Below are 57,671 nucleotides of genomic sequence, written 5' to 3'. Positions count from 1 at the left end.
TGATAATCTCTTTCCAAATATCCCTTTTTCATTTTATTAAAATACTTTTGTCCCTTGGATTTAATTTCTTCTAAATCCAGGTTAGGAATGACTCTATCCTTCATAACTACCCTGCCATTAATGATGGATAATTTCACATCTCTTCCTGACCCGCTAGCAATCATTGTACGAATCGGGTCATCTATCACTCCCATATGGAAGCCGTCCAAGTCTATTGCTATGATATCTGCCTTTGCGCCTGCTGTAAGTCTGCCAAGGTCTTCCCTTCCTAGAAAGTTGGCTCCACCAATTGTTGCAGCTCGAAATAAATCAGCATAGGATGAATCCTCTACTTCTTTTTCAATCAGCCTGGATAGCATACTGCCTGTTCGGATATTTTGAAACATATCTGGTGGAAAGGTGTCTGTACCCAGTGCTAAATTAATACCTGCCCTTTTGTATTTTGCAAATGATTCTAAAGCAGAGCTATGCCTTCCGATGATTAAAGGACAATGGATAACGGTTGTATTGGTTTCTGATAGCAGCGCTTTATCATCGCCCTCACCGGTTTGCGCTTCACTATAACCAGCAATAAAATGGGCGTGTGGAATTCCAGTTTTTGGTCCTAAAAAGCCTAGATCATACAAATAACGAATCGGTGTTACCCCATGTTTTTCTAAGATTGTGTGATATTCAAAGCTCCCCTGTGCTGCATGAAGTTTAATTGGAACATTTAACTTTTCACTATAATATTTAGTCAGTTTCAGGCTTTCTTCAGTTTGACTCTCAATTCGTTCAGGTGCCAACATTCCTTTAACCAAGCCATCATAGGCACCATCAAATTCTTCTATAAACTTTACAGCACGCTCTAGCCCTGCTCTCCCTGCATCTTCATCCCAATAAAGATTGATTGTTCCATCTGGCTCCACGACTCTAATTCCAAATTGATAACTTGGGCCTAAGTAAATCCTTAATCCTAATCCACCGGCATGATTGGCTGCTGCGGCTAATTCCTCATATGTCTCTGCCCATTTTTTATAAAAAACAGATGTAATCGGCATCGCAGTAGTCACACCATGAAGAATCAACTGAGAATAGGCATACAATGATTTAAATGCTTCTTCTTCCGCTGTCATAACTTCATGATGACCGTTTTCAACATAACTCTTTGACCAGAGCAGGTTTTTCTGTTTGTCGCTAGCTGCTTCTAAATGCAGGATATCATGATCAATATCACCTAGTGCATTTAAATCGATAAATCCTGGACTAATGACTGCGTTCCCAGCATCAATAACTTCATCCACTTTTCCAGTGTAATTTTTACCTACATATAAAATAGTATCATTTTTATATACAACCTCTGAATCCTCTAAAATTACATGATCATCCCCATCAAAACCAATCACATATTTTCCTTTAAGTTTTGTTATCATTTATTATTCTCCTTTCAATCTAGCAAAACTATAATCTTCTTCGTTATATCTCATTTCATCTACATAGCCTCGTGCATGCCCCCAAAAATACTTGGAGGGTTCCATATACTTCCTAAGGCCCGCCCGCTCGACAGTTGAATTGGCCTCTTCATTGGCCTCATACAACACTGTTTTTTCATCAGCGGTTTGAACTTTCCGACCTTCCATAATTACCTTACCATCGACAATCACATGGTCGACATCATTTGCAACTGCTTGATATACCAAGCGATGGACATGCATAAATTCTGGAGTTAAGTGGGGCTGATTAAGGTTCACGGTAATGACGTCGGCTTTTTTACCAATTTCAAGAGAACCAAGTTCGTCATCCCAGCCAATGCATCTCGCTGCATCAATTGTTACCATTTCTAATAGTTTTCCAGGAGGCAAATAAAATTCATCTCTAAGAGCAGATTGGTGAATAAACTGCGTTTTTCGCATCGCTTGAAACATATCAAAGCTTGTACATGGTGATGTACCATCGGTAGAGATAGCCACCGTTGCACCCAATTCAATTAACTCAGGTACCGGAGTTCTCGCACTAGCCTGGGTTATGCCTGGGGAGGCACTCACATTCGTACCTGTATCCGCTAAAATTCGTGCCTCATCGAATGAAATTCCACGGCAGTGCTGAAGGTGAACATCTGGTCCTAACAAGGCGTTTTTCCAATCCTTGACTGCCAGATGAATCATACCGCCAAAGGCATCAGAATGGATCCGTGTTTGATACTTTCTAGCAATCTCACGTATTCTCTTTGCTTGATATAGGTCATGCTCTGTTAACCCATAAAGCCTCCCTGGTGATGTTGGGCCTGATGGTTCGACTGAGGTAACGATGACAAAAGGGGTAATAAATGCACGTGTCCGGTCTTCATTCGCATGATTCAATGCTTCAATGACTGCTTCTGCACCTTGCAGCACTTCTTCGTACGTTACTTCTTTCGCAATCTGTTTACCATCCACCCAGCGGCTGAATAAGTGTGGCCATGGCGGATTACAAGGGCCTGTACAAACAACCTCTCTAATACCAACCTCTGCGTAGGCTCTTGCGTGATTGATCGCGAAGATCGGGTCATCAGACCGCGGCATCGACCCTAAAACAGATACACCTGTTGTTATCCCAGCTTTTAAACGCTCTAGTGCAGAGAGTTTCCCTTCGTAATACCAAAAATCATCGGTTACAAAATGTTTATACGTATTGGTCATAATTTGCATCCAAAAGTCATTATCGATGGCAATAGTCTTAAACATAGAGTGTCCGCCATGTCCGTGAACATCGATTAATCCAGGTAAAATACACTGATGACTGCAATCAATCACTTTTTTTGCCTCATATTTTAATGCTAGAATTTCTGTTAAGCCAATATCTAAAAGTCTGCCATCGTTAATAGCAACAGCACCATCTTCAAGAATTCGCCTGTTGGCATCCATTGTGATAACAGTACCGTGAATTAACAGCAAATCAATCATTTAATCTTCCTCCTTTTCTATCTATTCAGGTGTGTTTTACAATTTTGTTTATTAATTTAATTATAGGAAATGGTAAATGAAATTATTTTCGGAATTATTACTCTTTTTTAAGATTTTTCTACTTCTTTTCCACATCATATTTACTTAAAATATCCTTTTGTTTAAATTAAATGAAAGAACTGGATGGGAAACTTTACTGAGGGGCTGCATGAAAATGAATGTCTTATTACTTGATGATGAACCATTAGAGTTAGAACAACTAGAATACTTGCTGCTATCTGAATTTCCTTCATGGAAGTTTTTCAAGGCTTCAGATGCGAGTCAAGCACATTCAATTAATCTAAATCATGAAATTGATTTAGCATTTTTAGATATTAATCTTCCAGGAAAATCAGGCCTTGAATTTGGGGAAGAACTGCGGCAAAGGAATAAAGATGTGGAAATAATCATGGTTACTGCCTGCCAAGATTTCAGCTATGCTCAGCAATCAATTAGAATTGGGGTAGTTGACTACTTAACAAAGCCTGTTATCGAGAGGGAGTTATTAACAATTCTATCAAAGTATAAAGAAAATCCATTTTCTCAAAGTTATTCCAGCTTAATCCAATGCTCTCTGAAAGCCATTCACGAAAAGTTTGCTGAAAAAATCTCACTTTCAGATATCTCAAATGTGGTTCATGCTAACCCTACCTACCTAAGTCGAAAATTTCATGAAGAAGTAGGTGTTGCTTTTTCGGAGTATTTAATTCGATATCGTATCCACGAAGCGAAAAGGATTCTAATTGCTCACCCAAACTGGACTATATCTGATGTAGCAGAAAATACAGGATTTAGCAGTCAAAACTATTTTAGTACATTATTTCGGAAAATAGAGGGGATATCACCAACAGAATTTCGGGAGAAAGAAAAAAGGTAAATACAATAAGAACAAAGTCCGGCACTGTTTTACTATGTGCCGGACTTTGTTCTTATTATTAATTATTTCATACAAGGAGTTGTATTTATCTGTGTAACAATGTGAGTACCTTGTTTTTCATTAATCGCATCTTGTAAACTTTCTGGGTTTGTAATAACTACTTTCTTCCCACCATTTTCTAAGAAGCTTAGGCTAGCCTCAATTTTTGGCAGCATACTGCCTGGTGCAAAGTGGTTTTCAAGAACATATTGTTTTGTTTCTTTAACTGTAATTTTTTCTAGAGCCAATTGATTTGGTTTTCCAAAATTAATACATACTCTTGGAACACCAGTTGTAATAATTAAAGTCTCAGCATTGACTTGTTCCGCTAAAAGGCTGGTAGCAAAATCTTTATCAATTACCGCATCGACACCCAAATACTCATTCTCTCTTGTCTTTATAACCGGAATTCCTCCGCCGCCAGCCGCAATCACAACGTATCCAGCATCTACCAATGATTTGATGGCTTCCTTTTCAACAATATCAATTGGTTTTGGTGATGGAACCACTCTACGATATCCACGTCCGGAATCTTCCATAAAAATCCACTCAGGATGTTCCAATTTCATTTCTTCTGCTTGTTCTAAAGTAAAGAATGAACCAACCGGTTTTGTTGGATTTTCAAAATTCGGATCATTAATGTCAACTTCAACTTGGGTAATGATCGTTGCAACTTTCTTATTTATGCCTCTTTTAGTAAATTCGTTTGTTAACGCTTGTTGAATTTGGTATCCAATACCGCCTTGTGTATCTGCCACACAATTGACGAGCGGGACATCCGGCATACCTGCCATTTCATTGGCAATTTCAGACCTTCTAAGCCCAAAACCAACCTGTGGACCATTTCCATGTGTCACAACTACATTGTAACCTTCTTGAACCATATCTGCGATATTCACGGCAGTTTCTTGAACAGCTTCATATTGATCTTGAACGGAATCGCGGCCGTTGTCTCGAACTAGAGAGTTTCCACCAATAGCAACAATAACTAGTTTACTCATCTGTTTACCTCCTGTGATTCTAGTTGTTTTTTTAATAATTCTAAGGATTGGTTCTTGTGCAATTGGTATAATGGATTAGTTGGATCGTTTGCAATTGCATTTTCAATTGCCTCAATCGCGGCTTCATGCTTGCCAAGTGATCTTAAACTGTTTGCCTTGTGGAAAGAAAAATCATATCTGTTTGGCTGAAGTGCTAAAAGCTTATCCATTTCGACTACAGCTTCCTCATGTCGGCCTAGTTCTCTTAGATAATTTGATTTATGGTAACGGTAAAAAGTTTCATTAGGATCTAATTCGCATGCTTTGTCATATTCAGCAAGTGCTTCATCTGGTTTTTTCATTAACCTTAAACAATTAGCAGTATAAAAATATAAATCAAGTTCATTAGGATTTAGCACTAACGCTTTTTTATATGCTTCGAGTGCTTCATCATACCGTTTAAGTTCTTGGAAAGAATAGCCTTTGTAGAAATAATAATCTAAATTATTTGAATCTGTTTCGATAGCTTGATTCATTAATGAAATTACTTCTTCATACTTATCATCTAAGTAGAATGCTTTTGCTCGATTTATATAATCATTCTGTTCAACATACTCATTCGTAAGAATCTTTACTACATTTTGATGCTTTAATTCTTTGGCATGCTGAAGTGATGATTTCCCATCCCTATCTGGCAAATTTACATCTGCATCGGCTTTGACTAGTAATTCAATGATCAATGAGTATAAGCGGCCGCCATTACCCAAAATGACTGACTCTAATAGAGCTGACCAGCCTAAATTGTTGGCATGATTGACTGGGATACCAGCTTCCAAGCATCTTTGTACAGTTTTTAGATAGCCTTTTTCACTGGAAGGTAATAATGCAGTGCCGCCAAATCGGTTTACACTATTTAAATCTGCACCATATTTTAGCATTGTGCTTAAAATTTCATGAAAACCATTTGCACCAGAACAAATAAACGGTGTTAATTGTGTAATATCTCTTGTATTTACATCACTGCCAGCTTCTAATAGTAATTTAACGACTGAAAGTTGATTTTTCTGTGTAGCAGCCATCAAAGCTGTTCGGCCTTCTTCGTCCTTAAAAGACACGTCAGCCCCGTTTTCTAATAATTGCTTTACAGCCTGTAGATCTCCACGTTCACTTGCAAGGATTAGCTCCATCATAAAATTCTCCCCTTTACCATTAATCTAGAATAAATTTCACCTTCGATAGCTATTCAATCCTCTATCGAAGGTGAATTTTAACGTTCTAATTATGCAATTTTTTCTTCTGTTTCAGGTTTCGGCTGTGCTTTACTACGATCCATCACAAATTTTATAACAAATATAGCTGCCATCATTAGATAGCCAAAGAAAAATTCTACAGAAGCACCTTTAGCAAATGCGACTGTTGGAGAGTGGATAAATCCAACGATGGATAGTACGGCAGCTATTGCTGCTGCGGCAGCACCACGTAACGGTTTATCGTTGATAGCAAAAATCGCGATACATCCCCATAACAGACTGGCAATCGGTGCACCATTTCCTAAATGAGACAATCCTTCATAATAAACCCCTTTACTAGCAAGCTTATCAAGCCCCACGGTTCCCGCAGCAGTTCCAGCGGCACCAAGTACATTATTAGCAAGTGTTAGAGCCCAGTTTGCAATCCATGGGAATAATGCAATAAAGATAACTGGAACTTCAATTTTCGGCGTTTCACGAACAACTTGGTTGGCCGTTACAACTCCAATATAAACTAGGATAGGAGCGATGGCATAAATCGGAATGATCGCTAGCAAAAATGCTCCAATACCAAATAGTGAAAGAATTAACATTGATAAACCGGTTGCTACTGTATATCCAATACCAGCGCCCATTGATTTCCATCCTGGGTGTCCTACATATACTGTTACTGGATATGGATTTCCAAATGTTGCACCAAGCATAGAAGCAAGTCCATTCGTTAACATAACTTGTCTTGTTTGATAATCATCCCCTGCAGTAGAGGCACTTTCAATATTCTCCAAGTCAAACACATAGTTAGAAAGACCTAGTGGTATAGCTGATGCCAAATACGGAAGGGCATGTGGCAACCCCTGCATAAAACCATCAATATTTAATGTAGGAGGATTGAATCCAAACGATGATAAAGATTGTGAAATTGCACCAGGCTCCATCACACCTAAAGCCCAGGCAATCCCTGTACCAACAGCTAGCAATAAAAACCCTGTTGGAATTTTTGCAAAGACCGGTGATTTACCAAACCAGTTAATGAAAATAATGATTAACACAGCGAAAGCAATCATCGGTGCTTCAAATGCTTGTAACATTGGATTCATGGCTAATAACAATAGTCCAAGACCAGCTAAACAAGATAATAATACTGTTCTAGGAATAATTTTTCTTATCGTATCGCCCAATAATGATCCGACTACTAGAATCATTGCTTCAACGAAACACCATACTAGTGCAATCCCAATGGCAAACTCATAATCTTTTGTTTGGGTATAGACTGGCAATATGACTAAAAAAGTTACAGTGAAAATAGAAGGAGCACTTGGTCCTGAAGGCAATGCTGTTACATCAGACCTGCCCGTTTTTTTAGCTAGACGATATGCAAAAATGCCATACGCACAACTTGCGATAAATATACCCATCCCAAAAGCTGGGGCAATTTTCCCATAAACGACTGATGATGGAATACCTACAACAAAAATTAATAATGACATCATTGTAAGAAGATTGGTTAAGTTATTGGCGAGTAGACCGAAGTATGCAGCCAAGTCCCCTTTTTTCCAAAATTTAATTGTTTGATCCATTACGGTTCACCTCTAAATATGAATTAGTTTGTTGGATAGGAAGAAAATATTGTTAGTTAACATTATTGAATACACCTCTGCTTAAGTTGCCTCCTTTTCACAGCAAAAACTCCTTCTTATCTCAATTAAAATTTTATAAAGCTGGAAGAGAAATAATAATAATGGTTAACCGGTTACATCTAAAATTTTATACGGAAACCCTTTTTTGGTCATTGTCTACCTAAACCAAAAAGGGAGGTATTCATTTAGGCAAGTTATACAATAAACTTTGTACAAAATATGTCCTATACATATGATTAGAAAAACCTGAAAACAGTGGGATTATTTGTTATTTTGCACAATCCTTTTAATTGCATTATTTGACTATTTTTTTTAGTATTAACTGAAACTATACTTAGACAGGACGTGTTAATAAAAATGAAGAAAACGGTAATTTATAAAGAGGATATAAATTTCTCAATTAAGGCCGATTTTTATGGGACTTACCAAGAAAATGCCCCTGTTGTCATCTATATACATGGCGGAGGGTTAATTTGGGGAACAAGAGAAGAAATTAGTGAAGAAATGATCAAACTATACACCGACAATGGATTCTCATTATTTTCAATCGACTATAGGCTGGCTCCTAGGACAGAACTGCCTGAAATTCTTAAGGATATCGAAGATGCAATCCGATGGATTCAATTAGAAGGACCAAAACAATTTTCAATAGATCCAAAGAAAATTGCAGTTGTAGGAAGTTCCGCCGGTGGTTTTTTAGCTCTCTCTACTGGAACATTTACTCATAAGCCACGTGCAATTGTTTCGTTTTACGGATACGGGGATCTTGTTGGAAGCTGGGCTGCTAGTCCAAGTAAATTTTATTGTCAAAAGGACACTGTTTCTAAGGAACTTGCTTACAAATTGATCACAGATCGTATCGTAACCGAGGCATCCGTAGAAGAACGTTTTTTATTTTATGTTTATGCGAGACAGAATGGAGTGTGGATTGAGGAAATTACAGGGGTAAATCCTTTAAACAATAAAGAAGCTCTCTATCCATTCTGCCCGAATCGAAATGTTACAAAGGAATTTCCACCAACTTTATTATTACACGGAACAAAGGATACGGATGTACCATACGAACAATCAGTATTTATGAGAGCTGCCCTTATTAAACAATCGGTTGATGCAAGACTTATTACGATTCCAAATGGTGAGCATGTATTTGATAAAGACTTCCAAGACCCGATAGTTCAACATGCACTTAATCAAGTCATTGATTTTTTAAAAACCCGCCTGAGTTAAAAAAAGCCCAGCAGATTATTAATCTAAGCTGGGCTTTTTGTTATTTAATAGATTTATGGAAAAACTCAAACAAATCATCACAATCTTTTCTTTGCTCTACTTTAACCATTTTGAGAACACTTTTATCTTCACCTGTTAAATACTTACGTAAATGCATATCTGAGAAGCCAAATTTATCAGCATCTTCGCTCGTGTTACAGTAATAAACTTCTTTAATTCCCGTCCAAATAATGGCGGACACACACATTGGACAAGGTTCACAAGTTGCATAGATCACACAATCAGATAAATCCATTGTTTCTAACTTTTTACAAGCCTCACGAATGGCAACCATTTCAGCATGAGCAGATGGGTCAATATCTCTCATCATTGTATTGCTTACTACAGCGATAATTTCATCACCGCGTACGATTGTTGCACCGAATGGCCCGCCAACTTTGTTTGCCATACCAACAAATGTTGCATCTGCAGCTAATTTCATATAATCCATATCCAAATTCCTCCTATTTTTACTCTGTAACAGGACCAATATTATCTTTCTTATTTACATAGAGTTTATACGCTAAGAACGCAGCAATTAGCAAATATCCCCAAACGAAAGGCATAGCAGTTGCTTGTGCAAGTCCGATAGTGCTTGTATGAATGGCACCAATAAAAGTTAAAGCGGATGCTAGTACTGCAGCAATAATGCCTCCAATAGGAGTATTGCGGATCGTAAATACAGCTATACAACCCCAAAGAACACTTGAAATAGGAGCACCATTACCTAGAGCAACCAAGCCATCGTAGAAAAGTCCAGCATTATGCAGAGCTAGTGAAGATACTTGATCGGCAGCATCCCCCACAGACTTACCAGCAGCTGAAAGTGCATTATTAACAGCAACAAGTGCCCAGTTCGCAACCCATGGGAAGAAACATATAAAGATTGCTGGAGCTTCAAATTTCGGACTTTCTTTCACAACTTGATGCCCTGTTACAATCGCAATAAACACAAGCATCGGAACGATAGCAGCAATTGGGACAACAGCTAGCAACAGTCCCATAAGACTGAAAACCGATAATAAGAATATGGCAACAGAGCTGGCAATTGAATAGCCTAAACCTGCTCCAACTTCTTTCCAGCCAGCATGTCCTACATATACGGTTACTGGGAATGGGTTACCACAAAGGCCGCCTATTAGAGTAGAAAAACCGTTTGCAAGCATAACATCACGAGTTTTGTATTCATCTCCACTGACAGCAGCAGCTTCTACGTTTTCCAAGTTAAAAATGTAGTTTGCTAACCCTAAAGGTACAGCCGTTAATAAATATGGCAAAGCAGCGTTTAAACTGTCGGCAAACCCATTTAAATGCAGCATTGGAGGATTAAAGCCGAATGATTTTAGTGCTTCAGTAACATCTGCAGGATTTTGATATCCAGCTATCCAAGCAATTGCAGTTCCTACTACGATCAATAATAAACCTGTAGGTATTTTCTTTAATATTGGATGTTTACTTAACCAGTTCATGAAAATGATGATTAAGGCAACAAAGGCAACTATAGGCATTTCAAAGGATTGCAGCATTGGGTTCATACCCAAGAATACAAATGCCAAACCTGCCAAGGCCGCAAGCAATACCGTTCTTGGGACAATCTTTCTAATCGTTTCACCCAGGAATGCTCCTAAAAATAATATGGCAGCCTCAATAAACCCCCAAATTACAGCAACTGTGGTTGTGAAAGCAGCGTCCTGTGTTTGTTGATAGAGAGGAAGCATAATCACAAATACGATAAGAAATATACCAGGAGAACTAGAACCTGATGGTAGTGCGGTAACATCTGTCCTACCTGTTTTCTTAGCCAATTTATAAGCAAAATAAGCAAATATAATGCCAGATAGCAATACAGCAAATCCAAAGCCTGGAACTATTTGTCTATAAACAAACTCTTTTGGCATACCAACTACACCAATTAATAATGAAATCATAACCAAAAAGTCTGTCAAAACATTAACGAATAAACCAAAGGAAGCAGCAAAGTCACCTTTTTTCCAAAATTTAATTGTTTGAGCCATTACATTTCACCTCTTAATATGAATAGTTTGCAAGATAAAATAATATTATTGTTAGCAATTTTTTAACTTTTGCTTATATTTCCTCCTTTTACGGCAAAAACTCTTCCTTTTCGAAGCTTAAAGAAATCGATTACATTTTAAATTCTATACGGATATACGTTATTGGTCATTGGTCACCTAAACCAAAAAGTAAAGTATTTATCTAGGCAGTTCATACGATAAATTTTGTACAAAATATGTCCTAATTGATTTGTTGCAGTAGTAGACACTGCTCTTAAACAAAGCCCAGCAGATTAAAAATCTAAGCTGGGCTTTTAATTTAAGTTTGAATATTATTGAATGTTTTCACCTAGAGCCAGCATTGCTTTTTCAAAGGCTTCCACTGGAGGATAGGTAATTCCTGCACCTATCATTCCGATACCTGCATCTTTATGAGCAATCGCCGTATTAATAACAGGCATAATACCTGTTTGGATAACCTTACGAACATCAATTCCTGTCGGAAGTCCCATGAAATCAAGTACTGGAATTGTTACGTTAGGATTTTCAGTTGTTGTGATTTCCTTCATTCTAGTTGTAAAACCAATCGCTTCATCTGGTGTTCCACCAACTAATGCAACAATTGCTGGAGCTGTTGCCATCGCAAATCCGCCGAAACCATATGTTTCAGTAATGGCGCTATCCCCGATATCAAGACCAGAATCTTCTGGCTTGTAACCTGCAAACATTGGACCAATTACTTTTTGTGCAGGGCCAGTAAACCAAGTGTTTCCAGGCATTCCGCTCACACGGATACCGAATTCAACTCCATTCCGGGCCATGGTTGTAACGACTGTACTGTTTTCAATGCCATGAGCAGCATCAAGGGCACATTTCGCCATTGCCATCCAAGTAGGACCGGAGAAGTAATCGCTGCTCGCAACGAAATCAAATACTTCTTTCTTCTGTTCGATTGTGTAATCAGTTTGTAAAATATACGTAGTTAAAGCCTGAATTAATAATGTTGTACCCGCAACATTTCGGTTATGACACTCGTCTCCCATATGAAGTGCTTGTGCAAGCATTAAGCGTAAGTCAATTCCATTAGGATTTAGTTTCATCGCATCACGTAAAATTGGACCGAAAACATCGCGCATCCAATTTAAACGATCAATAACGCTTTGATCATTAGCTCCCATTCGAAGGATTTTTGCTAATTGTTCACTTAAGTTTGTATAAGCAATATTGCCATATGTTTTATTTTCAACAATGTGCATGAACATTGACGCAGAAGTAACACCTGCCATTGATCCTACACAGTTGTGTTCGTGACATGGTGAAAAAGTGATTTCGCCAGATGCGGCTAGTTTAGCCGCTTCTTCAACATCCTTAGCTAAACCTTCAAATACGATTGCGCCTGTAACAGCACCTTTCATAGGACCATTCATTTTATCCCAAGTAATTGGAGGTCCTGCATGAAGGATCGTTGTTTTGGTCATACCAGGTACGCAATTAATGGCTTGATCATATCCAATTAACACTGGGTGAGAATTAATAATTCTTTCGACTGCTATTTTGTTAGCTTCTTCAATTTTTTCTAAGATTGCAGGATTTTCAAACTTGTCAAGTGCAGCAATTAATGCTGGGTTTCCTCTGCCAGGCGGTGTCCATTCTAAATGAATGACTTCAGAGCCTTGTTGTAATAAATCATCTTTAAAGGACTCAATTCCTACGTTAATGACATGTGGTCTACTTTTAAATAAATCGCTAATTCTACTCATGCCTATTCTCCCTTCACAACAAATTCTCTAGCTAATAAGCCAGCATTCTGCATGCTGCTCGCATGTGTTACATCTGCAGCCAATAATTTATTAATTTGCTCTTCATAATTTTGTGGATCTAATTCTGTTCCAAGAACATATCCAATGATCTCTAAATGTCTTCCTTCTTGTTCCGCTTGTTGTTTTGCTTCTATGATTGCTGGAAGGAAAGCTCCAACTGGATCTTCATGTGCTCCATAACCTATAACAAAGTCCATTACGATAGCACCAACAGACGGATCTTTTGCCTCCTGAATAAATCTTTCAAGACGTGTAGATGGATCAATCATTGGGTGTGGCTTTCCTTGTGTGTATTCATCATCACCAAAGTCGATGAATGTATGTTCTTGGCTTGTATAACGGTCTTTTAGTCTATACTCTGGATTTCTTTGAATATTGCTGTAGACATTATCGAATTTCTCCATCGCTGCATGCATCGCTTCATCTGCCAGCGTTCCACCGCTGAAAAGTCCACGAATATATTTCTGTTCAGGAGTTAACTTCGTCCGAACTTCTTCAATAAGCGGGATATTTAATGTACGTTTATTTAACTTGCTTTCGTCTGCCCCAGCCAATAGGACTGCTTTAAGTGCAGCTTCTTTAGACATTTTCGCAAAATGGGCACCAGCAGCAGTAATTTTTTCTTCATTCCCGCCAACAAACCAAACGACAACTGGTTTTGTACAGTTTTTAATTTTCGCTAATACTTTTTCTTCTACACTAGGTGCAGGTGGTTTGGAAATAACGACAATGACTTTTGTCTCCTCATCGTCTTCAAGTGCCTGAATACCATCAAGCATCATGATTCCGCCAACTTCTTCTTTTAAATCTCTACCGCCTGTTCCAATTAATTGTGAGATACCGAAGCCAAATTCGTGAATGCGGACGCTTACTTCTTGGCTGCCCGTTCCTGATGCCCCAACAATACCGATATTCCCTTTTCTTACCGCATTCGCGAAGCAAAGGGCTGTATTTCCGATAATCGCTGTTCCACAGTCTGGACCCATCATAAATAAGCCTTTTTCATGAGCTAATTTCTTTAATTCAATTTCATCCTCAATGCTCACATTGTCGCTAAACATCATGACATGTAAATCATTTTCAAGAGCCTTTTTCGCTTCTCTAGCTGCATATGCACCATTTACAGCAATAATAGCTAAATTAGCTTCTGGATTACTCCCTGCAGCAGCAGAAATAGTAGAAAACTTAATGTCACTTTTCCCTTTTTTACCAGAATTCTTTTTTGTAAATATATCATTTATTTTTTCGAAAGCGATTTCGCATAATTCGTCAGTTGCTGCTTTTACAACAATAACTAAATCACTTGCCCCCGCTGTCTCTACTTCAGGTGTCAGTAAACCGACATTTTTCATTACCTCTTTATTCATTTCTGTAGCCATTGCAATAATGGCCTGTTCCACTTCTTCAATTTGATTTGCTTTAGTGGAAAGCGACATTAAAGATACTGAATCGACATATGTGTTTGGCTTAATCAAAGCTTGTACTAACATACTTTACCTCCTGCTCTAATAGTGGCCTCCATTCCGAAAACAATGCCATAAGCTATATCTGTCCCGGATGAAGAACCTATGTTTAATAATTTATTTAAAGAGAGAATTAAGTCTTCATCATCCTCAACTAATAAAGAGTTAAGTAATGAAATAATAGACTCTCTCACTTTACCAAATGCTGCTTTTTTCAAAGTCATGTAACTAATGTCATTCGTTAAGGTTTTTGCTTTCTTTAAAACTTCTTCACAAAATAATCGGTAAGGATTAAAAGGGCTGTTTTTCATATTAAAAATAGTAAATAACCCAGTTAAAAAATCATCACCAGAGGGAGTTAACCCGGGTCCAAGTCCAACAATTGAAACTGCATGCGGCAAGGCAGATGAGATTCGATCATTTAATAATTCGTTTAATAGTAAAAGAGTTCTTTTCTCAAGCATATTCGAGACTTCTGCTTCAAAAGGATTTTGGGGTATGGCATTTTTTTTTATTCCTCCGCCTACACCGTGAATGTTAATATATTCCTTCATTTTTATTAAATTTTGTTTCACGATTTCCACTTTACATGGGTATGCTGGTAAAACACTTTCCCATTTTTTTATTTTATCAATAGAAATAATGAGCTTATCCCCAATATACAAGAGATTTTGTTCAACACGTACCCGATCACTTACTCCAATTTCCAGCGGCTTCATATTGTCAACATCAATAATTAACGTGTTAGGTCCGTTATCAAGTTTGCTGCATGCAATGGTATATAAATCGCCATTTTCGAAAGATTTAATATTAAATGTTCGATTAAATGTACTATGCACATAACCAGTGAAAAGTGAATTATTAATTTCCTTTATAAAATCAGCATCACCTGAGATTGTATTTATCAAGAATGACACCCCATAGTTCTAAAATTATGAAGTCGAATAAACTTTTGAGCAGATCGAACCTCCTCTAAGAAAGAAAAATAGTTTGTAAGAATTAACATGAATTTGTACGTAAATTAGTGTGCTCTCCCCTTCGATTACAATACAAGGCAATGGGTATGACTGAATGAAAAAAATTAAGGGTTTTGAATTCAGCAAACTCATCTTAGTCTCAGGAAGCATTGTACAATTTTCAATTAAATATAATGCTTACATGATTATTCTAGTTATTTTGCATAACACCGTCATCGTGTAACAAATCCAAAAAGCCATGCATTCAATTGTGCAAATCGTACAATGGATTGTGATTAAATTATGTCAATGAAATGATAGCTTGTTGTCTTTATGCCAAATAAAAAGGAGATGTATGAATTATCTACATCTCCAATCTTTTATTTGGCTCTATCTTAAGTCTCTACTACTAAATTAATTAATTGACGGCCACAAGAGAGCCAGTTGCTAGAACGCCTTTATGCAGGACGGCTGCACGCTTAGGCAGTCGGGCAACCGTTTCAGCAGAACAACTTGCCTGAACCAGAACAGCATTTGCTGTATCTCCAACTTTCGGCCATATTTGTTTACCGGACTCATCTAATGGTGTAATACCTCCGGTAGCTAGGGAGAGGGCACGGGACAACGTGTATTCGTGTTTCCAGCCATAAAGCTGTGCAGCAAGATGCGCCTTCTGCAAGGTATCTCCTATTCCGAATGGATCCCATTGATCCGTGATACTATCATTACCCAGCAGGACTTTAACACCTTGCTGCTGGAGCAGCGGAATTGGCATAACCCCTTTTCCAATTGGAACAGATGACGCGATAGATATACCCTGAGAAGCTAAGAGGTTTGCCATTTCCTTATCCGCTCCAGCCGGTAACGACGCGAGCGAGAACGCATGGCTGATCGTCACTTTTCCCTGCAGACCAGCTTGTTCAGTTAAATTTGCCAGCAGTCTAATCGCATTTATTCCAGTTTCCCCACCTTCATGGAGGTGGATATCAATTCCTGCTTTATAATCGGCTGCAATTTGGACCATTGTATTCAATGATTTTTCCATATTCTCATCTACCAAGGTTGGATCTAGTCCGCCAACATGGGTAACTCCCAGTTGCATTGCCTCACGGATAAGACCTTCTACATTTGAACGGAGCAAACCATGTTGAGGGAATGCCACAATTTCATGTGATATTTTATCGGAGTAGTTCGCTAATGCCTTTTTCAGATTCTCAAGATTCTTTAACCCTACCACCTGATCGATATTACAATGGCTTCTTACATACGTTGAACCATAACTGAGGATCAGTTCAATTAATTTCTCTGCACGCTCCTGAGCAGTTGGCAGAAGCTCCAATAACAGTGTCTGTTCTAATTCAATCATATCGAAAATACCATTTTTTCTCAGATGGGCAGCTCTCCAAGGACCGCCATAATAGGTTTTATCCAAATGAATATGCATATCTCTAAAGGAGGGCAGTAATAGCAGCCCTTTGGCGTCATAACAATCCAAATTTTTATTATATGTTACATTAGTTTCTAATATTTTAGTAATTTTACCTTTAACAATTTGGAGATTTCGTATTACGCTTTCCGTTGCGGCGACTTGACCATTTTCATACTTATAACCGCTTTCTAAACGTACATTCAAAAGCATATAGCTGCTGTTCTTATCGGGCCTTTTGGTGTTTATGCCAGCCTCAGCATTTGCGATCACCTCTTCCGGTAAAAACAAATCCATCGTACCTGTAACGCCAAGAACGGCTGAGGCACCCCCAATTTTTCCAGCATTACAAAGAAACCTTCTTCGTGAAAATCCTTCATTACCCGTAATCATCTAATCTTCCTCCTTATGTACCAAAAATTTAAAAAGCTGGTTCCAATAACAATTGACAATCCTTACAAAAGTCATTCTAGGTATTTGTCCCAAAATTTACATGATGTTTTTGTCCCGAAAAAAATATTTTATCACCTGTATATTTTGGACTATAGTCTGTGAATGAATTGTGTCAATATAGTTTGAAATATCCAAAAAGTATTTTTCTTCATAATTTATTCACACTTCTTTGTGCGCAATGACTAAATGATTTGCGAGTTTTCTAGTTGAACTATCCAAAGACTTCTATAATTTTCCTTTCTAAAATAAACATATAGGATCCTATTGAAAGCGCTCAAAAAATAAAGAATAGGCTGGAGGGAAAATATGTCTACCAATAATGTGGATTCTAAATTATTAGATCCAGAATTTGAAACTACCCCTGTACCAAAAGAATACAGAAAGCCGCTGGCATCTGTAGCAGCTGTTTGGTTTGGTTTCCCAATGGTTTTGACAAGCGCTGTAATCGGTGGAGTAATCACTGCAATGCTTGGATTTAAAGTTGGGGTAACTGCAATACTAGCAGGAAACTTGCTGCTATGCCTTGTTGTGGGAGCATTAAGCTATTTGGCAGGAAAAACCGGAGAAAACTTTGCAATGACTGCTCAAAGGACTTTTGGACGATATGGATACATGGTCGTATCAGGATTACTTTCCACAGTCGTAGTAGGCTGGTTTGCTCTTATGGTAGGGCTTACCGGCGATACCATGGCTCGCTCATTTGGTGCCCCAATGCTATTAATGACTTTAATAGGAGGGGTTCTTTATGTTGCTGCAACTTTTATTGGAATAAAAGCATTAACAATTTTAGGATGGATCGCGGCACCTTTGTATCTCATTCTCGGTATTGTTTCAATTATTATCTCGTTTAAAACTGGAAATACAGATATTTTTAATTATGAACCAACAACTAGTGCAGGTCTTCTGTCCTTTGGGGCAGCAGTCACCATGGTATTTGCAACGTTTGCTGATTCTGGTACGATGACCGCCGACTTTACACGTTGGTCGAAAAATGGGCGTGAAGGATTGTTAGCTGCCATTACAGCCTTCCCATTTGGAAAGTTCATCGCCGAAGTAGTAGGTGCAATTATCGTAGCGACAGGTGTAATCCAAAGTCCTGCCACGAGTGGCGGCGACTTTATGCCAATTTTATCGGGACAAGGTCCTCTTCTTTCCTTCTTGGCTCTCATTTTTGTTTTTATTAATCTAGGTGTTGGATGTACCCACTGCTTGTATAATGGTGCGGTCGGTTTCTCACATATGACAGGAAAAAGCATGAGATTTTTAACAATCGTACTAGGGATTGTTGGAATCATCGCAGCAGTCTCAGGTATCTGGAACGCTTTCCAGAGCTGGCTGGAACTTCTCGGTTTAATTGTTCCGCCAATCGCTACAATCATTATTATAGATCAACTAATTCTAAGAAAAAATCAGTCTCTTGGTTCCGAGAGTTGGAAACCACTTCCATTTGTTACATGGGGTATGGCTGCTTTAGTAGCTTTATTGGTTAACTTCTTTGCACCTCAGCTTTCAGTGGTGGTATTTGGTATAGGTTCCTCAGCTGTCTTCTATTACGTTGGGTCCCTATTAATCAAACCTACCATCTCTCAAAGTGTTAATAAAGAAAGTAATGTAAAGTAAATACTTGCTAGAAAAGGAAAAAAGGTTATCGTTTAACCTTTTTTCCTTTTTTGATTGAGCTTTCATTCTTTTTATAATTAGCAAAATAAGGGAAGCTGAATAAAACGGATAAGAAGACGATGATTATTACCGCTATTCTTAAATTAAAAGAAAGATTAGCTAGACTGAAAATAAATAACAATACTGCTATCGTAAGTGAAAATAATAATTTGCTCTGTAGTGTAATTTGATGCATCGTTCCACATTTTCTACATACAAGTTGTTTATAATTCCAACGGATCGTCTTTTGTATTTCCTTCCATGTAAATTGACACTTACAAGTTTCACATTTTTGTATGCCTATTACAAACACCTCACTTTTAGAAAATCTTAGCATGAACACTACCATTATTCTCCAAGAAAAATATACCAATAGAAAATTATGAATCAACTCTTGAACTAAAAAGCAATACTATTTAGGATAGTTATTTCCATTAAAAGAGGTGTTCTTTTGAGATTTCTTGTAATAGGCGCAATTGTAATTGGTGCTGCTGTTTTTTCCTTATTACCAATTTTATCTGCCCATTTCTTTCAACCAACTTTAAAAGATAGCATCCGCTTTAATATATATTTTCTTCCTCTCTCTTTTTTGGGAAATATTGTACTAGCTTGGGGGTTCATTCAAGGGAATAAAATATTTGGAAATACCGTAATGCTTGGAGGTATTCAAACTGGAGTTAATGCAATTCTTATTACAATTTTATCTATAATAGTTTTACGACAGAACATTTCAGTATATTCCATTATCGGAATTTTCCTGATTGCTATTGGAGCTATCCTTTTAAATAAATAATAATAATAATAAACAAAAAAACACCATTGATTGGTGTTTTTTTGTTTACGATTTAAGACTTTATATACACAACTGTTTTTTACATATACTTTCGGTGAACACCTTTCCCGTCATAAGAAAATAACATTCTTCGATCTTCTATCATAGTTTCGATATGAACAGGTCTGCCCCATAGCTGCTGGATATATGGCAATACCTTTTCAAGGTATTTGACATCTAATTCCACATCCTCATACCAATGCTTTAAATAGAGTTCACCGTTCTTCAAATAGTCACCATCATTGACGGTAATGTACGGGAACCCTCCATTTACACGCATATTCACTAACTGGTCTCGAACATGCTCCCATTCCTTATCGACGATTTTATAGTCCCTTCCCTGCTTCTGGAAGAGATACATATCTTCCCTCATGACAAGGTCTTTGTTTAAATAATTCCGTAAAAAAGATATATCTGATTCCACTTCACGAACCTCAAACATCTTTTCCCGGCCAGATCCTGGTAAAACTCCTCTTCTAATCATGTCATCAGTGGGATTATTATAACGTTCTTCAATGTCCTCAAATATCTTAATTCCTAGGTAATAAGGATTTATACCGGTCTTTGACGGCTGTACCACCCCTGCGTTTAATTTTGCAAATTCAATTGCTTCTCCGCTAGTTAAATCCATCTCACGGATGATTCGCTGGTGCCAATAGGAAGCCCAGCCTTCATTCATGATTTTCGTTTCTAACTGCGGCCAGAAATAAAGCATTTCCTCCCGCATCATTGTTAGTATATCTCGCTGCCAATCCTTAAGCTCCCTGCTATAAGTTTCAATAAATAATAATAGGTCCTTTTCCGGCTTTGGTGGAAATAGCTTTTTTCTTGGCTGACTTGGCTGTTTATTAGCACTGTCATCTAACTTCCATAGATCATCGTAAGGAGTTGCTGAGATTTGCGGCGATTCTTCTTCCCCTTCATCCTCCAGTGACCATGCCAGTTTTGGTCTCATTAATGAAGGATCAATATGTTCATCAATGGCGAGTATGGCATCAAGGAAGGTCTCTACTTCCTTTTTCCCAAATTGTATTTCATAAGTTCTGATTCGTTCTGCCGTGGCGGCCATGCTTTCAACCATATCCCGTTTGGTATTTTGGAACCTGACATTATTCTTGAAGAAATCACAATGAGCCAGTACGTGGGCAACGATTAATTTATTCTGGATGAGTGAATTGGAATCTAGTAAGAAGGCATAACAAGGATTTGAATTAATAACAAGTTCGTAAATTTTACTTAATCCTAAATCATAATGAAGCTTCATTTTATGAAATTGCTTCCCAAAGCTCCAGTGTGAAAATCTGGTAGGCATTCCATAGGCACCAAACGTGTAAATGATTTCAGCTGGGCAAATTTCATATCGCATAGGATAAAAATCTAAGCCAAAGCCCCGAGCAATTTCAGTGATCTCACTAATCGCGTATTCAAGAGCTTTGCGATCGTCCCCATTCATCGCCATTCCCCCTTTTCCTCTTACCACAATGTATGAAGTAAATCTGGGAATGATGAAACAAGATGTAAAAAACAGCAAGTCTACTTGCTTATTTTCGCTTTTTTAAGCTTTTTGCTTCCTCTGCCAGGGTAAGTCCTACATATTTATTTCTTTCCCATTCTGTTTTAAAAAACGATAAAGGCGGGGAAGTTTCTCCAACAAGCGGACTAACCTCAATCGTCATCGCAGGGCGGTGGTAGTTAGTGATAAACCAATCCGTAAAACCGCCGCCCGTTGCGTGTTTAGGTGGTTTTGCCAGTGTATAACCGGTCAATGTTGAAATTTTTTTTGCGATTTGTTTGTCACGTTGAAGCTGCTTGCCATTTTTATAATTCCAAAAAATTTCTCTGCCAGCCGAATGGTAAGCCACAGCAATTTCAGGATGAATGTCGTGAATGAATTTAGTTAATGCCTTTACTTCACTTGCTGCCAACGGTCTCTTCCCCTTATAAAATTGGTAAAAGGGAAATGGCGGTCCATCGGTGAGTTCCTTCCACCCCGCAGGATATTGTCTATTTAAATCAATCCCGACTCCATTCGCTTTCCAGCGCTCAAAGTTCTCTAAATCATCATTCATGGATACCAGTTGTTTCTGGTGTTTTTCTGGGAACAGATTGAGTTTATTTTGTTGGATGGTCACACCGTCTGGATTCAGCATGGGAATAAACCAGATGGAAACATCATTTAAAATATCTGTTGAAATTGGCCCAAACTCTGTTTTCTTTTGATATAAATCAGCATACACTTCAAGTTTTTTCATTAAAAGCATACTTGTAATCCATTCTCGTCCATGATGGGCTCCAATTAACACGATATTCTTCTTTCCTTTTCCAAGCCTAATTGCATAAATGTCTCTTCCAAAATGAGTTTCCCCTATTTTTTTTACTTTTATCGCCCGATATTGACGATTGATTTTTTCAAGGTCATCTTTCATTTTCTCATATGTATAAGGACGATTTGTTTCAACAACTTTTGCCAGTGAGACATTTTCAATCTGGAGTGATAATACCAACAAAACACATAATAGCTTCTTCATACTGGCTCCTTTTTGTAACCATTGTCGCTGCATGTTATACAGGTAAAAGTTGAAAACAGCGTTAGAACGGATTGTCCAACATTTTCTGTGAAAGTTATCGCCGAAATATCATAAAATAACTTCAACTCCTAGTAAGGAGGAGACAAAACAAATGAATAAAATGGATTATGATCGAGCTTTGTATTATACACATCGCTCTGAATGGGATAATTTGCTGATACTCATGGTACGAACAAAAGATCAATTTTTATCAAAGAGGATAGAGCAATTCCTGCATGCTTATCACTTTGAACGTGACTACTCAGTAATTGAAAAGAGTTTATATTCTTTACTTCGTTATATCGACCATGCTAACGAAACCTTTGAACCTGATAATGAGTTACCGATGTATAGTCTTTCCTGAAAAAACAAGTGGATACAATTTTTGTTGAGAAAAATTTTAACAACCGGACCAAAGAATTCCACCAAAAACAAAAAAACGGCTTCCCTCAAGGAGGAGCCGTTTTCTTTTGTTATGCGATAGGATATTGTTGAACAAGCGGATGAAGAACAATTTCATCAATAAGCATGTACTTAGGAGCAGAAGCCATATACACTACTGCATTTGCTATATCTTCAACCTTTAGCCAATCCTGTTTCTCCGGTAAACCTTGTGTCGATTCAGCAAAATAGGTATCCACCATTCCTGGGTTAATGGTACCTACTCTAATACCATATTCACGTACTTCTTGTGCTACAGAACCAGAAAAGCCTTGTACAGCATATTTTGAAGCTGTGTATGCTGAACCGTTAGCTATCGTATATCTGGATACATCAGAAGCAATGGTAATAATCGTTCCTGATTTCCGTTCCTTCATATGTGGAAGGACAGCTTTCGTGGCCAGAAACACACCTTGGACATTTACTTCAAACACCTTTTTCCATTCTTCGAGTGTTACTTCCTCTGTTAATTTAAAGAATCCCACACCTGCATTATTAACCAACATATCTACATGTCCATATTCCTCAATGGTTTTCGAAACCACCTGCTGTAAGTCTTCTTCTTTCGAAACGTCGGCTTGAATCGGCAATACATGTGGAAAACCTTTTTTCTTCAGGTCATCAGCTGTTTCTGAAATTTGTGCTGAACTTCCGATTATTGCTAATTTCACTCCTTGTTCAGCAAGCTTAACAGCAATTTCCTTGCCAATTCCTCTGGAAGCTCCTGTAACAATGGAGATTTGATTTTTTAACATGGTTTTTGTTCCTTTCATGTTGAGGTACTTAGATGATTGATGAAAGTTATTTTCCTGTTACCATTTTGACTTTTTCATCCACGAGATTCATGAAATTCTTTTCAATCTCGAGTAATTTATTTCTGCTTTCTTCTAAACCGTTACTATTCACACCAAAATAGAATTTCACTTTTGGTTCTGTACCAGATGGTCTCAAGCAAACCCATGATCCATCTGTGAAGGTATATTTTAAAACATTGGATTTTGGTAAATCGATTTTCTCTTCACCATTGGAAGTTTGCTTAAGGCCAGTTAGGTAATCTTCTGACATTGAGATTGTTAAATCACCAAGCTGCGTTATTGGCTCAGAACGGAAAGAAGCTAAAATTTGCTGAATCTGTTCTGCACCTTCTTTTCCTTTTAACGTTAAGGACCTTAGACCTTCTTGATAGTAGCCATAATTTTCAAATACCTGCATTAAGCCTTCATAGAGCGACATGCCTTGTTTTTTATAGTAGGCACATACTTCTACTGCCAAAATAGCTGCTTGCACAGCATCCTTATCCCGAGCAAAATCTCCGATTAAATACCCATAGCTTTCTTCATAGCCAAATAAGAAGGTAAATTCTCCCGATTCCTCGTATTCATTTATTTTTTCAGCAATAAATTTAAAACCAGTTAGCACATCAAAGGTTGGTAATTGGTAACCTTGGGCGATTTTCCTGCCGATTTCTGAAGTCACAATTGTTTTTAACACCACTCCATTTGAAGGAAGGGTCCCTTTGCTTTGCTTTTGGGAGAGAATGTAATCTAATAATAGGGCGCCTGTTTGGTTCCCTGTTAAAACAACGTATTCTCCTTCTTCGTTACGTACAGCTATTCCTAAGCGATCTGCATCTGGATCGGTTGCAATTAATAGATCTGCACCTACTTTTTTACCATCCCTAATGGCTAGTTCAAATGCTGCATGTTCCTCAGGATTTGGACTTTTTACGGTCGAAAATTCAGGATCAGGCAGTTCCTGTTCCTTTACTACCGTTACATCTGTATAGCCCAATGCCGTCAGGGCTTGACGCACTGGTTTATTAGCCGTACCATGCAATGGTGTAAATACAATCTTTACTTCTGTTTCTTTCGAAATGGAAGGATTCTCAGAAATAGTTTTCAGCATTTCGATATAGGCTTGGTCAATCTCATCACCAATTGTGTTAATTAAACCAAGAGATCTTAGGTTCTCTTCCGTATCTACTTCAATCAACAATTCATTTTCAATTTCGTCAACCTTCGTGATTACCTCGTCAGCTGCTGCAGGCGGCAGCTGTCCGCCGTCAGAACCATATACTTTATATCCATTATATTCTGGCGGATTATGGCTTGCCGTAATGACAATTCCGGAAAATGCGTTAAGATACCTTAAAGCAAATGATAGTTCAGGAGTTGGTCTTAATTCATTAAATACGTAGGTTTTTATCCCTTTTGTTGCAAGTGTTCTGGCAGCCTCCATACAAAATTCAGGAGATTTATGTCGTGAATCGTAAGCAATCACCACTCCGCGTTGTTTTGCTTCACTACCTTGTTCGTCTATGTATGCAGCTAGTCCAGCAGAAGCTTTTCGAACCGTATATAGATTCATCCGATTGGTTCCTACACCGATTTCGCCTCGCATCCCGCCGGTCCCAAACTCTAGATTTTTATAAAAAACTTCTTCAAGATGTTTTTCATCTTGCTTTATTTCCTCAAGCTGCTGCTTTAGTTCCTCATTTAAGTTTGAAAACTCCATCCACCTTTTTGCACTTTCTTTCCAACTCATTATTTTATCCTCCCTTTTTAGCCTATTTCATATTGTTTGATTTTCACAATCAACTTACACCTTCTATTTATTTTATATTTTATCTCAGTAAGTTCAAGGATTATAAAAAAAAATGTCTGCATTTGCAGACATTTTCTTTAGAAATTATACAAGTAGTTCATTTGCGGCTTTGATATAAACACTAAACACACTGTTTTTCATATTTTTAGCTTCTACGAATTGTTCATACTCAAACGGAAAGAAAAGACCAAATTCTTGCAAGTTCGAAACATTTTTATTAAATAGAACTGCATATTGCTCATCAAGAGTTGGAGACTCAAGTATGGAGATCACTGTTTGCATGCTTGCCATTACTTGAAAAGCGTCCTTTAAAGTATTAAAGTCATCTGGAGTATGCAATACTTTTAATTGTTCAAACTCACTTATTTCCTTATCCGTAAAATAGAGTGGAAAAACAGTTGAATAGATGTACCTCACAAGTCCACAAATTTCCTCTTCCTGACCTGGTGTCGAGGCAAAAACAATTTTCACTTGTAACCCACCTTTGCGATAACTATAATCTATCGTAATATATATACATAAGGATAGCATAAATAAGAGTGAATTTCGGTGGTAATTATAACCACGCCATACCTTTAAAGAAATCTCAAGTTATAAGGAGTTCAAATGATAAAAACGACACGAAAAGGGAATTGGATGGAAATTAACACACCCAAAAGCTGGGAAGGAAAAACCATAGAGGAAATTTTCCGAAGTGAATGGGAGGTCTCAAAGAAACTTACTCATTTATTCAGAATGGAACACAAAGTATTTGTAAATGGAAATAAAGCTTCGTGGACATCGCCTCTTAAATTAGGAGAAAAGGTGCTAATTAAATTATTTGAAGATGAGGAAGTAATGAACATTCCTGCTTTCTTCTATGACATACAGGTTCTATTTGAGGACGAGCATGTGATTGTTTTTAATAAACCTGCTTTTATGAACACACATCCAAATGACGAAAACGATAAAAGTACACTTTTACAAGCAGCACAATTTTATCTGCATTCAAAAGGTGAAAAAGTTGAGATTCGGCATGTACATCGTTTAGACAGGGATACCACTGGTGCTATCCTCTTTGCTAAACACGCCTTAGCCGGTGCTATTTTGGACAGAATGCTCGAAAAACATGAATTGAAGAGGACCTATCTTGCTATTGTTCAAGGACATTTGAATAAGAAGAAAGGAACTATAAAGGAGTCAATTGGGCGTGACCGTCATCATGCAACAAGGAGAAGAGTTTCTCCAACTGGTCAAGAGGCTATTACGCATTATCAGCTTATTAAAGAGGAAAACAGTATTTCTTATGTAAAATGCTGGCTCGAAACGGGGAGAACGCATCAAATACGTGCGCATTTCAGTCACATTGGGCATCCTCTACTAGGCGATATTTTATATGGAGGAAAGCCACTATTCGATCGACAGGCACTGCACGCGGCAAAATTAGAATTTACTCACCCTATTACTGGAGAAGAAATCATTTGTTATGCCCCATTTATAGATAACCCGCCAATCTTCAAGAGTATAGACGTGAATATACTATGATTCAAATTTAAGGAGGCCGCCCAATTGGGGCGGCCTCTCTTTCAATTATCTGTCAGCTTTTCTAAATGCCCTCATTACAAGTGATAATAGGAATACAAGAGCAATTGATCCGATAATGGCAGGGATAATCGCAAAATCGGCAACATTTGGTCCCCAATCCCCTAATAATAAAGTACCGAGCCATGCGCCAACAAACCCTGCAATTATATTACCTATAATACCACCTGGAACATCTCTGCCAACAATAAGACCAGCTAACCAGCCAATCACTCCACCTACGATTAATGCCCAAATGAAACTCATTAGAACACTCCTTTTTTAATCATTCTTTTAAAGAATCCTATTACTTAACAAGCAGTATTAATTTTTAAAATACTGTCTTGTACCATTAAAGTACCCATTTTATTTCTTTACATACCAAGAAATTTACTCTGTTTTAGTAAATACATAATAATAGGTCTACAGGAAACATTAAAAAAAATAAATAAAGCTAATCCCATAAGATTATTTTTCAGAATTTTCTTTTGTTAAGTTTTTGTAAATTAGGTCAAATTTTTATGTTTTTTTCGTTTAATTTCTGTAAAATATTGTCCGTTGTGCAAAACTTTTTACATAATTTTTAGGGGGATAATAAAATGGCAAAAAAAGTTGATAAATTTTCTGCTCTATTAAGTAATATTTCTTCAAACTTAAAGGAAGGTGCAAATTACTTTGCTGATTATAAATTAAAAAATATTAGTGATTTGAAAATTTTCTCAGAGAAGATGAAAGAGATTGAAACGAAGGGCGATACCTTTGTTCATGAAGTCATTAAACAATTAAATGATGCATTTATCACTCCTATTGAACGGGAAGATATTCTCCATCTTGCAAACAGCATGGATGACGTATTGGATGGCCTTGAAGCAACAGCTGCATTATTTGAAATGTATTCAATCACACAGGCAGATGATTTTATGCTGCAATTTGTGGCTGCCATAAAATCAAGTGTTCACGAAATTGATGAAGCGATGGAATTGCTAGCGAGCAAGAAACTCCCTCAAATGCGAGAACATGCAATCAAAATAAAAGATTATGAATCAAAATGCGATAATATCCTTCGTCAGTCCATAAAGCATTTATTTACAGTCGAAAAGGATCCAATAAGAATTATTCAATACAAAGAAATATACGAAAATCTCGAGGATATTGCTGACAGCTGTCAATCTGTTGCAAATACACTTGAAACCATTATTATGAAAAATGCATAAGGAGCAAACAAATGGAAATTTTAATTATTTTAGTTGTCATTGGTGCTCTTGCATTTGACTTTATTAATGGGTTCCATGATACGGCAAACTCGATTGCAACCTCTGTTTCTACAAAGGCTTTAAGACCACGGCAGGCCATACTGTTAGCCGCAATCATGAATTTTGTAGGGGCCATGACGTTTACGGGTGTAGCTAAATCCATTTCCAAGGATATTGTCGACCCTTTTACGCTTGAAAATGGATCTGTTGTTATCCTTGCTGCGTTGATTGCTGCAATATTTTGGAATTTGCTGACATGGTATTACGGAATCCCAAGCAGTTCTTCTCATGCAATCATTGGATCAATCGCAGGAGCGGCTCTTGCTTCAGCAGGTTTTGGCGCGCTTAACTATACTGGATTCTTGAAAATCCTCCAAGCTTTAATTATTTCACCAATCCTTGCTTTTGCGGTCGGTTATATTGTGTATAGTATTTTTAAAGTGGTGTTTAAGAATGCAAATTTAGCGAAGACGAATCGAAATTTTCGTTATATGCAAATAGCCACTGCAGCCCTGCAATCTTATTCACATGGAACGAATGACGCACAAAAAGCAATGGGGATTATCACGATGGCTCTCATTGCCAATGGTTATCTAGGTGCTAATGCAGAAGTACCATTCTGGGTACAATTTGCCTGTGCTACGGCAATGGGACTTGGTACTTCTGTAGGTGGATGGAAAATCATTAAAACCGTTGGCGGGAAAATTATGAAGATTCGTCCTATTAACGGAGTTGCTGCGGATTTGACTGGTGCAGCGGTAATATTTGGTGCTACCTGGCTCCATGTACCAGTTAGTACAACCCACGTTATTTCTTCCGGTATTCTAGGAGTTGGTGCTTCACACCGACTTAAAGGAGTAAAATGGGATACAGCTCAAAGAATGCTCATCACCTGGGTTATTACACTTCCAATTTCAGCAGGTATAGCAGCAATTTCTTATTTCATATTAAATCTTTTCTTTTAAAAAATACGATTAAAGAGGATGGTTTATCCATCCTCTTTTTTTATTTGCAGCACTTCTAAATCTAAATCATTTTCATACTTTTTAGGTAGGGACAAGTTTGGAGTGATTTTTATTGAAACAAAAAATTATTGCTATGCTGATTGGCAGTTTATTACTAAGCCTAGGTGTTAATGGGTTTCTCGTACCCTATCATCTGCTTGATGGCGGCGTGATTGGTTTAGGGTTAATCATTCACTATTTTTACGGTTGGCCAACAGGCCTTAGTATGATTGTTTTAAGTCTTCCTCTTTATATCTTGGCATGGTTCTTTGAAAGACGTTATTTCTATTACAGCCTGCATGGACTTATTATTTCTTCCTTTTGTATTGACTTACTTTCTTTTATGAATGGGAAAATTCAGCTTGGCATTTTTCCAAGTACGATACTTGGGGGAATTCTGGTCGGAGTTGGGATTGGTCTAATGCTACGCTATGAAACAAGTACGGGTGGAACTGATTTGCTAGCCCAAATCCTCACCAAATTTACTTCTGTTAATATAGGAATCATTATCTTTGTAATTGATGGTCTGGTCATTACTAGCGGGATTCAAGTAGTGGGTTTAGAAAAATTCCTTTACTCTTTATTAACCATTATTTTTGTTGGCTTGATGACATCGATAACAGTCATTAGAAGACCAGAACCAAATTGAAGAACCTACGACAAAGTCGCAGGTTTTTATAATGATTTCACTTTTTCAGTACAGCTTTCCATTGCAGCCAATACGGAACCTCGAAATTGCTTCTTTTCTAGTTCAGCTACAGCTTCGATCGTTGCCCCACCCGGCGTACACACATTATCTTTAAGTTCTCCAGGATGTTTATCGGTTTCTAGTACCATTTTAGCAGCGCCAAGGACAGCCTGAGCTGCCAACCGATAGGCTTTATCCCTTGGAATTCCCTGCTTGACACCTCCATCGGCCATTGCTTCTATCATCATATAAACATAAGCAGGAGATGAACCGCTAATAGCTGGTATAGCATTCATTAGTTTTTCATCAAGCCTCTCCGTTTTACCAAATGTTTGAAAAAGACGTTCAATCTCAACTATCTCTTCCTCACAAAGCATCTCATTTGGACAAATAGCCGTCATCCCTTCGCCCACTAACGAAGGCGTATTGGGCATTGTCCGAACTGCCTTTATACTAAAACCAAATTCCCTTTCAATATCTGCCAATGTAATTCCAGCCGCAATGGTGATTATCGTACTTTCATGATGAATTATATTTTTTATCTCTTCAATAACCTTTCTATGTTGGTCAGGTTTTACCGCTAGGATTAAAATGTCAGCAAACCTTGCGATTTCTTGATTTGAACGGGTCGTATGAATTTTATAGCTGTATTTGATTCTATCCATTGTTTCAGCTGTTTTAGCGCTGACCTTGATGTTTTCTTTTGGAATCAACGACGATTTAAGGATTCCTTCTATCATCGCTTGAGCCATTTTCCCTGCTCCTATAAAGCCAATCTTCTTTTTCACTTAACACACTCACCTCTCCATAAGTCCATTTAATGATATCATACGACATTTTGTCGTTCATAATAGGTTGGATTTACGATAAGAAATAGGGAGATATCTGCTTTTTAAATTATGCCCTTTTTATAAAAATGCATAAAAAAAGAGACGGGATTGTCATCCTGTCTCAACATTTTATATAAAATCCTTGGAGGAAAAGGCTCCTGGAAGAAGGTCTTTCACTAGGATTCTTTGAATATCACCTTTTAAATTCGTAAGGATAACCTCCATCTCAGAGTCACAAAGCTCCGAAATTACCTGTCTGCAGGCACCACAAGGTGAAACTGGCCCTTCCGTATCCGCTACCACAACTAATGTGTCAAACTGAGTAACACCTTCAGAGTATGCATTAAATAAAGCCGTTCTTTCCGCACAGTTCGTCATTCCATATGAGGCATTTTCAATATTACATCCATGAAATACCTTCCCATCTTTTGCTATAAGAGCAGCACCAACCTGAAATTTTGAATAGGGCACATAGGCAAACTCTCGTGCCTTGGCTGCTTCCTCTAAAAGTTGTTTTTCATCCATCGTGATCTCACTCTCCATAGTCCTCTTTTACCCTTGGAAAAATTTAACCATCCAACTGGCAATAACCCCGCCAAAATAAACACCGAAAACGCCAACTACTGCAGAAAACACTGGAGGTGCAGGTAATGGAAGCTTCATAAATTTAAAAATGATACCTACAATTAAACCAGCAACTAATGCTAATATTGTTTCTTTCATTTATATCCCTCAAATCTAAAGATTAATAATTGCTTTGAGAAATTTCACCTTTACTGATAGACACTCCAGAACTTGCCCCGATACGAGTAGCTCCTGCTTCAACCATTGCAAGTGCATCCTCACGGCTGCGAACGCCTCCAGACGCTTTGACACCTATTTCAGGTCCAACTGTTTCACGCATTAAAGTAATATCCTCGACTGTTGCTCCGCCGGTTGAAAATCCAGTAGAGGTTTTAACAAAATCCGCCCCCGCCTTAACTGAGAGTTCGCATGCTCTAACTTTTTCTTCTCTTGTTAATAGACAGGTCTCGATAATTACCTTTACTAATGCTTTATCTTTTGCAGCCTCTACAACTGCCTTTATATCTTTTTCTACTAATCCATCTTGTTTATCTTTGAGTGCACCGATATTGATTACCATATCGATTTCATTTGCCCCATTTTCAATCGCATTTTTTGTTTCAAATGCTTTTGTTTCTGGTGTAGATGCTCCTAAAGGAAATCCAATTACCGTACATACTTTTACTTCTGGGGTATCTCTAAGCATATCTGCTGATATTTTTACCCAAGTTGGATTGACACATACGGAAGCGAAGGAATATTTCTTAGCTTCTTCCACTAACTTCACGATTTCTTCCTTTGTAGCATCGGCCTTTAATAATGTATGATCAATCATTTTAGTCACATTTTGAGTCATAAGATGTTTCCTCCTATATTTGAAAGCATTTCATTTAATTGTTACTTTTCACAAGCTAACTATAACAAAACATCCGAACATTTGTAAATATCATTTTGAACAAATGTAAAATATATTTATTGTTTATCGAGAAGAAATTTTGCTGAGAATTGGTCCGTTATTAACACATTGGCATAATTCCCCTTTAATGCACCGTAGATGCCCTCAATTTTATTTGGTCCGCCCGCGACAAGTATCGAGTATTCCTTGTTCCGTAAATCCTCTAATTTAACTCCCAGCGTTCTTTCGTTCAGACTTTCATTACACACTTCACCTTCTTTATCAAAGAAACGTGAACAAATATCCCCAACCGCCTTTTCATTTAGTGCCTTTTGATCACTTTCTGTAAAATAGCCCATTTGAAACAATAAAGAGTCTTTTTTTATCGAGCCCATGGTAAACACTGCGATATTGGCCTTTTTGCCAAGATCTAGGATTTTATGAATATGCCGGTCAGCCTCCATCGCCTGCTTTACGACAACGTGGTCCACAATCGCCGGCAATGGAAGATTATGTGGTGTAGTATTATATGCTTTTCCAAACAGGTAGAGGATTTCAGATGCATATGTATTGGTTTCTGCATGGCTTACGCCGCCTTTTAGCTGAACAACCTTAACGTCCTTGACAAATTTCTGTTTTAGCTCAACGGCAATATGGTATAACGTGGTTCCCCAGGTTACCCCGATAATGTCATGGTCCTTAACAATTTCATGTAGGTATAAGGCTGCTTTTTCACCAAGGTAATTTTTGATAATATGATTTTCAAATTGTGGAATAGACGCAACGATTACTTTTTTCAAATTGAACTTTTTTTCTAAATCAATGGCTAAATTTTCAACATCTTCCGTTGGATCCATAATGGTGATTTGGACGATTCCCTCGCTTTTGGCCTGCTGTAATAATCGGGACACTGTTGGCCGTGAAATACCCAGTATCTTAGCAATTTCGTTTTGATTATAATCCAATAAGTAATATAGTTTTGCTGCTTCAAGCACTTTACTTAGTTTCTCTTTGTCCATTGTATGTCACCTTCTATCCTAATCTTTTTATTAATTATAGCAAGAAGTGAGGTGATTCCCCTAATATTTTTACATTCGTAAAACCCCTGTTGAACATTTTTTAACTCCATACTGTTGCATTTTCATTCTTAAAAGAGGGAATGATTCTTATCATATTTACTATGTCCATTACGTTGACATGAAATAGTCAACTACTGCTCTTGGCCTGTTCTGCTATACTAAGTTAAGGGATAAATTTCCTATAAAAAAGGGGGTCTTAGAATGGGGAAACTTGGAGGACTCATATACAATCACCGGAAAACGGTGCTTGCACTATGGCTGCTTATCATTGCACTATCAGTGGTTTTCGCCTTGAAATTACCTTCCGTATTAAGCGGTAACGGCTTTGAATACAAAGGTGAATATAACGAAACAAGAACGCTCCTTGAAAAGGAATTTGGACATGCAAAATCATCCATTATCCTTGTCTTTGAAAGAGAGCGTACAGTTAATGATACTGACTGGGACCAATATATAAAAGCAACCTTTGAAGATTTAAAAAACTTCGAAGGTGCCAAAAGTATAACAAGTCCTTTTGAAAGAGATGGAATGATCAAGGAGGAAGTTGCCTATGGTCTGTTGGCTTTTGATAAAAAAGCTGAGGATCTCAGCACTGAGATTGATCAATTGAACAAAATACTTAAAAATAAACAGGGATTAACCGTTACTATGACGGGTGAGCCAATTATTGTTCAAGACCTTAATATTGCCAGTCAAGAGGATTTAGCCAAAGCTGAAATGATTGGACTGCCGATTGCTTTGCTTGTCTTAGTCCTTGCTTTCGGAGGGTTAATTGCTGCCTCCATTCCGATTGTAATCGGAGTTGTATCGATACTAACCACGATGGGTTCTGTTTTCTTTTTTAGTTACGGTACCGATTTGACCATATTTATTTTGAATATTGTCCCGATGATTGGACTCGCTTTAAGTATTGACTTTGCCTTATTACTAATAAACCGATACAAAGAGGAATTACATACAAAATCCATTAAGGAAGCGATTGAGGTCAGTGTAGCAACGGCTGGGCGTTCGATTATTTTCTCTGGACTTTGTGTATTTATTGGCTTGTCGGCTTTATGGTTTATTCAAATTGATATTTTCCAGAATGTTGCCCTTGGCGGCATGGCCGTTGTATTTATATCCGCCTTTTGTGCTTTGACCTTTCTTCCGGCCTTATTAGCTGTGATTGGGACTAGAATAAATAAATTTAGCATCCTGCGATTAAAAGCTACAAAAACTAGCATTTGGCATCGGTTTGCAAAATTTGTGATGAGACGTCCGGTCCTTATGGCAGCGGCCGCCCTAGCCATACTCCTTGCTGGCCTTATACCTGTTGCACAAATGACGATGTCGATCCCTGGGACCGAATCTCTTCCTGCTAAATATCCATCAAGAGTCGCATTTGAAGTCTTTGAGGAGCATTTTATCCCTAAAGATAAACGTAATGAAAAGAAAGTATCCATCGTGCTTGAAACAAAAGGAAATATTTTAGAAACAAGTAATCTTGAGAAGGTAAGCAGCTTTCTTGATCAGCTTTCAAAGGATAAACTTGTTGATACAGTTGATTCTCCATTTTCCGCTACAGGTATAGAGGAGCAGGAAGCATTGTCTCAACTTCTCCTATTTGGACAAAAGCAACAGACAGCTCCCATTCTAGATTACTTTATTCGAGATAATAAAATGCTGATTGAGGTGTATTTAAAAACCTCTGATCACTCCGCTGAAGCAAGGGAATGGATTCGTGATTGGTCCAGGAAGGACTTGGGTTTAACCTCCCATTTCGGAGGAGCGATAAAGTTTGAGCAAGAAATCTTTGATGAGATTTTTGAAAAGGCTCCTTATGGATTGTTATTAATCGTTGTCTCAACCTTCTTCATTCTGATGGCAGCTTTTCGCTCAATCCTCATTCCACTTAAAGCCATAATAATGAATATATTAAGCCTTAGCTGTACGTTTGGAATTGTCGTCTGGATTTTCCAGCAGGGGCATCTAGGAGTAGAGCCTGCAGATATTGCATTAATATTGCCCGTTTTTGTATTTACGCTCGTCTTTGGGCTGTCAATGGATTATGAAGTGTTCTTGATTTCGAGGATTCAGGAGTTTTATTTAAAAACAGGAGATAATACTGAGGCTACGATATCAGGGTTAACGTACACGAGTAAAATTATTACCTCTGCCGCCGCGATTATGATTGTGGTGACAGGTGCTTTTGCTTTTACAGGCGTCATGCCGATTAAGCAGCTTGGTGTCGGTATTGCGATTGCGATTTTCATTGACGCCACCATCGTACGAATGGTTCTGGTTCCAGCTTTGATGAAGTTATTCGGGGATTGGAACTGGTGGTTTTTTGGGCTTAAGAATAAAGCACATACAAAGGAAAGAAAGAAGCCAGCCTAATAAAAAGGCTGGCTTTTCTTTGCTCCGAGTCTAATTAGATATTTTTAGCGTATTGTTCACTAGGTACTTTACTTAACACGACATATAAGCTTACAGGTTCACTGCCATTATTGTTAAAGGCAAGCTCTTCGTCGCCGCCAACATGAACTAAATCGGCTTCTGATACAGAGGTTTCCTGACCATCGATGATGAAGGTGCCTGTCCCAGTGACTACATAAAGATAAACTTCTGTACCAGGGTGCTTATGAACAGGAAGCTGCTGTCCAGGCATAAAATTTAACACAAACGCTGTCGTTTCACCTTTTTTGTAAATAATCCGTTTTGTAAATCTTTCTTCGCTGAACTCTTGGTAGGCTTTAATTGAATTTTTCTCCATCCTAATTCCCTCCTAGTAATATCTTACATTTATCTTAACTGAAAATCATTTTCAATTAAGTGAAACGTATCACTGTTTATTATTTCTAATCGGTTCAGGAAAAACCCATAATAAACAGTTTGCAGGAGAGTAGGTGTTCACAGAAAAATAGTAATTGCAGAGTAAATCAACAACAAAGACATAATCAAAGGTCGGTTTATCAATCTCATTAATAGAAACTAGAATCCCTCATTTTAGTTTGTTTGTGAGATTGCATTAACAATGTGCGTCAGTGCTTCTTTGATTGGCGTAACTGGACGACCAAGAACTTTCTCGAAATCATTGCTTTCAACTTCTAGTGAACCATTTCGAATGCTTTCTTGAATTCCTACTACAATCGGAATCACAAAATCAGGTAAACCTAAGCCTTTCATAATTTCGGCATATTTTTCGTCACTAACTTGTTGCACAGGTATTTCTTTTCCCAATACAACACCAAGAGCAGCTGCAAAATCTTCTTGAGTTAAAAGAGGACCAGAAAGTTCATATACTGTATTTTCATGCCCGTTTCCTATAAGAACCGCTACTGCTGCTTCTGCGTAATCTTGTTGTAGTGCCCACCCTACTCTGCCTGCTCCCGCGGAAGTTACCCAAGGAGCACCTGCTAATGCACCTTGAATGCTCCCAATTTCGTTTTCCAAGTACCAATTGTTACGCAAGAAAGAATAAGGTATTCCTGTTTTAATGATTGCTGCTTCTGTTGAAACATGAGGCGGTGCCATAATATTTGTGCTTTCTGTTGCATTTGCTAAACTTGTATAAGCAATAAATTGTACCCCTGCACGTTCAGCTGCTTGGACAGCATTTGTATGTTGACGGATTCTTGTTTCATTGTCACCATCCGCAGAAATAATTAATAAGCAATCAATCCCTCTAAAAGCAAGATCTAATGTTTCTGGATGGTCAAAATCTCCTTGTCGAACTTCCACTCCACGAGCACGTAGTCCTTCTGCTTTCTCTGGATTTCGAACACTCACTGCCAACTCGCTTGCAGGTAATGATTTCAATAATAAATCTACAACCTTTGAACCTAATTTCCCTGTTGCCCCAGTAACTAATATTTTCATTAATATTCCCCCATTTCATTTCCATCTGTAACATAACTGATTACATGTATTCATTCTAGTTACATGTAGTCATTTTGTCAACAGGTGAAATTCCATTTAATATTTTGTTCGAGATTTGGTATAATAAACTTGTAATCAATTTAATTACACGATAAATTAAAAAATGGATTGCTAATAGGGATGGTGACTGAACATGTCCATCAGCAGCAGATTCGCTGTCGGAATTCATATATTGACTCTAATTGAATTTAATAAAGAAGGAATAACCTCTTCTGAATTTCTAGCATCAAGTGTTAACACGAACCCAGCCGTGATTAGAAAACTTATGGGTATGCTAAAAAAGGCTGGTTTAATAGAGGTGCATCCGGGTATTGCAGGATCTAAACTCGCAAAGGAATTATCTGAGATTACACTGTTTGACGTTTATAAGGCAGTGAATGTTGTACAGGAAAAAGAGTTATTTAGTGTACATGACAATCCAAATCCAGAATGTCCAGTAGGCAGGAACATCCAGAATACAATAGAACCATTATTTACAGCTGCTCAATTTGCCATGGAGAAAGTTTTAGGAGGTGTAACCCTAGAGGATGTTGTGAAGGATATTACCACTAAGGAGAATATTTGTTAAAAAACGAATTCCTTAAAGGGACCGTCAAAATGACGGACCCTTTCTTCACTTATTCATAAACAATTTTAAGAGTTTCTACGTTATATCCTTCCACTAGAGCGTGGAAATTTAGCAATGACTTTGGAATGGAAGTTTTCGCAAGATACAGTATCCCTTTTTTGTCATCAATATGGTTTACAAGGTATCCTTTTTTGACGTGTATATACCACTTGTTATTTAAATGCAGTATCGCTGTTTCATTCGGTTTCTTCTTTACTTCTTCCCATTGTTCTTTTAACTCTTCAGGGATTAACTTATCAATATTACCAGTTGTCATCCTAGGTTCATCTTTTTTTGTCAGGTCTTCTTTTATATACCCTTCTAGATTTGGAGAGAACATATTACTGTCAACAGGCACATTTATTTCAAGTTTTGTCGGGTGTAAGTAATCAACAATGTCGCCATCAGCCTTATATGTCTCATACTTAACTAAAATCCCAGTATCCTTATCAACCCAAAAACGGAATGAACGGGAATCTCTATGATTTTTAGTCCCTTTTATAACAAGCGTGTTGTGACCGAGTAATTCCTCATTTTGTTTTTCTATTTCCCATTTACTTAAATCCCTGGTATAGTTTGAGGCAATCTCATAAGGAAACAAGGTTTCATTTGCGGTGCTAAATGGGGGTCTTTCTCTATAAATGGTTAGTGGATTTCCATCATCGGCAGTTGAAAATGCTTGATCTATTGTTAGAGTAGTTCCTCTTTTACGATTCTCTTCCATTACTTTCGATTCCATATAGTTTTTTTCCGATTCATTTATTAACCACAATGTTCCATCTTTATAATATTCTTGAGAAGAGACTTCACCTGTATCCAGTGTTATTTTCCCATATCCTCCTGGTTCATGGTTCAAACTAATAGCATATTCGACTAACTGATAACCAGGACTAAAGCTGTAATGAATTTTATATTCGCCTCTGGCTGTTTCAATATAATCTACAGTATTTAGCATTTTTGTAAGGATTTCTTCCTTAGTCATTTCATCATAATTTTCTTCTTGCAAAGGTGGTATATATGCAGTTTTCTTATTTGAAGGCTTTAAAGATTCTTGCATTGGTTCATTGGCTTGCTTCATTTCTGGCACATTAAATAAGTTTAGCTGCATTCCTACAAAATAGGTGATACCCAAAAACATTAAGGATACGACTGAAATACTAAGAACATTATTAAACTTATTTTTAAGCGGAAACACTTGATTCTTAAACTTGGACTTTTTTATTGAGTTCAAGACTTTGTGATACTGCTTATCATCAAAATACACGTCTTTCAAAATGGTTTCATCCATTTTTTCTTTTAAATTTTCCAGTCTATTTTCCACTAATTGCCCACGCTCCTTCATAACCTTCTTTTAATTTTTGGCGTCCGCGATGCAATCTAGTTCTAACCGTATTTGAATTGACCTTTAACATGTCCGATATTTCCTCGATTGAAAACTCCTGATAATAAAATAGGATAATGACTTCCCTTAATTTCACTGGCAGTTCTATTACCTGTTTAGAAAGGATTAGATTTTCCTCAACGCCGAAAAATGAATTCTCTAGAGAAGAGTATGTGTGTTTTGGCTTAAAGAAATCTGTAAAATACAAATTTCTAAAAGTCCAACTTTTTAAAACATCTTTACATTTATTCACAGTAATCCTTACCAGCCATGTTTTATAGGATGATTCATTTCGAAAGGAATCCATTTTCTCGTAGCACTTTATAAATACCTCTTGTGCCACATCTTCTGCCAGCTGTTTTTGTTTCAAATAAGTATAAGCAATTCTAATAACATCATCGCCGTAAGCCTTCATTAACCATTTGAGCTTTTCTTCACGATTTAAATGATTTAGGGGTTCTGAGTTAGGGACATCAGCCATGTAGTTCATTTTCCCCTCCCATTCCTTGTATTTTTTATTTAGACGATTCCTATTTTTTAAATGTTCCATTTTGGGAGTAATACTAAAAATATTTCTACTAACTTATTAGCTTTCTATTAAAAGCTACCATATTTTGGACTTAGAAATGCAAAACCCCGTCCAAAAAATAGGACAGGGTTGTCATAAAGTTGTTTAATTTTTATAAAAAACACTTCACTGAACTAAAAACATATCAATAAAGTCGTTAGAACTTGGATACTCCGTCATGAAGTTACTGCTGAATAATCTGAATAAGGTTGCCGCATGTATCGTCGAAGACAGCTATTGTAACTTCGCCCATTTTTGTCGGTTCCATAGTAAACTTTACGCCTTTTTCCATTAATCTTTCGTACTCTTTTCGAATATTTGGAACGCCAAACATTGTTGCTGGGATGCCTTCAGAAGAAATCCTCATTTGATACTCCTTTGCGGCAGGATGGACATTCGGTTCGAGCAAAAGTTCAGTACCGTTTTGTTCCTCGGGAGAAACAAGTGTTATCCACCTATATTCTCCGGTGGGAACGTCATGCTTTTTAACAAAGCCAAGCTTTTCTGTATAAAACTCCAGCGCCTTGTCTTGATCTTGTACAAATATACTGGTAACAATAACTTTCATACTATTTTTGCCTCCATTGTTGTTGGTGCTCTGGCTACGAGCAGAAAAACTCTAAATTTTATTTTCCCGATCTTTTTGATAAGCACCTGGTATTTTAGACCCTTAGTGAGCCACGGAACCCTCTGGCACCATAGTAAGAGTCTGCTCCGTTGTGATATAAGAAGACGTGCCCGAAGCGACAATCGCAAAAAAGGGCGCCGCCAAGTTTTCTAATATCAGAAGGTGTTTGCACCCAACTCGACGTTTTCAAATCGAAACTTTCAAGTTTCTGCAAGGCACGGTATTGTTCTTCCGTTAAAACTTCAATGCCCATTTCAACTGCCATATTCATAGCACTATTTTCTGGTTTATGTTTTTTCCTTGCCTCCAGCGCTTCATGGTCGTAACATACACTTCTCCGACCTATAGGACTTTCCGCTGAACAATCACAAAAAAAGTATTCATCCTTCTTTTCATCATAACCAACAACATCCGGTTCACCGCCAGTTCTTTCCATTTCAATGAGCGACCACAGTTTTTCAGTATTAGCATCCAGCTTTGCTTGAACTTTAGCCCATTCAAGACCTTTATGGCGGTGCATGTTTTTCTCAAAACGGGCTTTTAATACACTGAGTAATTCTTCAGGGCGTTCTAGTGAGAACTCCTTTTTAGTGCTGATTTCAGTTCTGTTTGTCATGTTAATTTCCCCCTTAATAGCTATGTGAATTTAGTTTACAATTTATGATTAAGAAAATCCATTCCTCCACAATCTTGCCCATTTGGTTTTACGTACAATCATCTGTCTACTCACATTACTAAGTCTGCTAAGTGTCTTTCGAACAATTTCCTTAGCATCCATAGATGGGCACAATTAGAACTTTTCGTTACCGCTTGGCTCCTTTTTCAGCCCGAACGGGCACGAATAGCCTTTATTCGTTACCGCTCGTCTCCTTTTTCAACCTGAACAGGCACGAATAGCTTCTATTCGTTACCGCTTGGCCCCTTTTTCAACCGGAACGGGTACGAATAGCATGTCCGAAAAACTGGCTTTTTTTTTCCCCGTGTAAGCTTCCATTTATTGATGGCTCAAATGTAAAAACAGCCTGAATGATAATCAGGCTGTTTTTACTGAACTAAGTCCCTTATTGAGTGCTTGTCTATTAACCTCGATTAAATGGTACTTTTCTTCTGACAGGACTTTTTTCAATGATTGTATGATGGATTCACTTGATACCACCTTTGTCAGTTCGATAAAGGCACCCAATAAAATCATGTTCGCGACCCGTGCATTTCCAAGGTCAGCTGCGATATCGGTTGCAGTTAATTCAATAATTTCGATATCGCTGCGTTTGGAAACTCTTGTCACTAATGATGAATTAATAATCAATAATCCTCCTGGCCGTACGCGTGGTTCGAATTTATCGAAAGAAGGATTATTTAGAACGATTGCTGTCGAAGGATTTGTGACTAGCGGCGAACCCACGGGTTCATCGGATACAACAACCGCACAATTTGCCGTTCCACCGCGTTGTTCAGGACCATAGGATGGCAGCCATGAAACGCCCTTTCCTTCGAGCATACCGGCATAAGCTATCAGTTGACCCATTGACATGACACCCTGTCCGCCAAATCCCGCAACAATGATTTCCTCCAACATGTTTAATGGCCCCCCTCTTTATTTTTATAAACGCCTAGAGGATATGCAGGAATCATATTATCTTTCACCCACTCAAGGGATTCATAAGGATCAAGTCCCCAGTTAGTCGGGCAGGTTGATAATATCTCAACCATAGAAAAACCCAGCCCATTCTTTTGTGCTTCAAATGCTTTCCGAATCGCACGTTTAGCCTTTTGAATATGCGGTACATCATGGGCAGAAACTCTTTCAATGTAGGCAGTTCCGTCTAATGTTGCCAGCATTTCACAGACTTTAATTGGCGATCCCTGAATACTTTCATCACGTCCAAAAGGGGTAGTAGTTGTTTTTTGGCCGATCAAGGTAGTCGGTGCCATTTGTCCGCCTGTCATTCCATAGATCGCATTATTCACAAAAATTACCGTAATTTTTTCCCCTCTTGCGGCGGCATGAATGACTTCGCTTATGCCGATAGATGCAAGGTCCCCATCACCTTGATAGGTAAATACAAAGCGGTCAGGCAGCACCCTTTTCACACCTGTTGCCACAGCGGGAGCCCGGCCGTGAGCCGCCTGGGTCATATCACAATTAAAATATTCATAGGATAAAACTGAACAACCGACAGAGGCAACCCCAATCGTGTCCTCTAATATATCCATTTCTTCCAATACCTCACCGACAAGCCGGTGGATGACACCGTGTGTACAGCCAGGACAGTAATGTGTAGGGGTATCGGTCAAACCGTTCGTTTTTTTAAAAACTGTTTTCATCGTCATACCGTTATCCCTCCGGTTACAGATAAAATCTTTTGATAAATTTCTTCCTGTGTCGGAACAATTCCTCCTGTCCGTCCGTAAAAGTCCACCTCTGCATGGCCGTTAACAGCTAATCTCACATCTTCAACCATCTGCCCGGCATTCATTTCTACGGAAATATATCCTTTTACTCCATCTCTCGTTTCTAGAAAGGGTTTTTCAGGGAAAGGCCAAAGCGAAATCGGACGGATTAATCCTACTTTTAAACCTTGCTGCCTTGCTTTTTTTATGGCATTCATGGTAATTCGGGCTACCGTGCCAAAAGCTACCATAATATAGTCAGCGTCGTCCGTTTGATAGGTTTCGAAGCGAACCTCGTTTTCTTTTATTCTCGCAAACTTATTCTGCAAGGCTTCGTTACGCGTTTCCAGCGCTTCTGCATTAAGCTCTAGTGAGGTGATAATTCTTCGAGGACCGTCTCCGCGTGTTCCGGTCGTTGCCCAATTTTTTTCTGGTAGTTCGGATACAGTCCGCTCACCAAATTCAACCGGCTCCATCATTTGCCCAAGCAGCCCATCCCCCATTAAAATGACAGGTGTCCGGTAGCGATCGGCGATGTCAAATGCTTCACTTGTTAATTCGACTATTTCTTGTAAAGTGGCGGGTGCCAACACGGGGATATTATAGTCCCCATGACCGCCGCCTTTTGTTACCTGGAAGTAATCAGACTGGGCAGGCTGGATATTCCCTAAGCCAGGTCCGCCCCGAACGATGTTTACCACGACAGCAGGAAGCTCTGAACCTACTAAATAGGAAATTCCCTCCTGTTTTAAGCTGAATCCAGGACTTGAAGAGGAGGTCATAACCCTGACTCCTGTTCCAGCAGCACCATAAACCATATTGATCGCAGCGATTTCGCTTTCAGCCTGAAGAAATAATCCGCCTACCTCTGGAAGTCTTCTCGCCATGTATGCTACTAACTCACTTTGCGGTGTAATCGGATAGCCAAAAAAGTATTTACAGCCTGCCTGGACCGCCGCTTCAGCGATGACTTCATTACCCTTCATTAATACTTTTCCCATACATAAGCCCCTTTCAAATTAAACAGTTTGCAGCACCTTTACTGGTCTATACACCGAAATGACACAATCCGGGCATATTTGAGCACATTTTGCACAGCTGATACAATGATCCTGATCGGTTACGGCTGCTGGACGATAGCCTTTTCCATTTAAATAGTCTGCTAGGAAAATAACATTTGTTGGGCATATCTGAACACAAAGTCCGCACGACTTACAAATATCCTCATTAAAAACAACTCTCTTTTCCACTGTTTTTCACCCTATCCTTCCCATGGTAATTTCATAAAGCGTTTGATGAACATTACCTGATGGCTTTTTGCAAAACAATTGGCTTCATTTTCTAAATCCACAGAGATGGTTGTGTATAGCAGCGGGATTGATAGCATGTTTGATATCTTCGTGCTTAATTCATACCCATTGAGGATGTCAGCCATGCTCGTTTCGCTGCCGATATTTGAATTGTTGATGATTCCCGTTACCCTTAATCGAGCAGCCTTTTCAATCTGTTCAATCGTGTACCTCACGCCTTCTAAGGTACTGACATATGGACGGTTCGCGTTTAGTACGAATAACAGCTCCGGTTCTAAATGCTTCCATTCATGATAATACTGCCCTAATGCCATAGCCCCATCTTTATCGCCGCCGGCGTCGATAAATACTCGATAGCGATGATCATGTAAAACACGATAGATTTCTCCCGAAACAATGGGTAAATCTGAGGTTGCCAGCCGGTTGGCAGGAGCTATTAATTCAATATTCTGCTGCTCGAAAATTTCAGAAACATCCCTAGAACGAAAATAGGGATTAATGATATCTAAGTCGTTAATAGCTGTTTTGTTATGCAGCTTTTTCTCATTTAATGCCAGATTTATCGCAATCTCTGTTTTGCCACTCCCAAAGTGACCAGTTAGGATGGTGATTCTATTCAATGTCTGGATACCCCCTTAAACAGAACTTTTGTGAAAGCGGTTACATTTCAATAAATATCGATTATATACTTTATTATAAAGGACCTTTTCTCAAATCTGTGTTGACCAATGTCACAGTTTAATGAACATGAGTTTGTTCTTTTAAAGGTTTATTTCTTATGTATCAACAACTGCAAACTTCCAAATAATAACACATAACTAACCGTTTAGAGGGGGCTGACGTTTATGAACAATAAAAAGTTATTCCTATTTCTCTTCGTGTTTGCAATCTCTCAGGCACTATTTCCTTCTAATATGCATGCAGAACACATTGGAATCGTTGATTTACGCATCCTTGAGACGACTGATTTGCATGCTGCTTTAGTGAATTATGATTATTACCAGACGAAAACAGACAATCATATTGGGCTTGTAAAGACCTCCAGCCTTATTCATCAGGCGAGAAGTGAGGCCGTAAATTCCCTTCTGTTTGATAATGGCGACCATTTAAAAGGCAACCCGCTCGGTGAATACCTGGTCAGAATTAAAGGAATTCAAAAAGGGGAAATACATCCCGTTTACAATGCTTTTAATTATTTGAAGTATGATGGTATTGCAATCGGCAATCATGAATTAAATTATGGGCTTAAATTCCTAAAAACCGTTCTAAAGGGTCTAAAAATGCCCGTGGTTAATGCAAACGTATATAAAGCAAAAACCAATAAGCCCTACTTTAAGCCTTATGTCATTTTAAAAAGGAATGTTGTGGACAATCAGGGACAAAATCATGAAATAAATATTGGCGTCATTGGATTCATGCCGCCTCAAATCATGAGATGGGATAAAGCAAATTTAGAGGGAAAAGTATTCGCGCGGCCAATTGTGGAAACGGCGAAGGAATATGTCCCGATTATGAAGGCAAAAGGTGCCGATATTATTATCGCACTCGCCCATACGGGAATTGATAGTGAACCATACCATCCTGAAACGGAAAATGCAATCTATTACCTAAGTGAGATTCAAGAAATTGATGCCATTTTAGCAGGGCATTCTCATGGTATTTTCCCTGGACGCTCCTACAAGGATTTACCTAAGACAAATATTGACGAAGGAAAAATCAAAGGAAAACCTGTTGTCATGGCTGGGGCCTTTGGAAGCCGACTTGGAATTATCGATCTTCATCTTGAAGTTCAGGGAGGAAAATGGAGAGTTATAAATAGTACAGCTTTCACTAGACCCATTGCCGATGAAAATGGAAATGCCCTAGTTAAGACAGATAAAAAGTTATTAAAACTAATCAAACCGGAACATCAGGAAACAGTCGATTTCATAAAAAAACTTGGTTTATAGCAATTTTTAACATGAAAAATAAGCTGGATCGCTTATAGTGACCGCAGCTTCTACTTTTTTGGAGTTTCGGTCATTATAGAGTTACTTATAGTGACCGAAACCCCTATTTTCATAGAACGTTAAGCGTGAATATCGTTGCTTATTTTATTCAATAAATTTTTTAAATACCAAAGTGGCATTATGACCGCCGAAACCTAATGAGTTGGATAAAACAATTTGAATATTACTCATTTTAGCCACGTTAGGGACATAATCTAAATCCAGTTGTTCATCAGGTGTTTGATAATTGATAGTTGGCGGGATGATTCCATCCTTAATTGCCAAAAGAGAAAAAATCGCTTCTATTGCCCCAGTTGCTCCCAACAAATGACCGGTCATTGATTTCGTGGAACTGACAGATAATTTATAGGCATGCTCTTTGAATACATCTTTGATGGCTAATGTTTCATACAAATCATTATAATGGGTGGACGTGCCATGAGCATTGATATAGTCGACTTGTTCAGGGGTAATTCCTGCATCGGCTAATGCTAATTTCATTGCTCTTGCTGCCCCTTCTCCCTCAGGTGCTGGAGTCGTAATATGATGCGCGTCACCTGTAGCTCCGTACCCTGCTAATTCTCCATAAATGGCCGCACCACGAGCTAATGCATGTTCTAATTCTTCTAATACCACAATACCTGCACCTTCTCCAATGACAAATCCATCACGATTCTTATCAAATGGCCTGCTTGCTGTAGCCGGGTCTGGATTTTTTGAAAGTGCAGTCATATTTGAAAATCCCGCGACCGTCATCCCGGTAATAGTTGCTTCTGTTCCGCCAGCAATCATCACATCCACATCCCCTTTTTGAATCACACGGAATGCATCACCAATGGAATTGGCACCTGACGCACATGCAGTAACCGAACAATTGTTGATTCCTTTAGCTCCAAGTGAAATGGATACTTGTCCTGCCGCCATATCGGGAATAAACATGGGTATCGTAAAAGGATTAACCCTTCTCTGGCCTTTTTCAAGAAACTTCCGATGTTGTTCCTCGAATTCAGCCAGGCCGCCAATTCCTGAACCAATCCAAACTCCGACCCGTTCTGGTTGAACCACCTCTCCAATTCGGATCCCTGCATCCTTAACAGCCATTTGACTTGCTGCAATAGCAAACTGGCTATAACGCCCCATCCTTCTGGATTCCTTTTTATCCATAAACTCTTCTGGCACAAAGCCTTTAACTTCCGCAGATATCTTGACGTCAACCTTTTCTACATCAAAAAGGGTTGCGGGGCCAATACCGGAAACACCATTCTTAATCTTTCCCCATGATGTATGAGCATCATTTCCCAAAGGAGTGACTGCTCCAACACCCGTAATCACTACTCTTTTATTCATTTAATGCTCACTCCCAAATAAAATTTTTGGATGATTCTTACACTCTTTCTATAGTTTAACGAATTCAGAGTGGTCGTACAAATTAATTCGCTTTTGCAAAGCACTATCTTTTTCATAAAACTTCTTATATTTTTACTTACATTCATTTAATATGAAAAGGTCTTCCATTAAAATGGAAGATCCTTAGAATTTTGTGCAAATATTTAGGATAATTACTATATTAAAATCCCAATATTCCGTTAAAACTCAAAAAAGTTTATAATAGATTTATAGAATATTTAAACAAAATAAGACAAGGGATCTGGTATGAATGATTGGATTAGTAATTATCTTAATTTTAGTTTTATTTTTACCTTTTTCAGTAAAAAAGGTCGAACACAATTTGGAAGTATTCTTATTTGTAATGGGAATAGCAGCTGCTTCAATAAGCGGCATGATGAATCTTCATTTAATCGAAAAAGCGCTGATTGATCCTATTAATATTACACTAGCTGTTTTAATAGCGGGATTAGTCTGTAAGTGGGGGCAGGTTCAGTTAGAAAAATCTATACTATGGGCGAACAGAATACTTACTCCTAGGATATTCTTCGGTCTAACGGTCATTATTTTAGGACTGGCATCAAGCATTATTACGGCTATAATCGCAGCGATTGTGCTCGTAATCATCATAAATGTCCTCCCGCTCGACCGTAAATCTGAAATTCGCTTTACCGTTTTAGCTTGTTTTTCAATTGGGCTTGGTGCAGCTCTCACCCCCATCGGTGAGCCTTTAGCAACCATAACACTCAGTAAGTTAAATGAAGACTTTTTCTACTTGTTGAAATTAATTGGTCCAGAAGTGATTCCTGCCGTTGTACTCTTTGGTATTTTGACAATATTTTTAGTTAAACCACAAGAAAGTGCTGACGGTTTAAAGTCAGAACAAAAAGTAGAAAGCTATAAAGAAATTTTAATTAGATCAGCCAAAATCTACTTATTTGTAATGGGATTAACCTTCCTTGGTCATGGATTTGAACCGTTAATTAATGAATATATTCTAGGACTTCATCCGATGCTGCTTTATTGGATTAATATGATCTCCGCTATTTTAGATAATGCTACTCTGGCAGCAGCCGAAATTAGTCCAGAAATGGACCAAGCAACCATTCAGGCTGTTTTAATGGGACTTATTATTAGTGGTGGTATGCTAATCCCTGGTAATATACCAAATATTATAGCAGCAGGAAAACTCAACATTACAAGTAAAGAATGGGCAAGCTTTGGCGTTCCCGTTGGACTTATTACCATGGCTATTTATTTTGTCATATTGTTTGTTATTTATTAAACACAAAGGCAATAAAAAGAATCGAATCCACTCCAATGTGATTCCGATTCTTTTTTATTTTGTCAGCATGTTCATACGAACAATAGCTTTCTCCTTCATCAAGGGAGTAAACATGGAGAAGCAATTTCTTCCCAGCTCCTTAGAGTGATACATCGCAAGGTCAGCATTCTTTATTAGTGTTTCCATATCGTCACCATGGCTGGGATGCAAACTAATACCGATGCTTGTTGAAATCGTAAACTTTTGATCATAAATATAAAATGGATATTTCATAACTTTTATTATTTCTTCTGCTAAATCAAATACCTCGTCTGCAGATAGTAATTCAGGAATATAGATAATAAATTCATCTCCGCCAAAACGTGCTAAAACTTTATCAGCTTGAATTACTCCTCCCAGCCTGCTGGCAACTAATTGTAATAATTGATCTCCTGCTTCATGCCCCAGGCTATCATTAATCACTTTGAAATGATCTAAATCGAGCAACAGTACGCCCTTCATCCTATGTATTTTATCTATGTTAAAGTTCTTTAAACAGGATTTAATAAACCAACGATTAGGCAAACCAGTTAGGGCATCATGGTAGGCCATATGAGAAATTTTTTCTTCCGCATTTTTCAAATCCGTAATATCCAATCCAAATCCGAGCAAATAGTCTTTATTAGATCCTTCTAGATGGATAATCGTCTTTCCGGTAAGCATATGCACTTTTTTCCCCTGAAATTCTGTCTCCACCTCATTGGTTTGAAGAGTACGCCTCTTCCATACTTCTAGGTCTATTTCACGCTGTTTCATTGCAATTGGCTGTGGAAAAAAATCAAACACTGTTTTTCCTACCAGTTCCTCCATATTTACACCATGTGCAAGACAAGCTTGTTCATTTGCAAATATCGTTCCACCTTCTGGATCCTCTAGGAAAACATTTATTGGTAATGCATCAAGAATCTTTGAATGCAAGGATTGATTTAAGAGAAGACTCTTAACTAGCTTTTTTTCTCTCTCCTCTAGTTCTACTACTCTCCGACGTAATAACGCTAATTCACTATCATCATTTAATTGGGAATTTTGTGCTTTCATATTAATTCCGCCTTTTAGTATTAAATCTTCACCACGTTCTAAGTTAATCATATTGCATTACTGATTATATATCTTAAAAGAATTCTAACAATTTAATGAATTAATTCCTACTTATAATTAATAATATATTTGCCACTTTCCGACACTTAATGTTCACGAACTTCACCTTTTTTACAAAAATTGAACAGGCTATTTTTCTTATAATAGTAGTAATGAGGTTTATTAAAATGATTGGATGTGTCTAAGTGGGAAAATTATTATATATTACAGCAAATCCAAAAGGACTTGAGAAATCAAAAGGGCTGAAAATCGGTGAGGCATTCATCAACACAATAAAAGAAGAATGCCCGGAGATGGAAATGAAAACAATTGATTTGTTTTCATTCGATATCGCACATATGGATGCTGAATTAGTGTCAGCAAGAGGCAAACTAGCTGGCTATGGTTATACCTTAGATCAGTTAACAGAGGGAGAACGAGAGAAAATTCTTAAAATGCATGCACTTGCTGATGAATTTCTTTCTTATGACTACTATGTTTTCGTCTCACCTATTTGGAACTTAAGCTCTCCAGCGGTGCTAAAAGCCTATTTGGACAACCTCTTTATCGCTGGAAAAACTTTTGCTCATACGGCAAATGGTCCAAAAGGGCTCCTTACCGGCAAGAAGGCCATTCATATTAATACACGCGGCGGCCTTTACACAGGTACACCGATGAAGGAATTAGAATGTGGAGACCGTTATCTAAGAATTGCGCTTAACTTCCTTGGCATTGAGGTAATGGACACCATTATTGCAGAAGCTTTAGATCTATATCCGCAAAAGGTACAGGAAATCGTTGAAAAAGCAAAAGAAGAAGCGATTCAAGCTGCCAAGGTAATGATAAAAGTACCAGTACATCAGCCATAGCATAAAGAAAAGCTTCCTCCAACAGGAAGCTTTTTCTCTATGCAAAACGATAGTAAATGAGAAGAAAGGTGGCCATTGTAAAAACAAAATTCAAAAATACAAACACCATTTGAGAAATTTTAGTCCGATGTATTTTTATTGGGGGATCGTAAAATGATACTCCTTCAATAATAAATATAATTAAGACGATATGAATCATCAGGTGTCCAATAATTTCTGTGACACCAAACAGCATGGTAGTTGAAATAAAGATCAACGTTAAGACAAAGGCCAAAAGACGATTTAAGATTCCTACGATTAATAAATATCCAACGACAAATTCAATAAAAGCAGCTAGTACCACAAACGTTGCCGACGGAAAACCAAAGGTTGGCACACCATGCTGATGAATAATATCCATACTCATTGCAGGATAGACCCATTTCTCAACGGCTACCCAGCATAAGGATAAACCTGTCCCTAAATAAAGAAAAGGGAATCCCCAATCTTCAAGCTTTGTTTTCCCGACTAATAAAACACCAACAATGGCTAGATAAAAGCCATAATCGAGCATATGAAACAATCCGGAGTGGATTAGCTGATATATAAATAATCCCAATAATATAAGAGCACCAGCTTTTGTCGCATAATGAATAGGTATCAATAGCAGGATAATTGTTATCCACATTAGTATTCTTATGCTTTGATTTGTGATAGCAAATTCTGGTGCAAATATCGTCCCTGCCAAAACCTGAATAATTAACGCAATCGCTGTACCATATTTTAAAATATACCTAGAGGATTTACGGTACCTGTCTAATACCCCATCAATTTTTTTAGTAATTGGAACTTTTTCTAAGAGCGGCAATAACTGGGGCAATACTGCAAGCAAAACCGCAACCAATAAGGTAATGGTCATAAACAGCGGCGATAAAATATGTTCAATTTCTTCTTTTTCTGGAGTAACTTCTGTAAACCACTTTACATGAGCGTCTACAAAAAGAGGTGTACAAACAATAATCAATATGAACAAGATGATGACTTTACCTCTATTTTTCATTAGATCCTCCCAAAAAGTATTCATCTATATAGTTTTCGGTTACTAGCTTAAATATTCTATTTCACAGGAGAATGTTTTTCTTCTATCTTATTTGGATGGACTAACAGGAATTGGTAATCGGCGGCATTTTGATGAAATTCTTAACAAAGAATGGACCAGGTTAACTTCAACACATTCACCATTAACTATTCTCATGTTTGATATTGACTACTTTAAAAAGTACAACGATACATACGGTCACCTTGCTGGTGATCAATGCCTGCAAACCATTTCTACTGCCATAAAAGACCTTGTTGCGAATAATCCATATGCCACATTTTGTCGATATGGCGGTGAGGAATTTGCCCTTATCTTAACCAAAACAAATTTGGATAAAGCTGTCACTATGGCAAAATTAATTCAAAAGAAGGTTCATTCACTTAAAATTGACCATAGAAGTTCGGAAATATCGAACATCGTTACAATCAGTATTGGAATTGCCTCAATCATTCCGAATTCGGAAGTGCAGCCAAAAGATTTAATTCATTTAGCTGATACTTCTTTGTATACCTCGAAAACTAAGGGGAGAAATACCATTTCAACTCTGTAAATTCGAAACGGAAGGGTTCTAACCCTTCCGTTTTTATACATATTTCTACAATTCCCTTCTCTTTTCATCATTTATTCAAAATAATTAGTAAATTTTATTGTATTAATACGAAGAAAAATGTAAAATTTTCCTATAAGCACAGTGGATGGTGAAATAGATGGAAATTACTAAACACCTTTTCTTAAATCTTTCTATTTTAATAATATTGCTCCTTTTTTGCTTAATTTGGCTTGACCGAAGCAGAACACTTCCTTTTTCCAAAACTACTATCATCATTATCTCTGTCCTATTCTTATGGATATGTCTTCAATTCGCCTATAGTCCTGTTCCCTATGCGCGATATGATTTACGTATCATTCCCATCGTCATTGGCGGTTTATATCTTGGAATCGGTCTTATACTTGTCACGGGATTGTTGCTCATTAGAAGCCTATATGGCCTTGACTCAGGTTTGGTTGGAACGATCCTTCTTTATGCACCACTCGCTATTGTTTTTTTTCGGTTATCACCTTGGTTTTGGAAACAATCCTCGGAACGAAGAATATACACTGCAATTTGTTTAGGTATGATACTTGGAGTTCTAAGCACTGCGGGGGAATTGCTTAAAGATACAGGCAGTCCTTGGTATGATGTTTTATTTGCCTACATGGTACTTCCCCCGCTAGGCATTGGTCTTATTGCCTATTCGATTGAATATATCAAAAAAAGTGTAGAACTAAAACATCAATTAATTAAAGTGGAAAAATTAAAGGCCGTCGAACAAATGGGTGCTGCCATTTCACATGAGATCCGAAATCCGTTAACTGCTGCGAGCGGGTTTGTCCAGTTACTCAATGATGACTACCTCCCTAGACATAAACGCAGAGAATACCTTTCAATCGTAAAAGACGAACTTAATTCCGCGGAAAGAGTAATTGAAGATTATTTAACGTTTGCTAAGCCGTCTTTAGTCTCGATAGAAGAACTAAATGTTAAAAATGAACTAAGGCAAATTATTAACATCTTAACTCCGATGGCAAATCAAAATTCCGTGGAAATTATCACTGATTTTTCGGTAATTGGATTCATTAAAGGGGATAAACAAAGATTTCGCCAATGCTTCATTAATATCCTCAAAAATTCAGTTGAAGCGATGCCGAATGGCGGCCATCTTTATGTTGAAACTCATTTTAACAAGGATTATGTAACCATCTGCATCAGGGACACAGGAATTGGGATGACACTTGAGCAGCTTGAACGACTTGGTGAGCCTTATTATTCAACGAAAGGGAAGAATGGTACTGGTCTTGGAATGATGGTCGTTTATAGTATTGTGCGAGCTATGAATGGTTTTATCCGAGTCGAAAGTGAATTAAACGCAGGCACCACATTTCACATTAAGTTTCCAATGATCACCTCGTTTATGAAAAATGAAAATTGACTTATACAATAGAAATCGACAGGTATTGTACCTGTCGATTTTAGTTAGGCATACATTTTATTTTCTTCTTTTTGGAAAAAGCTCTTCATCGCATGGAATACATCCGCTTTTTGCTTAAGAATATAATAACGGAACTGCTCATCCTTGATATTTTTGTAGGCAGACATTAAGGTGGAATGACGATTATACTGATTTACTTCTCCATAACCAAACATGTTTGAAACCTTCATTAGTTCTTCAACAAGCTTGACGCAGCGAGCATTATCAGATGTTAGATTATCACCATCAGAAAAGTGGAATGGATAAATGTTGAACTTACGTGGATTATATTTTGCATCAATGATTTCTAAGGCTTTTCGGTAGGCCGAAGAACAGATGGTTCCCCCACTTTCACCCTTTGAGAAGAAATCCTCCTCAGTAACAACCTTTGCTTCTGTATGATGCGCAATAAATTCAATTTCAACGGTTTCATATTTGGTACGTAAGAAGCGTGTCATCCAGAAGAAGAAGCTTCTAGCCATATATTTCTCCCATATCCCCATCGAACCACTTGTATCCATCATAGCAATAACAACTGCTTTGGAATCTGGTTTTATTACTTCATTCCAAGTCTTAAATTTCAAATCTTCTTTATAAATAGGATGAAATGCAGGTTTCCCCGTCATTGCATTTCTCTTAAATGCAGACATCATGGTACGCTTCTTATCGATATTACCCATTAATCCTGTTTTGCGGATATCATTAAATTCAATATTTTCTACTAAATGTTCCTGATCTTCTTTTCTTTTCAGATTTGGCAGCTCTAGTTGTTTAAATAAAGCTTCCTCTAATTCCATTAATGAAACTTCTGCTTCAAAGTAATCTTCACCAGCTTGATCCCCAGCGCCTTGCCCTTTTCCTGGACCCTTTTGCGCATTTGAACCGTCACGAGCAACTACGTCACCTACTTGGCTTTCACCGTCACCTTGGCCCACGTGTTTGTTTTTGTCATAATTGTAGCGGATTTTATATTCGTCTAATGAACGAATTGGAATTTTAACCACATCGCGTCCATTGGACATAATAATGCTTTCTTCTGTAATTAAGTCGGGAAGATTGTTTCTAATTGCCTCCTGGACTTTTTCTTGATGCCGTTGCTGATCATCGTGGCCTTTACGGTGGAGGGACCAATCTTCTCTTGAAATTACATATTGATGGTTATTGTCAGACAATGTAAACCCCTCCTTATAAATTTTTATTGTTTTCTAGAGTCACATTTTTTTTGAAAAATCATAGAATAACCCGAGTGTAAAAATGCAATAATATGGATTACTTTATCCTATGCAGAAGCAGCAAATAATTTACAAATTATTTTGACAATTGGGCTCACACCTTTAAAATTGGACGAGCATAGTCTGTAAGTTGATTGGCGCTCCAGGCACTTCGCTTTCCGCAGGCGGTTCGGGAAGCCTCCTCGGCGCAAATCAACAATGAGATAACTGCTTTGTCAAATTTTTTAAAAAATCAACCCATTATTGAAAAAAACAGACTGGCAGATTCCTTCCGCCAGTCCCTACTATTTGAATTACCGGTTTAATAAACTTCCGACATACCGTAATAGTTCATTTGCTGATGTTGAGTTGTATCCGTGTTCGTCAATTAATCTAGCAACAACATCATTAATTTTCTTTAACTGCTGTTCATCTGGTGTTTTGGAAGAAGTGGTAATTTTGACTACATCTTTAAGATCTGCAAATAATTTCTTTTGAATCGCTTCACGAAGTCTGTCATGTGAGTTGTAATCAAATCGTTTACCTTTTCTCGCAAAGGCAGAGATTCTGATCAGGATTTCTTCCCTAAATGCCTTTTTCGCATTTTCAGAAATACCAATTTGTTCTTCAATCGAACGCATTAATTTTTCATCTGGGTTGATTTCCTCACCGGTTAACACATCACGAAGCTTCGCTTTGTTACAGTACGCTTCAACATTATCAAGGTAATTATCCATCAATGTTTTCGCGGACTCTTCATAGGAGTAGACAAAAGCTTTTTGAACTTCATTCTTGGCAATATTATCATACTCTTTACGTGCAACCGAAATATAATTCATATAGCGCTCACGGAGTTCAGCTGTAATAGAAGGATGTTGATCCAGTCCGTCTTTTAACGATCTTAATACATCTAAAGCATTAATAGACGGTACTTCTTTACGAATGATAGTAGATGATATTCGGTTAATGACATAACGCGGGTCAATCCCACTCATACCTTCATCTGGGTATTCTTTCTTTAGTTCACTGACATCAACTGCATTAAAGCCTTCCACATTCTCTCCATCATACAGGCGCATTTTCTTGACTAAGTCAATATCACCCTTTTTTGGTTCCTTCAGACGGGTTAGAATCGTAAACATCGCTGCAACCCGTAACGTATGCGGGGCAATATGCACATCCGAAACATCACTTTCACTAATCATCTTTTCATAAATTCTTTCTTCCTGTGAAACTTTTAGATTATACGGAATTGGCATAACAATAATCCTGGAATGCAAGGCTTCGTTCTTCTTGTTCGAAATAAATGAACGGTATTCCGTTTCGTTTGTATGGGCAACGATTAGCTCATCTGCAGAAATAAGTGCAAACCTTCCAGCTTTAAAGTTTCCTTCTTGTGTTAAGGAAAGTAGATGCCACAAGAACTTTTCATCACACTTTAACATTTCCTGGAATTCCATCATTCCGCGATTCGCTTTATTCAGTTCACCATCAAAGCGGTAGGCTCGTGGATCTGATTCTGAACCAAATTCTGCAATAGTTGAGAAGTCAATACTTCCTGTTAAATCGGCAATATCCTGTGATTTTGGATCGGACGGGCTAAAGGTTCCGATTCCAGTTCGCTTATCCTCTGAGAAAAAGATTCTTTCAACTAACACATCTTCGATTCTTCCACCGTACTCCTGCTCCAGGCGCATCATATTTAATGGTGAAAGATTTCCTTCAATGCGAATACCATACTCTTCATAAAAATCCCGACGTAAATGATGAGGGATTAAATGAAGCGGGTCTTCATGCATCGGGCAGCCTTTAATGGCGAAAACCGAGCCTCTCTCCGTATGGGAGTAGGCCTCTAAACCACGTTTCAGCATGGTAACAAGTGTAGATTTACCGCCGCTTACCGGACCCATCAGCAATAATATCCGCTTTCTTACATCCAGCCTTTTAGCCGCAGGATGGAAGTATTCCTCGACAAGTCTTTCTAATGACTCCTCCAAACCAAATAATTGATTTCCAAAGAAATTGTAATTCTTAGTCCCTTTGACTTCCTCAATGCCAGCGTCTTTGATCATATTATATACCCGTGAATGTGCAGATTGTGCTACCCATGGCTTCTCTTTTAACAACAGTAAATAATCTCCAAATGACCCTTCCCAACGTAGCTTTTCTTCCTCTTCTCTAAACATCTCAATTTTTTTTAGGATATCCATAAGGCCCTCCCCCTGTAGCGTTATCAGAGACGATTAATATACTCTATGCACCAAAGAACTTGAACATGCGTAACGTTGAAGTATTCCTGCCTATCTTTTTTGTTTTATTAAAAGATTGGAATATTGCTCTTTTCATTTTTTTAAGATAGGCTATAATAAATGTATATGTGAATATAACAAGAAATATCTTAAAAATAAGGAGGCTTTACATAAGCATGGGACTTTTTCTAGTTATTTTAGTTATGGTGGCGTTTCTAGCAGCTATCTTTACATCAGGTTATAATGATAAGCCAGGATCCAGTAAATAATATTTTCCATCAAAATAGGCTGCCATGTGGGCAGCCTTTTATTATTTGTAAGAACTGTATGCGTTTGCTAGAAGCAGTATGGTTGTTTTTATGAACTGTGTGCGTTTTGTAGAAGCCGTACGGTTTATTGTAGAACCTGTATGCTTTTTTGTATAAGCTGTACGCTTCTTTGTAGAACCTGTACACTTTTTTGTATAAGCTGTACGCTTTTCCAGTCAAGCCCTTGATTTTGTGTAAATTCGCTAAACAATGTTTTCAACCGAATTTTGTTATGTCAAATATATATGATC

General features: G+C 37.9%; 55 protein-coding genes (1 of these 55 running past the window's edge). 16 read left to right on the top strand and 39 right to left on the bottom strand.

Going from position 1 to position 57,671, the window contains the following annotated elements:
• Both ACY3XC_RS18320 and ACY3XC_RS18315 read right to left on the bottom strand, forming a co-directional pair.
• A protein-coding gene (locus tag ACY3XC_RS18320; protein WP_464869827.1) for an amidohydrolase family protein crosses the window boundary here: on the bottom strand, positions 1-1,412 show its 5' portion. Its footprint begins 58 nt before the window's first position; the window shows 1,412 of its 1,470 coding nt (coding positions 1-1,412); its start codon is at positions 1,410-1,412; the stop codon falls past the left edge of the window.
• A gap of 3 nt (positions 1,413-1,415) precedes the next feature.
• A complete protein-coding gene (locus ACY3XC_RS18315; RefSeq protein WP_464869826.1) occupies positions 1,416-2,921 on the bottom strand; it encodes an amidohydrolase family protein in 1,506 nt (501 codons plus the stop codon).
• Positions 2,922-3,135: 214 nt separating this feature from the next.
• Here ACY3XC_RS18315 and ACY3XC_RS18310 point away from each other — a divergent pair, with 214 nt between their 5' ends.
• A complete protein-coding gene (locus ACY3XC_RS18310; protein ID WP_464869825.1) occupies positions 3,136-3,837 on the top strand; it encodes a response regulator transcription factor in 702 nt (233 codons plus the stop codon).
• 62 nt (positions 3,838-3,899) lie between these two features.
• Here ACY3XC_RS18310 and arcC read toward each other — a convergent pair whose 3' ends face one another.
• The 3 genes from arcC to ACY3XC_RS18295 all read right to left on the bottom strand — a co-directional run bounded on the left by arcC (position 3,900) and on the right by ACY3XC_RS18295 (position 7,683).
• Positions 3,900-4,877 (bottom strand): carbamate kinase, encoded by a 978-nt coding sequence (gene arcC, locus ACY3XC_RS18305; RefSeq protein ID WP_464869824.1) that lies wholly within the window; start codon positions 4,875-4,877, stop codon positions 3,900-3,902.
• Positions 4,874-6,046: an ankyrin repeat domain-containing protein gene (locus ACY3XC_RS18300; protein ID WP_464869823.1), complete on the bottom strand. Its 1,173-nt coding sequence runs from the start codon at positions 6,044-6,046 to the stop codon at positions 4,874-4,876. Before ACY3XC_RS18300 ends, arcC begins: the two co-directional genes overlap by 4 nt.
• 89 nt (positions 6,047-6,135) lie before the next feature.
• Entirely contained in the window at positions 6,136-7,683 is a 1,548-nt protein-coding gene (locus ACY3XC_RS18295) for a xanthine permease (protein ID WP_464869822.1), read from the bottom strand.
• 417 nt (positions 7,684-8,100) lie between these two features.
• Between ACY3XC_RS18295 and ACY3XC_RS18290 the strand changes: the two genes are divergently transcribed.
• Entirely contained in the window at positions 8,101-8,970 is an 870-nt protein-coding gene (locus tag ACY3XC_RS18290) for an alpha/beta hydrolase (protein WP_464869821.1), read from the top strand.
• A gap of 40 nt (positions 8,971-9,010) precedes the next feature.
• Here the strand turns inward: ACY3XC_RS18290 and ACY3XC_RS18285 are convergent, their stop codons facing one another.
• The 6 genes from ACY3XC_RS18285 to ACY3XC_RS18260 all read right to left on the bottom strand — a co-directional run bounded on the left by ACY3XC_RS18285 (position 9,011) and on the right by ACY3XC_RS18260 (position 17,082).
• Positions 9,011-9,460, bottom strand: a complete 450-nt coding sequence (locus ACY3XC_RS18285) for a nucleoside deaminase (protein ID WP_464869820.1) — start codon at positions 9,458-9,460, stop codon at positions 9,011-9,013.
• Between the two features lie 19 nt (positions 9,461-9,479).
• Positions 9,480-11,024, bottom strand: coding sequence for a xanthine permease (locus ACY3XC_RS18280; RefSeq protein WP_464869819.1), 1,545 nt, complete (start codon positions 11,022-11,024; stop codon positions 9,480-9,482).
• A 332-nt stretch (positions 11,025-11,356) separates the two neighbouring features.
• A complete protein-coding gene (locus tag ACY3XC_RS18275; RefSeq protein ID WP_464869818.1) occupies positions 11,357-12,784 on the bottom strand; it encodes a YlbE family protein in 1,428 nt (475 codons plus the stop codon).
• Between the two features lie 2 nt (positions 12,785-12,786).
• Positions 12,787-14,334 (bottom strand): acyl-CoA synthetase FdrA, encoded by a 1,548-nt coding sequence (fdrA, locus tag ACY3XC_RS18270; protein WP_464869817.1) that lies wholly within the window; start codon positions 14,332-14,334, stop codon positions 12,787-12,789.
• Positions 14,328-15,215 (bottom strand): oxamate carbamoyltransferase subunit AllH family protein, encoded by an 888-nt coding sequence (locus tag ACY3XC_RS18265; protein ID WP_464869816.1) that lies wholly within the window; start codon positions 15,213-15,215, stop codon positions 14,328-14,330. Before ACY3XC_RS18265 ends, fdrA begins: the two co-directional genes overlap by 7 nt.
• Before the next feature lie 466 nt (positions 15,216-15,681).
• A complete protein-coding gene (locus tag ACY3XC_RS18260) occupies positions 15,682-17,082 on the bottom strand; it encodes an amidohydrolase (protein ID WP_464869815.1) in 1,401 nt (466 codons plus the stop codon).
• Positions 17,083-17,448: 366 nt separating this feature from the next.
• Between ACY3XC_RS18260 and ACY3XC_RS18255 the strand changes: the two genes are divergently transcribed.
• The gene (locus ACY3XC_RS18255; RefSeq protein ID WP_464869814.1) at positions 17,449-18,762 is read left to right on the top strand and encodes a cytosine permease; all 1,314 of its coding nucleotides are present in this window, start codon (positions 17,449-17,451) and stop codon (positions 18,760-18,762) included.
• A gap of 25 nt (positions 18,763-18,787) precedes the next feature.
• On the opposite strand, the gene ACY3XC_RS18250 is transcribed toward ACY3XC_RS18255, so the two are convergent.
• A complete protein-coding gene (locus tag ACY3XC_RS18250; protein WP_464870004.1) occupies positions 18,788-19,138 on the bottom strand; it encodes a TIGR04104 family putative zinc finger protein in 351 nt (116 codons plus the stop codon).
• A 114-nt stretch (positions 19,139-19,252) separates the two neighbouring features.
• Between ACY3XC_RS18250 and ACY3XC_RS18245 the strand changes: the two genes are divergently transcribed.
• Positions 19,253-19,594: a hypothetical protein gene (locus tag ACY3XC_RS18245; RefSeq protein WP_464869813.1), complete on the top strand. Its 342-nt coding sequence runs from the start codon at positions 19,253-19,255 to the stop codon at positions 19,592-19,594.
• 79 nt (positions 19,595-19,673) lie between these two features.
• Here the strand turns inward: ACY3XC_RS18245 and ACY3XC_RS18240 are convergent, their stop codons facing one another.
• Positions 19,674-21,086, bottom strand: a complete 1,413-nt coding sequence (locus ACY3XC_RS18240; RefSeq protein WP_464869812.1) for a SpoVR family protein — start codon at positions 21,084-21,086, stop codon at positions 19,674-19,676.
• A gap of 88 nt (positions 21,087-21,174) precedes the next feature.
• Complete coding sequence (locus ACY3XC_RS18235; protein WP_464869811.1) at positions 21,175-22,161, bottom strand: M14 family zinc carboxypeptidase; 987 nt, start codon at positions 22,159-22,161, stop codon at positions 21,175-21,177.
• Positions 22,162-22,312: 151 nt separating this feature from the next.
• Between ACY3XC_RS18235 and ACY3XC_RS18230 the strand changes: the two genes are divergently transcribed.
• Entirely contained in the window at positions 22,313-22,564 is a 252-nt protein-coding gene (locus tag ACY3XC_RS18230; RefSeq protein WP_464869810.1) for a YhdB family protein, read from the top strand.
• A gap of 109 nt (positions 22,565-22,673) precedes the next feature.
• On the opposite strand, the gene ACY3XC_RS18225 is transcribed toward ACY3XC_RS18230, so the two are convergent.
• The 3 genes from ACY3XC_RS18225 to ACY3XC_RS18215 form a co-directional block, all read right to left on the bottom strand.
• The gene (locus ACY3XC_RS18225; RefSeq protein WP_464869809.1) at positions 22,674-23,396 is read right to left on the bottom strand and encodes an SDR family oxidoreductase; all 723 of its coding nucleotides are present in this window, start codon (positions 23,394-23,396) and stop codon (positions 22,674-22,676) included.
• Between the two features lie 46 nt (positions 23,397-23,442).
• Positions 23,443-25,185: a phospho-sugar mutase gene (locus tag ACY3XC_RS18220; RefSeq protein ID WP_464869808.1), complete on the bottom strand. Its 1,743-nt coding sequence runs from the start codon at positions 25,183-25,185 to the stop codon at positions 23,443-23,445.
• Between the two features lie 144 nt (positions 25,186-25,329).
• The gene (locus ACY3XC_RS18215; RefSeq protein WP_179161126.1) at positions 25,330-25,716 is read right to left on the bottom strand and encodes a YhcU family protein; all 387 of its coding nucleotides are present in this window, start codon (positions 25,714-25,716) and stop codon (positions 25,330-25,332) included.
• A gap of 135 nt (positions 25,717-25,851) precedes the next feature.
• On the opposite strand from ACY3XC_RS18215, the gene ACY3XC_RS18210 reads away from it, so the two are divergent.
• A complete protein-coding gene (locus ACY3XC_RS18210) occupies positions 25,852-26,769 on the top strand; it encodes an RluA family pseudouridine synthase (RefSeq protein WP_464869807.1) in 918 nt (305 codons plus the stop codon).
• A 45-nt stretch (positions 26,770-26,814) separates the two neighbouring features.
• Here ACY3XC_RS18210 and ACY3XC_RS18205 read toward each other — a convergent pair whose 3' ends face one another.
• Positions 26,815-27,072, bottom strand: coding sequence for a GlsB/YeaQ/YmgE family stress response membrane protein (locus ACY3XC_RS18205; RefSeq protein ID WP_179161124.1), 258 nt, complete (start codon positions 27,070-27,072; stop codon positions 26,815-26,817).
• A gap of 332 nt (positions 27,073-27,404) precedes the next feature.
• Between ACY3XC_RS18205 and ACY3XC_RS18200 the strand changes: the two genes are divergently transcribed.
• The 3 genes from ACY3XC_RS18200 to ACY3XC_RS18190 all read left to right on the top strand — a co-directional run bounded on the left by ACY3XC_RS18200 (position 27,405) and on the right by ACY3XC_RS18190 (position 29,711).
• The gene (locus ACY3XC_RS18200; RefSeq protein WP_464869806.1) at positions 27,405-28,019 is read left to right on the top strand and encodes a DUF47 domain-containing protein; all 615 of its coding nucleotides are present in this window, start codon (positions 27,405-27,407) and stop codon (positions 28,017-28,019) included.
• Positions 28,020-28,030: 11 nt separating this feature from the next.
• Positions 28,031-29,023: an anion permease gene (locus ACY3XC_RS18195; RefSeq protein ID WP_464869805.1), complete on the top strand. Its 993-nt coding sequence runs from the start codon at positions 28,031-28,033 to the stop codon at positions 29,021-29,023.
• Between the two features lie 133 nt (positions 29,024-29,156).
• Positions 29,157-29,711: a YitT family protein gene (locus ACY3XC_RS18190; protein WP_464870003.1), complete on the top strand. Its 555-nt coding sequence runs from the start codon at positions 29,157-29,159 to the stop codon at positions 29,709-29,711.
• A gap of 26 nt (positions 29,712-29,737) precedes the next feature.
• Here ACY3XC_RS18190 and proC read toward each other — a convergent pair whose 3' ends face one another.
• The 5 genes from proC to ACY3XC_RS18165 all read right to left on the bottom strand — a co-directional run bounded on the left by proC (position 29,738) and on the right by ACY3XC_RS18165 (position 33,058).
• Positions 29,738-30,538 carry a pyrroline-5-carboxylate reductase gene (proC, locus tag ACY3XC_RS18185; protein WP_464869804.1) on the bottom strand — a complete coding sequence of 267 codons (801 nt, stop codon included), beginning with the start codon at positions 30,536-30,538 and terminating at the stop codon, positions 29,738-29,740.
• A 171-nt stretch (positions 30,539-30,709) separates the two neighbouring features.
• Positions 30,710-31,105, bottom strand: a complete 396-nt coding sequence (locus ACY3XC_RS18180) for a cytidine deaminase (protein ID WP_464870002.1) — start codon at positions 31,103-31,105, stop codon at positions 30,710-30,712.
• A gap of 27 nt (positions 31,106-31,132) precedes the next feature.
• Positions 31,133-31,303: a XapX domain-containing protein gene (locus ACY3XC_RS18175; protein WP_179161118.1), complete on the bottom strand. Its 171-nt coding sequence runs from the start codon at positions 31,301-31,303 to the stop codon at positions 31,133-31,135.
• Positions 31,304-31,325: 22 nt separating this feature from the next.
• Positions 31,326-32,000, bottom strand: a complete 675-nt coding sequence (gene deoC / locus ACY3XC_RS18170; protein ID WP_464869803.1) for a deoxyribose-phosphate aldolase — start codon at positions 31,998-32,000, stop codon at positions 31,326-31,328.
• A gap of 116 nt (positions 32,001-32,116) precedes the next feature.
• Positions 32,117-33,058: a sugar-binding transcriptional regulator gene (locus ACY3XC_RS18165; protein WP_464869802.1), complete on the bottom strand. Its 942-nt coding sequence runs from the start codon at positions 33,056-33,058 to the stop codon at positions 32,117-32,119.
• Positions 33,059-33,319: 261 nt separating this feature from the next.
• Between ACY3XC_RS18165 and ACY3XC_RS18160 the strand changes: the two genes are divergently transcribed.
• Positions 33,320-35,494, top strand: coding sequence for an MMPL family transporter (locus tag ACY3XC_RS18160; protein WP_464869801.1), 2,175 nt, complete (start codon positions 33,320-33,322; stop codon positions 35,492-35,494).
• 34 nt (positions 35,495-35,528) lie between these two features.
• On the opposite strand, the gene ACY3XC_RS18155 is transcribed toward ACY3XC_RS18160, so the two are convergent.
• Positions 35,529-35,870 (bottom strand): cupin domain-containing protein, encoded by a 342-nt coding sequence (locus ACY3XC_RS18155; RefSeq protein ID WP_179161114.1) that lies wholly within the window; start codon positions 35,868-35,870, stop codon positions 35,529-35,531.
• A gap of 233 nt (positions 35,871-36,103) precedes the next feature.
• On the bottom strand, positions 36,104-36,976 hold the full coding sequence (locus tag ACY3XC_RS18150; RefSeq protein WP_464869800.1) for an SDR family oxidoreductase: 873 nt from the start codon (positions 36,974-36,976) through the stop codon (positions 36,104-36,106).
• 193 nt (positions 36,977-37,169) lie between these two features.
• Here ACY3XC_RS18150 and ACY3XC_RS18145 point away from each other — a divergent pair, with 193 nt between their 5' ends.
• A complete protein-coding gene (locus ACY3XC_RS18145) occupies positions 37,170-37,604 on the top strand; it encodes an Rrf2 family transcriptional regulator (RefSeq protein WP_179161112.1) in 435 nt (144 codons plus the stop codon).
• A 49-nt stretch (positions 37,605-37,653) separates the two neighbouring features.
• Here the strand turns inward: ACY3XC_RS18145 and ACY3XC_RS18140 are convergent, their stop codons facing one another.
• The 9 genes from ACY3XC_RS18140 to ACY3XC_RS18100 form a co-directional block, all read right to left on the bottom strand.
• Positions 37,654-38,964: a hypothetical protein gene (locus ACY3XC_RS18140; protein WP_464869799.1), complete on the bottom strand. Its 1,311-nt coding sequence runs from the start codon at positions 38,962-38,964 to the stop codon at positions 37,654-37,656.
• Positions 38,954-39,514 (bottom strand): sigma-70 family RNA polymerase sigma factor, encoded by a 561-nt coding sequence (locus ACY3XC_RS18135; protein ID WP_464869798.1) that lies wholly within the window; start codon positions 39,512-39,514, stop codon positions 38,954-38,956. The genes ACY3XC_RS18140 and ACY3XC_RS18135 overlap by 11 nt, the downstream gene beginning before the upstream one ends.
• 262 nt (positions 39,515-39,776) lie before the next feature.
• Positions 39,777-40,160, bottom strand: a complete 384-nt coding sequence (locus tag ACY3XC_RS18130) for a VOC family protein (RefSeq protein WP_464869797.1) — start codon at positions 40,158-40,160, stop codon at positions 39,777-39,779.
• 94 nt (positions 40,161-40,254) lie between these two features.
• Positions 40,255-40,836: a DUF4256 domain-containing protein gene (locus ACY3XC_RS18125; RefSeq protein ID WP_179161108.1), complete on the bottom strand. Its 582-nt coding sequence runs from the start codon at positions 40,834-40,836 to the stop codon at positions 40,255-40,257.
• A 417-nt stretch (positions 40,837-41,253) separates the two neighbouring features.
• Entirely contained in the window at positions 41,254-41,796 is a 543-nt protein-coding gene (locus tag ACY3XC_RS18120; RefSeq protein WP_464869796.1) for a 2-oxoacid:acceptor oxidoreductase family protein, read from the bottom strand.
• A gap of 2 nt (positions 41,797-41,798) precedes the next feature.
• Positions 41,799-42,551 carry a thiamine pyrophosphate-dependent enzyme gene (locus ACY3XC_RS18115; protein WP_256989280.1) on the bottom strand — a complete coding sequence of 251 codons (753 nt, stop codon included), beginning with the start codon at positions 42,549-42,551 and terminating at the stop codon, positions 41,799-41,801.
• On the bottom strand, positions 42,548-43,612 hold the full coding sequence (locus tag ACY3XC_RS18110) for a 3-methyl-2-oxobutanoate dehydrogenase subunit VorB (RefSeq protein ID WP_179161106.1): 1,065 nt from the start codon (positions 43,610-43,612) through the stop codon (positions 42,548-42,550). Before ACY3XC_RS18110 ends, ACY3XC_RS18115 begins: the two co-directional genes overlap by 4 nt.
• An 18-nt stretch (positions 43,613-43,630) precedes the next feature.
• Positions 43,631-43,861 (bottom strand): 4Fe-4S binding protein, encoded by a 231-nt coding sequence (locus ACY3XC_RS18105; RefSeq protein WP_179161105.1) that lies wholly within the window; start codon positions 43,859-43,861, stop codon positions 43,631-43,633.
• An 11-nt stretch (positions 43,862-43,872) separates the two neighbouring features.
• Positions 43,873-44,541 carry a hypothetical protein gene (locus tag ACY3XC_RS18100; protein WP_464869795.1) on the bottom strand — a complete coding sequence of 223 codons (669 nt, stop codon included), beginning with the start codon at positions 44,539-44,541 and terminating at the stop codon, positions 43,873-43,875.
• Positions 44,542-44,766: 225 nt separating this feature from the next.
• Here ACY3XC_RS18100 and ACY3XC_RS18095 point away from each other — a divergent pair, with 225 nt between their 5' ends.
• Positions 44,767-45,870 carry a metallophosphoesterase gene (locus ACY3XC_RS18095; protein WP_464869794.1) on the top strand — a complete coding sequence of 368 codons (1,104 nt, stop codon included), beginning with the start codon at positions 44,767-44,769 and terminating at the stop codon, positions 45,868-45,870.
• Positions 45,871-46,014: 144 nt separating this feature from the next.
• Here the strand turns inward: ACY3XC_RS18095 and fabF are convergent, their stop codons facing one another.
• Positions 46,015-47,256: a beta-ketoacyl-ACP synthase II gene (gene fabF / locus ACY3XC_RS18090; RefSeq protein WP_464869793.1), complete on the bottom strand. Its 1,242-nt coding sequence runs from the start codon at positions 47,254-47,256 to the stop codon at positions 46,015-46,017.
• Positions 47,257-47,566: 310 nt separating this feature from the next.
• Here fabF and ACY3XC_RS18085 point away from each other — a divergent pair, with 310 nt between their 5' ends.
• A complete protein-coding gene (locus tag ACY3XC_RS18085; protein WP_464869792.1) occupies positions 47,567-48,580 on the top strand; it encodes a DUF1646 family protein in 1,014 nt (337 codons plus the stop codon).
• 54 nt (positions 48,581-48,634) lie between these two features.
• Here the strand turns inward: ACY3XC_RS18085 and ACY3XC_RS18080 are convergent, their stop codons facing one another.
• Positions 48,635-49,657 (bottom strand): diguanylate cyclase domain-containing protein, encoded by a 1,023-nt coding sequence (locus ACY3XC_RS18080; protein WP_464869790.1) that lies wholly within the window; start codon positions 49,655-49,657, stop codon positions 48,635-48,637.
• A gap of 245 nt (positions 49,658-49,902) precedes the next feature.
• Here ACY3XC_RS18080 and ACY3XC_RS18075 point away from each other — a divergent pair, with 245 nt between their 5' ends.
• On the top strand, positions 49,903-50,565 hold the full coding sequence (locus tag ACY3XC_RS18075) for an FMN-dependent NADH-azoreductase (protein ID WP_179161099.1): 663 nt from the start codon (positions 49,903-49,905) through the stop codon (positions 50,563-50,565).
• A 37-nt stretch (positions 50,566-50,602) separates the two neighbouring features.
• Here ACY3XC_RS18075 and ACY3XC_RS18070 read toward each other — a convergent pair whose 3' ends face one another.
• Positions 50,603-51,604, bottom strand: coding sequence for a DoxX family membrane protein (locus ACY3XC_RS18070; protein WP_464869789.1), 1,002 nt, complete (start codon positions 51,602-51,604; stop codon positions 50,603-50,605).
• 91 nt (positions 51,605-51,695) lie between these two features.
• Between ACY3XC_RS18070 and ACY3XC_RS18065 the strand changes: the two genes are divergently transcribed.
• Complete coding sequence (locus ACY3XC_RS18065; protein WP_464869788.1) at positions 51,696-52,193, top strand: diguanylate cyclase; 498 nt, start codon at positions 51,696-51,698, stop codon at positions 52,191-52,193.
• A 157-nt stretch (positions 52,194-52,350) separates the two neighbouring features.
• Positions 52,351-53,613 carry an ATP-binding protein gene (locus ACY3XC_RS18060; RefSeq protein WP_464869787.1) on the top strand — a complete coding sequence of 421 codons (1,263 nt, stop codon included), beginning with the start codon at positions 52,351-52,353 and terminating at the stop codon, positions 53,611-53,613.
• 44 nt (positions 53,614-53,657) lie between these two features.
• Here the strand turns inward: ACY3XC_RS18060 and yhbH are convergent, their stop codons facing one another.
• Together yhbH and ACY3XC_RS18050 are read right to left on the bottom strand one after the other, a co-directional pair.
• Positions 53,658-54,824 (bottom strand): sporulation protein YhbH, encoded by a 1,167-nt coding sequence (gene yhbH / locus ACY3XC_RS18055; RefSeq protein ID WP_133370637.1) that lies wholly within the window; start codon positions 54,822-54,824, stop codon positions 53,658-53,660.
• A gap of 353 nt (positions 54,825-55,177) precedes the next feature.
• Positions 55,178-57,073 (bottom strand): PrkA family serine protein kinase, encoded by a 1,896-nt coding sequence (locus ACY3XC_RS18050; RefSeq protein WP_464869786.1) that lies wholly within the window; start codon positions 57,071-57,073, stop codon positions 55,178-55,180.
• Positions 57,074-57,671: the final 598 nt, after the last annotated feature.

The sequence above is a fragment of the Bacillus sp. CZDM1 genome (assembly GCF_055502545.1).
Note: the sequence above shows the minus strand (reverse complement) of the source record. Positions and strands in the feature narration are given on the sequence as shown.

Bases quoted from the DNA above. Each gene is read 5' to 3' on its own strand.
- ACY3XC_RS18260 (WP_464869815.1), bottom strand. From the start codon at position 17,082: ATGATTACGGGTAATGAAGGATTTTCACGAAGAAGGTTTCTTTGTAAT.
- ACY3XC_RS18145 (WP_179161112.1), top strand. From the start codon at position 37,170: ATGTCCATCAGCAGCAGATTCGCTGTCGGAATTCATATATTGACTCTA.
- ACY3XC_RS18240 (WP_464869812.1), bottom strand. From the start codon at position 21,086: ATGAATGGGGACGATCGCAAAGCTCTTGAATACGCGATTAGTGAGATC.
- ACY3XC_RS18175 (WP_179161118.1), bottom strand. From the start codon at position 31,303: ATGAAAGAAACAATATTAGCATTAGTTGCTGGTTTAATTGTAGGTATC.
- ACY3XC_RS18070 (WP_464869789.1), bottom strand. From the start codon at position 51,604: ATGAAAAATAGAGGTAAAGTCATCATCTTGTTCATATTGATTATTGTT.
- arcC (WP_464869824.1), bottom strand. From the start codon at position 4,877: ATGAGTAAACTAGTTATTGTTGCTATTGGTGGAAACTCTCTAGTTCGA.
- ACY3XC_RS18225 (WP_464869809.1), bottom strand. From the start codon at position 23,396: ATGTTAAAAAATCAAATCTCCATTGTTACAGGAGCTTCCAGAGGAATT.
- ACY3XC_RS18190 (WP_464870003.1), top strand. From the start codon at position 29,157: ATGCTGATTGGCAGTTTATTACTAAGCCTAGGTGTTAATGGGTTTCTC.
- ACY3XC_RS18115 (WP_256989280.1), bottom strand. From the start codon at position 42,551: ATGACGATGAAAACAGTTTTTAAAAAAACGAACGGTTTGACCGATACC.
- ACY3XC_RS18250 (WP_464870004.1), bottom strand. From the start codon at position 19,138: ATGCTAAGATTTTCTAAAAGTGAGGTGTTTGTAATAGGCATACAAAAA.
- ACY3XC_RS18195 (WP_464869805.1), top strand. From the start codon at position 28,031: ATGGAAATTTTAATTATTTTAGTTGTCATTGGTGCTCTTGCATTTGAC.
- ACY3XC_RS18125 (WP_179161108.1), bottom strand. From the start codon at position 40,836: ATGACAAACAGAACTGAAATCAGCACTAAAAAGGAGTTCTCACTAGAA.
- ACY3XC_RS18155 (WP_179161114.1), bottom strand. From the start codon at position 35,870: ATGGAGAAAAATTCAATTAAAGCCTACCAAGAGTTCAGCGAAGAAAGA.
- ACY3XC_RS18050 (WP_464869786.1), bottom strand. From the start codon at position 57,073: ATGGATATCCTAAAAAAAATTGAGATGTTTAGAGAAGAGGAAGAAAAG.
- deoC (WP_464869803.1), bottom strand. From the start codon at position 32,000: ATGACTCAAAATGTGACTAAAATGATTGATCATACATTATTAAAGGCC.
- ACY3XC_RS18280 (WP_464869819.1), bottom strand. From the start codon at position 11,024: ATGGCTCAAACAATTAAATTTTGGAAAAAAGGTGACTTTGCTGCTTCC.
- ACY3XC_RS18135 (WP_464869798.1), bottom strand. From the start codon at position 39,514: ATGAACTACATGGCTGATGTCCCTAACTCAGAACCCCTAAATCATTTA.
- fabF (WP_464869793.1), bottom strand. From the start codon at position 47,256: ATGAATAAAAGAGTAGTGATTACGGGTGTTGGAGCAGTCACTCCTTTG.
- ACY3XC_RS18235 (WP_464869811.1), bottom strand. From the start codon at position 22,161: ATGAAGAAGCTATTATGTGTTTTGTTGGTATTATCACTCCAGATTGAA.
- ACY3XC_RS18110 (WP_179161106.1), bottom strand. From the start codon at position 43,612: ATGGGAAAAGTATTAATGAAGGGTAATGAAGTCATCGCTGAAGCGGCG.
- ACY3XC_RS18200 (WP_464869806.1), top strand. From the start codon at position 27,405: ATGGCAAAAAAAGTTGATAAATTTTCTGCTCTATTAAGTAATATTTCT.
- ACY3XC_RS18285 (WP_464869820.1), bottom strand. From the start codon at position 9,460: ATGGATTATATGAAATTAGCTGCAGATGCAACATTTGTTGGTATGGCA.
- ACY3XC_RS18210 (WP_464869807.1), top strand. From the start codon at position 25,852: ATGATAAAAACGACACGAAAAGGGAATTGGATGGAAATTAACACACCC.
- ACY3XC_RS18275 (WP_464869818.1), bottom strand. From the start codon at position 12,784: ATGAGTAGAATTAGCGATTTATTTAAAAGTAGACCACATGTCATTAAC.
- ACY3XC_RS18095 (WP_464869794.1), top strand. From the start codon at position 44,767: ATGAACAATAAAAAGTTATTCCTATTTCTCTTCGTGTTTGCAATCTCT.
- ACY3XC_RS18120 (WP_464869796.1), bottom strand. From the start codon at position 41,796: ATGTTGGAGGAAATCATTGTTGCGGGATTTGGCGGACAGGGTGTCATG.
- ACY3XC_RS18295 (WP_464869822.1), bottom strand. From the start codon at position 7,683: ATGGATCAAACAATTAAATTTTGGAAAAAAGGGGACTTGGCTGCATAC.
- ACY3XC_RS18315 (WP_464869826.1), bottom strand. From the start codon at position 2,921: ATGATTGATTTGCTGTTAATTCACGGTACTGTTATCACAATGGATGCC.
- ACY3XC_RS18290 (WP_464869821.1), top strand. From the start codon at position 8,101: ATGAAGAAAACGGTAATTTATAAAGAGGATATAAATTTCTCAATTAAG.
- fdrA (WP_464869817.1), bottom strand. From the start codon at position 14,334: ATGTTAGTACAAGCTTTGATTAAGCCAAACACATATGTCGATTCAGTA.
- ACY3XC_RS18165 (WP_464869802.1), bottom strand. From the start codon at position 33,058: ATGGACAAAGAGAAACTAAGTAAAGTGCTTGAAGCAGCAAAACTATAT.
- ACY3XC_RS18150 (WP_464869800.1), bottom strand. From the start codon at position 36,976: ATGAAAATATTAGTTACTGGGGCAACAGGGAAATTAGGTTCAAAGGTT.
- ACY3XC_RS18130 (WP_464869797.1), bottom strand. From the start codon at position 40,160: ATGAAAGTTATTGTTACCAGTATATTTGTACAAGATCAAGACAAGGCG.
- ACY3XC_RS18220 (WP_464869808.1), bottom strand. From the start codon at position 25,185: ATGAGTTGGAAAGAAAGTGCAAAAAGGTGGATGGAGTTTTCAAACTTA.
- ACY3XC_RS18310 (WP_464869825.1), top strand. From the start codon at position 3,136: ATGAATGTCTTATTACTTGATGATGAACCATTAGAGTTAGAACAACTA.
- ACY3XC_RS18300 (WP_464869823.1), bottom strand. From the start codon at position 6,046: ATGATGGAGCTAATCCTTGCAAGTGAACGTGGAGATCTACAGGCTGTA.
- ACY3XC_RS18080 (WP_464869790.1), bottom strand. From the start codon at position 49,657: ATGAAAGCACAAAATTCCCAATTAAATGATGATAGTGAATTAGCGTTA.
- ACY3XC_RS18060 (WP_464869787.1), top strand. From the start codon at position 52,351: ATGGAAATTACTAAACACCTTTTCTTAAATCTTTCTATTTTAATAATA.
- ACY3XC_RS18205 (WP_179161124.1), bottom strand. From the start codon at position 27,072: ATGAGTTTCATTTGGGCATTAATCGTAGGTGGAGTGATTGGCTGGTTA.
- ACY3XC_RS18085 (WP_464869792.1), top strand. From the start codon at position 47,567: ATGATTGGATTAGTAATTATCTTAATTTTAGTTTTATTTTTACCTTTT.
- ACY3XC_RS18180 (WP_464870002.1), bottom strand. From the start codon at position 31,105: ATGGATGAAAAACAACTTTTAGAGGAAGCAGCCAAGGCACGAGAGTTT.
- ACY3XC_RS18160 (WP_464869801.1), top strand. From the start codon at position 33,320: ATGGGGAAACTTGGAGGACTCATATACAATCACCGGAAAACGGTGCTT.
- ACY3XC_RS18255 (WP_464869814.1), top strand. From the start codon at position 17,449: ATGTCTACCAATAATGTGGATTCTAAATTATTAGATCCAGAATTTGAA.
- ACY3XC_RS18230 (WP_464869810.1), top strand. From the start codon at position 22,313: ATGAATAAAATGGATTATGATCGAGCTTTGTATTATACACATCGCTCT.